The sequence below is a fragment of the Ornithinibacillus bavariensis genome, from assembly GCF_018333235.1.
GTDB lineage: Bacteria > Bacillota > Bacilli > Bacillales > Amphibacillaceae > Ornithinibacillus > Ornithinibacillus bavariensis.
In genome coordinates, this window is the sequence record NZ_BORP01000009.1 from 1 (window position 1) to 56,381 (window position 56,381).

General features: G+C 38.5%; 73 protein-coding genes and 2 other annotated features (1 of these 75 running past the window's edge). Of the genes, 7 read left to right on the plus strand and 66 right to left on the minus strand.

The window, feature by feature from the left end; genetic code table 11:
* Positions 1 to 357: 357 nt before the first annotated feature.
* Positions 358 to 579, minus strand: coding sequence for a hypothetical protein (locus KI338_RS16805; RefSeq protein ID WP_212922195.1), 222 nt, complete (start codon positions 577 to 579; stop codon positions 358 to 360).
* A 177-nt stretch (positions 580 to 756) separates the two neighbouring features.
* On the opposite strand from KI338_RS16805, the gene pdaB reads away from it, so the two are divergent.
* Entirely contained in the window at positions 757 to 1,515 is a 759-nt protein-coding gene (gene pdaB, locus KI338_RS16810) for a polysaccharide deacetylase family sporulation protein PdaB (protein WP_212922196.1), read from the plus strand.
* Between the two features lie 56 nt (positions 1,516 to 1,571).
* Here pdaB and KI338_RS16815 read toward each other — a convergent pair whose 3' ends face one another.
* Positions 1,572 to 2,195, minus strand: coding sequence for a KinB-signaling pathway activation protein (locus KI338_RS16815; RefSeq protein ID WP_212922197.1), 624 nt, complete (start codon positions 2,193 to 2,195; stop codon positions 1,572 to 1,574).
* A gap of 130 nt (positions 2,196 to 2,325) precedes the next feature.
* Between KI338_RS16815 and gerD the strand changes: the two genes are divergently transcribed.
* Complete coding sequence (gene gerD / locus KI338_RS16820; RefSeq protein ID WP_212922198.1) at positions 2,326 to 2,991, plus strand: spore germination lipoprotein GerD; 666 nt, start codon at positions 2,326 to 2,328, stop codon at positions 2,989 to 2,991.
* Positions 2,992 to 3,059: 68 nt separating this feature from the next.
* On the opposite strand, the gene salA is transcribed toward gerD, so the two are convergent.
* The 6 genes from salA to KI338_RS16850 all read right to left on the minus strand — a co-directional run bounded on the left by salA (position 3,060) and on the right by KI338_RS16850 (position 8,181).
* The gene (gene salA, locus KI338_RS16825) at positions 3,060 to 4,118 is read right to left on the minus strand and encodes an iron-sulfur carrier protein/transcriptional regulator SalA (protein WP_212922199.1); all 1,059 of its coding nucleotides are present in this window, start codon (positions 4,116 to 4,118) and stop codon (positions 3,060 to 3,062) included.
* Between the two features lie 109 nt (positions 4,119 to 4,227).
* Positions 4,228 to 4,953, minus strand: coding sequence for an N-acetylmuramoyl-L-alanine amidase CwlD (cwlD, locus tag KI338_RS16830; RefSeq protein WP_212922200.1), 726 nt, complete (start codon positions 4,951 to 4,953; stop codon positions 4,228 to 4,230).
* A 113-nt stretch (positions 4,954 to 5,066) separates the two neighbouring features.
* A complete protein-coding gene (locus tag KI338_RS16835; RefSeq protein WP_212922201.1) occupies positions 5,067 to 6,299 on the minus strand; it encodes an efflux RND transporter periplasmic adaptor subunit in 1,233 nt (410 codons plus the stop codon).
* On the minus strand, positions 6,299 to 6,973 hold the full coding sequence (locus KI338_RS16840; RefSeq protein ID WP_212922202.1) for a hypothetical protein: 675 nt from the start codon (positions 6,971 to 6,973) through the stop codon (positions 6,299 to 6,301). Before KI338_RS16840 ends, KI338_RS16835 begins: the two co-directional genes overlap by 1 nt.
* A 168-nt stretch (positions 6,974 to 7,141) precedes the next feature.
* A complete protein-coding gene (locus KI338_RS16845) occupies positions 7,142 to 7,366 on the minus strand; it encodes a hypothetical protein (RefSeq protein WP_212922203.1) in 225 nt (74 codons plus the stop codon).
* 263 nt (positions 7,367 to 7,629) lie between these two features.
* On the minus strand, positions 7,630 to 8,181 hold the full coding sequence (locus KI338_RS16850; RefSeq protein WP_212922204.1) for a hypothetical protein: 552 nt from the start codon (positions 8,179 to 8,181) through the stop codon (positions 7,630 to 7,632).
* Positions 8,182 to 8,360: 179 nt separating this feature from the next.
* On the opposite strand from KI338_RS16850, the gene KI338_RS16855 reads away from it, so the two are divergent.
* The 4 genes from KI338_RS16855 to KI338_RS16870 all read left to right on the plus strand — a co-directional run bounded on the left by KI338_RS16855 (position 8,361) and on the right by KI338_RS16870 (position 12,189).
* Positions 8,361 to 8,963: a TetR/AcrR family transcriptional regulator gene (locus tag KI338_RS16855; protein ID WP_212922205.1), complete on the plus strand. Its 603-nt coding sequence runs from the start codon at positions 8,361 to 8,363 to the stop codon at positions 8,961 to 8,963.
* Between the two features lie 138 nt (positions 8,964 to 9,101).
* Entirely contained in the window at positions 9,102 to 9,707 is a 606-nt protein-coding gene (locus KI338_RS16860; protein WP_244853725.1) for a hypothetical protein, read from the plus strand.
* 826 nt (positions 9,708 to 10,533) lie between these two features.
* Positions 10,534 to 11,451 carry an NAD(P)H-binding protein gene (locus KI338_RS16865; RefSeq protein ID WP_212922206.1) on the plus strand — a complete coding sequence of 306 codons (918 nt, stop codon included), beginning with the start codon at positions 10,534 to 10,536 and terminating at the stop codon, positions 11,449 to 11,451.
* 372 nt (positions 11,452 to 11,823) lie between these two features.
* The gene (locus KI338_RS16870; protein ID WP_212922207.1) at positions 11,824 to 12,189 is read left to right on the plus strand and encodes an SRPBCC domain-containing protein; all 366 of its coding nucleotides are present in this window, start codon (positions 11,824 to 11,826) and stop codon (positions 12,187 to 12,189) included.
* Between the two features lie 451 nt (positions 12,190 to 12,640).
* Here KI338_RS16870 and rpsI read toward each other — a convergent pair whose 3' ends face one another.
* From rpsI to rpsJ, 35 genes are all read right to left on the minus strand, one after another.
* Positions 12,641 to 13,033, minus strand: coding sequence for a 30S ribosomal protein S9 (gene rpsI, locus KI338_RS16875; RefSeq protein WP_212922208.1), 393 nt, complete (start codon positions 13,031 to 13,033; stop codon positions 12,641 to 12,643).
* An 18-nt stretch (positions 13,034 to 13,051) separates the two neighbouring features.
* Positions 13,052 to 13,489: a 50S ribosomal protein L13 gene (rplM, locus tag KI338_RS16880; protein ID WP_212922209.1), complete on the minus strand. Its 438-nt coding sequence runs from the start codon at positions 13,487 to 13,489 to the stop codon at positions 13,052 to 13,054.
* Positions 13,490 to 13,761: 272 nt separating this feature from the next.
* A complete protein-coding gene (truA, locus tag KI338_RS16885; protein ID WP_212922210.1) occupies positions 13,762 to 14,502 on the minus strand; it encodes a tRNA pseudouridine(38-40) synthase TruA in 741 nt (246 codons plus the stop codon).
* Between the two features lie 18 nt (positions 14,503 to 14,520).
* Positions 14,521 to 15,321 carry an energy-coupling factor transporter transmembrane component T family protein gene (locus KI338_RS16890; RefSeq protein ID WP_212922211.1) on the minus strand — a complete coding sequence of 267 codons (801 nt, stop codon included), beginning with the start codon at positions 15,319 to 15,321 and terminating at the stop codon, positions 14,521 to 14,523.
* The gene (locus KI338_RS16895; protein ID WP_212922212.1) at positions 15,314 to 16,186 is read right to left on the minus strand and encodes an energy-coupling factor ABC transporter ATP-binding protein; all 873 of its coding nucleotides are present in this window, start codon (positions 16,184 to 16,186) and stop codon (positions 15,314 to 15,316) included. Before KI338_RS16895 ends, KI338_RS16890 begins: the two co-directional genes overlap by 8 nt.
* Entirely contained in the window at positions 16,162 to 17,001 is an 840-nt protein-coding gene (locus tag KI338_RS16900; RefSeq protein ID WP_212922260.1) for an energy-coupling factor ABC transporter ATP-binding protein, read from the minus strand. Before KI338_RS16900 ends, KI338_RS16895 begins: the two co-directional genes overlap by 25 nt.
* Positions 17,002 to 17,252: 251 nt before the next feature.
* Positions 17,253 to 17,606, minus strand: coding sequence for a 50S ribosomal protein L17 (gene rplQ / locus KI338_RS16905; protein ID WP_212922213.1), 354 nt, complete (start codon positions 17,604 to 17,606; stop codon positions 17,253 to 17,255).
* Between the two features lie 44 nt (positions 17,607 to 17,650).
* Positions 17,651 to 18,595 (minus strand): DNA-directed RNA polymerase subunit alpha, encoded by a 945-nt coding sequence (locus tag KI338_RS16910; RefSeq protein ID WP_212922214.1) that lies wholly within the window; start codon positions 18,593 to 18,595, stop codon positions 17,651 to 17,653.
* Positions 18,596 to 18,900: 305 nt separating this feature from the next.
* Positions 18,901 to 19,290: a 30S ribosomal protein S11 gene (gene rpsK, locus KI338_RS16915; protein WP_212922215.1), complete on the minus strand. Its 390-nt coding sequence runs from the start codon at positions 19,288 to 19,290 to the stop codon at positions 18,901 to 18,903.
* Between the two features lie 21 nt (positions 19,291 to 19,311).
* Entirely contained in the window at positions 19,312 to 19,677 is a 366-nt protein-coding gene (rpsM, locus tag KI338_RS16920) for a 30S ribosomal protein S13 (protein ID WP_212922216.1), read from the minus strand.
* Between the two features lie 23 nt (positions 19,678 to 19,700).
* Positions 19,701 to 19,814, minus strand: coding sequence for a 50S ribosomal protein L36 (rpmJ, locus tag KI338_RS16925; RefSeq protein ID WP_010095733.1), 114 nt, complete (start codon positions 19,812 to 19,814; stop codon positions 19,701 to 19,703).
* Positions 19,815 to 19,845: 31 nt separating this feature from the next.
* Positions 19,846 to 20,064 carry a translation initiation factor IF-1 gene (gene infA, locus KI338_RS16930; protein WP_010529010.1) on the minus strand — a complete coding sequence of 73 codons (219 nt, stop codon included), beginning with the start codon at positions 20,062 to 20,064 and terminating at the stop codon, positions 19,846 to 19,848.
* A gap of 435 nt (positions 20,065 to 20,499) precedes the next feature.
* The gene (locus KI338_RS16935; RefSeq protein ID WP_212922217.1) at positions 20,500 to 21,144 is read right to left on the minus strand and encodes an adenylate kinase; all 645 of its coding nucleotides are present in this window, start codon (positions 21,142 to 21,144) and stop codon (positions 20,500 to 20,502) included.
* Between the two features lie 30 nt (positions 21,145 to 21,174).
* Positions 21,175 to 22,464, minus strand: a complete 1,290-nt coding sequence (gene secY / locus KI338_RS16940) for a preprotein translocase subunit SecY (protein ID WP_212922218.1) — start codon at positions 22,462 to 22,464, stop codon at positions 21,175 to 21,177.
* Positions 22,464 to 22,904, minus strand: coding sequence for a 50S ribosomal protein L15 (rplO, locus tag KI338_RS16945; RefSeq protein ID WP_212922219.1), 441 nt, complete (start codon positions 22,902 to 22,904; stop codon positions 22,464 to 22,466). The genes secY and rplO overlap by 1 nt, the downstream gene beginning before the upstream one ends.
* Before the next feature lie 29 nt (positions 22,905 to 22,933).
* The gene (gene rpmD, locus KI338_RS16950; RefSeq protein ID WP_212922220.1) at positions 22,934 to 23,116 is read right to left on the minus strand and encodes a 50S ribosomal protein L30; all 183 of its coding nucleotides are present in this window, start codon (positions 23,114 to 23,116) and stop codon (positions 22,934 to 22,936) included.
* A gap of 13 nt (positions 23,117 to 23,129) precedes the next feature.
* Positions 23,130 to 23,633, minus strand: a complete 504-nt coding sequence (gene rpsE, locus KI338_RS16955) for a 30S ribosomal protein S5 (protein ID WP_212922221.1) — start codon at positions 23,631 to 23,633, stop codon at positions 23,130 to 23,132.
* A gap of 20 nt (positions 23,634 to 23,653) precedes the next feature.
* The gene (gene rplR, locus KI338_RS16960) at positions 23,654 to 24,016 is read right to left on the minus strand and encodes a 50S ribosomal protein L18 (RefSeq protein WP_212922222.1); all 363 of its coding nucleotides are present in this window, start codon (positions 24,014 to 24,016) and stop codon (positions 23,654 to 23,656) included.
* Between the two features lie 30 nt (positions 24,017 to 24,046).
* Positions 24,047 to 24,583 carry a 50S ribosomal protein L6 gene (rplF, locus tag KI338_RS16965; RefSeq protein ID WP_212922223.1) on the minus strand — a complete coding sequence of 179 codons (537 nt, stop codon included), beginning with the start codon at positions 24,581 to 24,583 and terminating at the stop codon, positions 24,047 to 24,049.
* Positions 24,584 to 24,613: 30 nt separating this feature from the next.
* Positions 24,614 to 25,012 (minus strand): 30S ribosomal protein S8, encoded by a 399-nt coding sequence (rpsH, locus tag KI338_RS16970; protein WP_212922224.1) that lies wholly within the window; start codon positions 25,010 to 25,012, stop codon positions 24,614 to 24,616.
* 30 nt (positions 25,013 to 25,042) lie between these two features.
* Positions 25,043 to 25,228, minus strand: coding sequence for a type Z 30S ribosomal protein S14 (locus KI338_RS16975; protein WP_010652082.1), 186 nt, complete (start codon positions 25,226 to 25,228; stop codon positions 25,043 to 25,045).
* A 29-nt stretch (positions 25,229 to 25,257) separates the two neighbouring features.
* Positions 25,258 to 25,797: a 50S ribosomal protein L5 gene (gene rplE / locus KI338_RS16980; protein WP_212922261.1), complete on the minus strand. Its 540-nt coding sequence runs from the start codon at positions 25,795 to 25,797 to the stop codon at positions 25,258 to 25,260.
* Positions 25,798 to 25,824: 27 nt separating this feature from the next.
* A complete protein-coding gene (gene rplX, locus KI338_RS16985; RefSeq protein WP_212922225.1) occupies positions 25,825 to 26,136 on the minus strand; it encodes a 50S ribosomal protein L24 in 312 nt (103 codons plus the stop codon).
* 34 nt (positions 26,137 to 26,170) lie between these two features.
* On the minus strand, positions 26,171 to 26,539 hold the full coding sequence (gene rplN / locus KI338_RS16990; protein ID WP_010095756.1) for a 50S ribosomal protein L14: 369 nt from the start codon (positions 26,537 to 26,539) through the stop codon (positions 26,171 to 26,173).
* A gap of 43 nt (positions 26,540 to 26,582) precedes the next feature.
* Positions 26,583 to 26,846: a 30S ribosomal protein S17 gene (rpsQ, locus tag KI338_RS16995; protein ID WP_042145406.1), complete on the minus strand. Its 264-nt coding sequence runs from the start codon at positions 26,844 to 26,846 to the stop codon at positions 26,583 to 26,585.
* A 24-nt stretch (positions 26,847 to 26,870) separates the two neighbouring features.
* Positions 26,871 to 27,071, minus strand: a complete 201-nt coding sequence (gene rpmC / locus KI338_RS17000) for a 50S ribosomal protein L29 (protein WP_212922262.1) — start codon at positions 27,069 to 27,071, stop codon at positions 26,871 to 26,873.
* Complete coding sequence (gene rplP / locus KI338_RS17005) at positions 27,061 to 27,495, minus strand: 50S ribosomal protein L16 (RefSeq protein WP_010095762.1); 435 nt, start codon at positions 27,493 to 27,495, stop codon at positions 27,061 to 27,063. The genes rpmC and rplP overlap by 11 nt, the downstream gene beginning before the upstream one ends.
* Positions 27,496 to 27,512: 17 nt before the next feature.
* Entirely contained in the window at positions 27,513 to 28,154 is a 642-nt protein-coding gene (gene rpsC, locus KI338_RS17010) for a 30S ribosomal protein S3 (protein WP_212922226.1), read from the minus strand.
* 3 nt (positions 28,155 to 28,157) lie between these two features.
* Entirely contained in the window at positions 28,158 to 28,499 is a 342-nt protein-coding gene (gene rplV / locus KI338_RS17015) for a 50S ribosomal protein L22 (protein ID WP_212922227.1), read from the minus strand.
* A 21-nt stretch (positions 28,500 to 28,520) separates the two neighbouring features.
* Positions 28,521 to 28,799, minus strand: coding sequence for a 30S ribosomal protein S19 (gene rpsS, locus KI338_RS17020; RefSeq protein ID WP_212922228.1), 279 nt, complete (start codon positions 28,797 to 28,799; stop codon positions 28,521 to 28,523).
* 58 nt (positions 28,800 to 28,857) lie between these two features.
* Positions 28,858 to 29,688 carry a 50S ribosomal protein L2 gene (rplB, locus tag KI338_RS17025; protein ID WP_212922229.1) on the minus strand — a complete coding sequence of 277 codons (831 nt, stop codon included), beginning with the start codon at positions 29,686 to 29,688 and terminating at the stop codon, positions 28,858 to 28,860.
* A 29-nt stretch (positions 29,689 to 29,717) separates the two neighbouring features.
* Positions 29,718 to 30,005: a 50S ribosomal protein L23 gene (gene rplW / locus KI338_RS17030; RefSeq protein WP_212922230.1), complete on the minus strand. Its 288-nt coding sequence runs from the start codon at positions 30,003 to 30,005 to the stop codon at positions 29,718 to 29,720.
* Positions 30,005 to 30,628 carry a 50S ribosomal protein L4 gene (rplD, locus tag KI338_RS17035; RefSeq protein ID WP_212922231.1) on the minus strand — a complete coding sequence of 208 codons (624 nt, stop codon included), beginning with the start codon at positions 30,626 to 30,628 and terminating at the stop codon, positions 30,005 to 30,007. The genes rplW and rplD overlap by 1 nt, the downstream gene beginning before the upstream one ends.
* Before the next feature lie 26 nt (positions 30,629 to 30,654).
* Positions 30,655 to 31,284, minus strand: coding sequence for a 50S ribosomal protein L3 (rplC, locus tag KI338_RS17040; RefSeq protein WP_212922232.1), 630 nt, complete (start codon positions 31,282 to 31,284; stop codon positions 30,655 to 30,657).
* A gap of 31 nt (positions 31,285 to 31,315) precedes the next feature.
* Positions 31,316 to 31,624, minus strand: a complete 309-nt coding sequence (rpsJ, locus tag KI338_RS17045; protein WP_010095771.1) for a 30S ribosomal protein S10 — start codon at positions 31,622 to 31,624, stop codon at positions 31,316 to 31,318.
* An 84-nt stretch (positions 31,625 to 31,708) separates the two neighbouring features.
* On the opposite strand from rpsJ, the gene KI338_RS17050 reads away from it, so the two are divergent.
* On the plus strand, positions 31,709 to 31,984 hold the full coding sequence (locus tag KI338_RS17050; protein WP_212922233.1) for a hypothetical protein: 276 nt from the start codon (positions 31,709 to 31,711) through the stop codon (positions 31,982 to 31,984).
* Between the two features lie 61 nt (positions 31,985 to 32,045).
* On the opposite strand, the gene tuf is transcribed toward KI338_RS17050, so the two are convergent.
* The 23 genes from tuf to KI338_RS17165 form a co-directional block, all read right to left on the minus strand.
* The gene (gene tuf, locus KI338_RS17055) at positions 32,046 to 33,236 is read right to left on the minus strand and encodes an elongation factor Tu (RefSeq protein ID WP_212922234.1); all 1,191 of its coding nucleotides are present in this window, start codon (positions 33,234 to 33,236) and stop codon (positions 32,046 to 32,048) included.
* A gap of 122 nt (positions 33,237 to 33,358) precedes the next feature.
* Entirely contained in the window at positions 33,359 to 35,437 is a 2,079-nt protein-coding gene (fusA, locus tag KI338_RS17060; protein WP_212922235.1) for an elongation factor G, read from the minus strand.
* Between the two features lie 42 nt (positions 35,438 to 35,479).
* A complete protein-coding gene (gene rpsG, locus KI338_RS17065; RefSeq protein ID WP_212922236.1) occupies positions 35,480 to 35,950 on the minus strand; it encodes a 30S ribosomal protein S7 in 471 nt (156 codons plus the stop codon).
* A 40-nt stretch (positions 35,951 to 35,990) separates the two neighbouring features.
* Entirely contained in the window at positions 35,991 to 36,410 is a 420-nt protein-coding gene (rpsL, locus tag KI338_RS17070; RefSeq protein ID WP_047983292.1) for a 30S ribosomal protein S12, read from the minus strand.
* 130 nt (positions 36,411 to 36,540) lie between these two features.
* On the minus strand, positions 36,541 to 36,792 hold the full coding sequence (locus tag KI338_RS17075; RefSeq protein WP_212922237.1) for a ribosomal L7Ae/L30e/S12e/Gadd45 family protein: 252 nt from the start codon (positions 36,790 to 36,792) through the stop codon (positions 36,541 to 36,543).
* Between the two features lie 160 nt (positions 36,793 to 36,952).
* Positions 36,953 to 40,561: a DNA-directed RNA polymerase subunit beta' gene (gene rpoC / locus KI338_RS17080; protein ID WP_280530762.1), complete on the minus strand. Its 3,609-nt coding sequence runs from the start codon at positions 40,559 to 40,561 to the stop codon at positions 36,953 to 36,955.
* A gap of 97 nt (positions 40,562 to 40,658) precedes the next feature.
* Positions 40,659 to 44,195, minus strand: a complete 3,537-nt coding sequence (rpoB, locus tag KI338_RS17085) for a DNA-directed RNA polymerase subunit beta (RefSeq protein ID WP_212922238.1) — start codon at positions 44,193 to 44,195, stop codon at positions 40,659 to 40,661.
* A 428-nt stretch (positions 44,196 to 44,623) separates the two neighbouring features.
* The gene (locus KI338_RS17090; RefSeq protein WP_212922239.1) at positions 44,624 to 45,226 is read right to left on the minus strand and encodes a class I SAM-dependent methyltransferase; all 603 of its coding nucleotides are present in this window, start codon (positions 45,224 to 45,226) and stop codon (positions 44,624 to 44,626) included.
* 115 nt (positions 45,227 to 45,341) lie between these two features.
* Positions 45,342 to 45,707 (minus strand): 50S ribosomal protein L7/L12, encoded by a 366-nt coding sequence (gene rplL, locus KI338_RS17095; RefSeq protein ID WP_212922240.1) that lies wholly within the window; start codon positions 45,705 to 45,707, stop codon positions 45,342 to 45,344.
* A 63-nt stretch (positions 45,708 to 45,770) separates the two neighbouring features.
* Entirely contained in the window at positions 45,771 to 46,271 is a 501-nt protein-coding gene (gene rplJ, locus KI338_RS17100) for a 50S ribosomal protein L10 (protein ID WP_212922241.1), read from the minus strand.
* A 43-nt stretch (positions 46,272 to 46,314) separates the two neighbouring features.
* Positions 46,315 to 46,448 (minus strand) — a sequence feature (ribosomal protein L10 leader region).
* Positions 46,449 to 46,497: 49 nt separating this feature from the next.
* Positions 46,498 to 47,190 (minus strand): 50S ribosomal protein L1, encoded by a 693-nt coding sequence (rplA, locus tag KI338_RS17105; protein WP_212922242.1) that lies wholly within the window; start codon positions 47,188 to 47,190, stop codon positions 46,498 to 46,500.
* Between the two features lie 171 nt (positions 47,191 to 47,361).
* Positions 47,362 to 47,787, minus strand: coding sequence for a 50S ribosomal protein L11 (gene rplK / locus KI338_RS17110; RefSeq protein WP_042145365.1), 426 nt, complete (start codon positions 47,785 to 47,787; stop codon positions 47,362 to 47,364).
* Positions 47,788 to 47,940: 153 nt separating this feature from the next.
* The gene (nusG, locus tag KI338_RS17115; protein ID WP_212922243.1) at positions 47,941 to 48,474 is read right to left on the minus strand and encodes a transcription termination/antitermination protein NusG; all 534 of its coding nucleotides are present in this window, start codon (positions 48,472 to 48,474) and stop codon (positions 47,941 to 47,943) included.
* A gap of 254 nt (positions 48,475 to 48,728) precedes the next feature.
* Positions 48,729 to 48,902, minus strand: a complete 174-nt coding sequence (secE, locus tag KI338_RS17120; RefSeq protein ID WP_212922244.1) for a preprotein translocase subunit SecE — start codon at positions 48,900 to 48,902, stop codon at positions 48,729 to 48,731.
* Positions 48,903 to 48,947: 45 nt separating this feature from the next.
* Complete coding sequence (rpmG, locus tag KI338_RS17125) at positions 48,948 to 49,097, minus strand: 50S ribosomal protein L33 (RefSeq protein ID WP_212922245.1); 150 nt, start codon at positions 49,095 to 49,097, stop codon at positions 48,948 to 48,950.
* A gap of 69 nt (positions 49,098 to 49,166) precedes the next feature.
* Positions 49,167 to 49,817, minus strand: a complete 651-nt coding sequence (gene sigH, locus KI338_RS17130) for an RNA polymerase sporulation sigma factor SigH (RefSeq protein WP_212922246.1) — start codon at positions 49,815 to 49,817, stop codon at positions 49,167 to 49,169.
* A gap of 109 nt (positions 49,818 to 49,926) precedes the next feature.
* Positions 49,927 to 50,433 (minus strand): NYN domain-containing protein, encoded by a 507-nt coding sequence (locus KI338_RS17135; protein ID WP_212922247.1) that lies wholly within the window; start codon positions 50,431 to 50,433, stop codon positions 49,927 to 49,929.
* Positions 50,434 to 50,435: 2 nt separating this feature from the next.
* A complete protein-coding gene (gene rlmB / locus KI338_RS17140) occupies positions 50,436 to 51,179 on the minus strand; it encodes a 23S rRNA (guanosine(2251)-2'-O)-methyltransferase RlmB (protein WP_212922248.1) in 744 nt (247 codons plus the stop codon).
* On the minus strand, positions 51,179 to 51,577 hold the full coding sequence (locus KI338_RS17145; RefSeq protein WP_212922249.1) for a Mini-ribonuclease 3: 399 nt from the start codon (positions 51,575 to 51,577) through the stop codon (positions 51,179 to 51,181). The genes rlmB and KI338_RS17145 overlap by 1 nt, the downstream gene beginning before the upstream one ends.
* A 3-nt stretch (positions 51,578 to 51,580) precedes the next feature.
* Entirely contained in the window at positions 51,581 to 52,981 is a 1,401-nt protein-coding gene (gene cysS, locus KI338_RS17150) for a cysteine--tRNA ligase (protein WP_212922250.1), read from the minus strand.
* Positions 52,982 to 52,984: 3 nt separating this feature from the next.
* Complete coding sequence (gene cysE / locus KI338_RS17155) at positions 52,985 to 53,626, minus strand: serine O-acetyltransferase (protein ID WP_212922264.1); 642 nt, start codon at positions 53,624 to 53,626, stop codon at positions 52,985 to 52,987.
* An 80-nt stretch (positions 53,627 to 53,706) separates the two neighbouring features.
* Positions 53,707 to 53,927 (minus strand) — a binding site (T-box leader).
* A gap of 62 nt (positions 53,928 to 53,989) precedes the next feature.
* On the minus strand, positions 53,990 to 55,459 hold the full coding sequence (gltX, locus tag KI338_RS17160) for a glutamate--tRNA ligase (protein WP_212922251.1): 1,470 nt from the start codon (positions 55,457 to 55,459) through the stop codon (positions 53,990 to 53,992).
* 300 nt (positions 55,460 to 55,759) lie between these two features.
* Positions 55,760 to 56,381, minus strand: the 3' portion of a protein-coding gene (locus KI338_RS17165) for a PIN/TRAM domain-containing protein (protein WP_212922252.1). The gene runs 473 nt beyond the window's last position; 622 of the gene's 1,095 nt are visible here — the last part of the coding sequence; its start codon lies off the right edge, out of view; it ends in the stop codon at positions 55,760 to 55,762.

Genomic DNA, 56,381 nt, shown 5'->3' on the forward strand with positions numbered 1-56,381 from the left:
CATAATTGATCGAGTCAATTACATTCTTAGCTACTAAAAGCACGCTAGCTTTTAGATTATTAATAGAAAAAACAGGGTATGTTTTTTCCTTACATACTGGTTGTTTTGTTCAGTTTTCAAGGAGCAATTATTTCAATGTGTCGTTTTTAGCGACAAGATATAATTTAACATGTCTATCACTAAATGTCAACATCTTTTTTAAAACTTTTATTTATGTTTTTTTGATGTTTCATAACTGACAACAGAAATTAATATATCATAGCTCCAGAATAAAATCAACGGTCTTTTTAAAAAAAGTCTCTTCTGAAATTTTTGCATTCAAATCAGAGTAACTCTTTCCCGTTGCTAACTAGTAGTTCATTCATTTTTTGTTCGTTTTGGTATGTATCGCAGGCATTCTTTATCAGTGGAAACTCTTCGTAATAGCTGAAATAAGGTCTTATATCTATCACGCATAGCATTCTTTACTAAATGATCAATTCGATGATCATCTAAATCAAATATGATTTCGTCTAACTCTCTTTTAATTAAGTATTCTAATTCTCTTTTCTCCATATCATTAATCATTAAACCTAGCATAATATCACCTCTAATGAATCAACTATAAATAGCCAGTAGTCTATATCGTTCACATTTTTGGATAATTTATGCAGGTTCTTCTAACCCCATTAATCAAAAAAAGCTCCACTTGTTCATAATTTATCATTCCATTCATAAAATGTAAGGAATGACTTGTCTTAAGTAGGAGGGGGAAAAGTGAATCATTTTTATGTAATTCGTTTCAGCCGCTTAAAAAGGTGGACACTAATTATTGTACTTGCATTTTTCACTGCCGGGTTTCTTTGGTTTGAAAATAATGGCTCTTTATCCATTTTCTCATCGGACAAGCCTGTAGCACTAACGAAAGGGAATTCTAATGAACCGAATATTTCCCTTACATTTAATATTAGCTGGGGAGAAGAAAAGGTATATGACATTCTTAAGCAACTCGAAAACCATCAAGTTAAGGCTACTTTTTTTGTGAGCGGGGAATGGGCCGAAAAGCATCCAGATATACTAAAAAAAATAACGGAAGGTAAGCATGAGATTGGAATGCTGGGCTATCGATATAAGAGCTATCTAGATCAAGAAATTAACCAGGTTCGAAAGGATTTACAATATGCCAAGGCGGTTTTTGGAAAATTAGGCTACAATAACATGGAATTAGTAAGAGCCCCACACGGTCATTTTAATGATGAAGTTATTGAGCTTGCAGAGGGATTAGGCAATAAAGTGATTCACTGGAATGTAAATCCGAATGATTGGCAGAACCCAGGAACACAAATAATTGTGGATCAAGTCATGTCCCAAACTAAAAATGGCGATATTATTTTGTTACATGCGTCAGACTCTGCTAAGCAAACAGCTGAATCATTGAAAACTATCCTCCCAGGGCTAAAAAATAAAGGGTTTAACTTTGTTACTGTATCCGAACTAATGAATCAAGCACATGCCAAGTCAAAAATTGTGGATTAAAAAAGGATGTCTCAGATAATACTCTTTAATGAGTACAAATGAGACATCCTTTGCCATTATTTTTTTCCTTTTCTCGGAGTTCCATCCGCTTGATTTAAACGGTGCAATACAAGTAACTGATAGGTATTACAAACAAGTAACGTAATAACCATGATAATAGAAAAATCTACACCTATTAAGCCGATTCTTAGTGCAGGTACCCATTCAACGACTGTGAACACGACCATGAAAAAGAATGCAGGAATAAAAGCATGCTTTTTCGTTTCTTTTGCTTTTATTTTAGCAATCATATACCCGTATAATAAGAGGCCTGCCGCCATTAGAATAAACCAAATAAGAGAAACCTCTCCATCTGACGCCTTATAAGGGAAATAAATTAAATCAAAGGTGATAAAAGCGATTAATACAAACTGTACGGTCGGCCAAAAAGAGCGAAATATACTTAACCCTAATCGATTAACGTAAAGATAAGCAAAGAAGCCAGTCTGGCTTACAGCACTATATAATAAACCATGTCCAATAAAAAATAGCATAACACCGATGAGGCCTAAAAAGTTAAAGGGCTGAAGATTATCGGTATAAACACCCTCCACATTAACAAAAAAGCTGGTAATAAGCCCAACAAGCCCTCCAATTGCGAGGGTTTTCAAAAACAAGTTAACTACTTTACGACTATTCAATGATAAATCCTCCTGAATTATAGCTATATCTAAGACGTATTGTAACATGAACCTTATCTTTTTTCCTATCCTATGTGCATATTTTTACTCATCTTACTCAAATTAAAGGATAAGTGGAAGGAGGATTTGTATGCGTCGTGTACAATTCTTGTTAATTTTCAGTATCCTACTCTTAATGATAAGTGCATGTAGTGGCGGTGAAGCAGCCATTAAAGATACAGACTATGATGCAACAAAAAAAATGGTTGTTGATATACTTCAAACAGAAGATGGTAAGAAGGCTCTGAGAGAAATTTTAGCAGACGAAAAAATGCAAGAGAAGCTTGTAATCGATTCTTCCACAGTTAAAAGCGCTATTGATGAGACATTAAACTCTGAAAAGAGCAAAGATATGTGGAAAAAGCTCTTTGAGGATCCTAAATTTGTTGAGACATATTATAAATCCGTGGAAGAAGATCAAAAAAACTTAATGAAAAGTTTAATGAATGACTCCGAGTATCAAAAACAGATGATGGATTTATTAAAAAATCCTGAAATGGAAGATCAGGTACTTCAGGTGTTAAAAAGCCAACAGTTTCGTAAGCATCTTGAAGATACGATTCGGCAAACATTGGAATCTCCATTATTCCTAGCCAAGGTTCAGGAAGCCCTCCTTAAAGCCGTAGAAGAACAAGGTAATCAAAACCAAGGTAACCAGTCAGGTGGACAAAGTGGCCAAGGCGGTGGTTCAAGCGGTGGGCCAGGTGGTGGTGGTGGTTCTGGTGACGGCGGTTCCGGTGGTGGTGGCGGTCAATAGGCCACACGATACCATCCTAGCAACAAATAGGGTCAGCTTTCCTTGAAGTGGAAACTGACCCTACTTTCTTATTCTTCTACTTGTGCAATAACTTTTGCCGCCATTTTATGATATTCTTTCCCATTTGGGTGATCCTCCTGGTAAACAGATGGAGCAAAAACATCTTCTTCTTCATATGGCTGTTGGATTGGAAGCTGTCCAAGTACCTTTGTATGTAGCACTTCTGCCAGCTTTTTGCCTCCACCTTGTCCAAAGACATACTCTTTTTCACCGGTTTTTTCACTCTTATAATAGGCCATGTTTTCTACAACGCCTAGTATTTCATGTTTTGTTTTTAACGCCATTTGCCCAGCTCTAGCCGCTACAAACGCTGCCGTTGGGTGTGGTGTTGTAACAATGATTTCTTTACAAGAAGGTAATAATTCATGAACATCCATTGCAATATCACCGGTTCCAGGTGGCAAGTCTAATAATAGATAATCTAAGTCTCCCCACTCTACTTCTTTAAAGAAGCTGTTGAGCATCTTACCAAGCATTGGACCACGCCAAATGATTGGTGAATTATCTTCCACAAAGAAGCCCATAGAGATAACTTTAACCCCAAAACGTTCAACTGGAATAATCTTTTGACCGCGGACGATTGGTCTTTCCTCAATACCCATCATATCTGGAACACTGAAACCATAAATATCTGCATCAATAATTCCAACTTTTTTTCCTAATCTCATTAGTGCCATAGCTAGATTTACAGTAACCGTTGACTTTCCTACTCCACCTTTACCACTGGCAATAGCTAGGAAATGCGGTTGTTTATTTCCGCCCATCAAGGCACGCTCTTTAGCGCTTTCAATTGCAGGCTGGTATTTCTTAATTATCTCATCTGGAAGCTTTTCAAATCGTAGTCCAACTGTTACAGCACCGTTACGCTTTAAAATACCAACAATTTCTTGTTGTAGCTGCATTTGCTCTGCAGTATTGGTTTTACCTATTGCAATTTTGACACTAACATGTTTCTTGTCTTCCTTTATTGTTACCTCTTTAATACCTTCTGTTTCTTCAAGCGTTTTATATAAAAAAGGATCTCTTACAGGATTAAGTAATTGAATAACATCTTCTCTGCTTATCATCTTTTTCACCTTCCTATGGCATTGGATACGTAATAGTTGTCCAAGGCTAGTATATCATAAATCACTAAAAATCTAAGTGATATGATTCATGGAAGATGAACCATTCAACCTATTCTGTTTTTTCTTCCTCTGGTTCTTCTGTCACATAGCGGAGGATTCCTTCATAAATACTTGCTGCCATTTGCTTTTGATAATTTTCATCCTTCAACAGCTCTCTTTCCTCCACATTTGATAGAAATCCTATTTCTACTAGCGCCCCGGGTATCTCTGCATTCTTTAAAAGATATAAGTTATTAATTGCTAATGCACTTCTATTTGTATTTTCCATATTACGAGTAATCTCGGCTTGAATCATTTTTGCTAAATGCTTACCTTCATCTGATTTAGGAAAATAAAATGTTTGTGCCCCACGCCATTTTGTCGATGGTATTGCATTCAAGTGAATCGTTACAAAAAAATCCGCTTCCTTTGAATTGATAAATTCCATCCTATTACGAATATCCTCTGATTTCCGCCTAGAGATCCCCTTAGTACTCTCATCTGCCAAGTCTGTATCCGTCTCTCTTGTTAGGTACACCGTTGCACCTGCTTGTTGTAAATATTCCTTAATTTTTATTGAAACAGCTAACGCAATATCTTTTTCAACTGTCTTATCACTACCAACCGCCCCTCCATCCGGTCCCCCATGACCAGGATCTAGAACAATAATTTTCTCCGACAATGGTAACGAAAATCCTACCGTTTGAACAGAAGCTTCCTCAAGTGGAAGTTTAATAAGCATAATTAACAAAACAAAACCTACTACCCATAGTGCAAATTTTATAAACCCCTTCATCGCATACGCCCCTTTACTTGTCCTCTCCCTATTTTATGGGACAAGTGTACGGTTTATGCTTGAATAAAGCGTTAAAAAAGAGAGTAGTATTTACATATCTACTCTCAACAAAATCATCGCACTAACATCCCTATGAGCATATATTTCTTCCAATCTTTAAATTCTCCTACCTCTTTCCAAGGTGTTTGTTGAAGTTTTAATGGGGTGATAAATGGCATACTCTCGTAGGATGATGGCAATGTTTCAGTTGATAGAACATTACCCACAGCCAGTCCACTAATGACCTCCAGTTCCTTACCCATTTGGATACCAGTTTGAATGTTTACCTTTTCCACTATTCCTTTTTCATTTAATCGCCAGACTTCATTTTGTTGAACAATTCCTTTATCAATCGTCGGGGTATTAAGCGCCTCTTTTACTGTGATTGTTAGCTTTGTATGATAGCCTGGATTTATACTGTCCAATGTCTCTTCTTCATTGAAGGTGATCTCAAAAGGGTACATACTTTTGGTATCGATACTTACCTCCTGTGGCGCCTCACTGACACTCGTTACCGTTCCTTGTAGGGCTTGTCCACTTTCTAAGAGGGAAATCTTAACTTTCTGTCCCTCTTCGACCTTTACACGGTCTCTTTCATTTACTTCCCCACTTACCTGTAGTTCCGTACTTTCAATAACCATAATAGGATCATTCAACGAAGGGTTAATTTCTTTTACCTTTCCATGAATTGGACTTGCGATAGTTACCGTGTCCCCGCCATCCTGTAAATCTTTAAGCCGTTCCTCTACAGCTTTTTTCTGTTCATTCTTAGCGGCCAATTCCTGTTCCTTTTGGATGAGAAATTGTTCCTTCATTACTTCTAATTCAATAGGATCCGGTTGTGTAATAACAACGGTTGTATTATCTGTTTCCTTGTCATTCATAACAGGAACAGATGGTTTGGGGATCTGGTAGGCAACCATTTCAGCTATTGCATCCTCAATTGCTGAGACTTCACCTTCTATTTTAGACAACTCATACGTAAGTAAAGCTTCTGTTTCTTCATAATCACGTATACGGTATGCGAACAATGGGTCACCTTTTGCAACTTCACTACCCTCTTCAACTAAAAACGTATCAAAGCTGCCAATACTTTTGTCAAAATAGACATAGTCTTCTCTTGAATAAGTGACCACACCTTTTGCTTCTACGGTCTCATACAAATTAGTTTGGTAAACCTTGTTCCAATCCGATACATAAACACTTCGCATTACTTTTCCATCATCATCTACACTTACAAGAACTAAGTTGACAATAATAAATACTAGTACCATCAAGCGTATAATTAATTTTTGATTTCTTCGCATTAGCCAAACCACCTATTAATGATAAGAATGTCTGTAAATGCTAGTACAGCTGTTACGGTCCAAATTGCTATATGAAATAAGATTACTAAACTATAAATCCATCCCTTATGTATTCCGGAAAGTCTAGTTAATAGCTTTACCTGAAAAACCATTATCCAAATCTGAAAGAGAGTAATAGAACCAAAAAAATAAATAATAAAGTTTTGGTCTGTTACGTAGGAAGCAATAATGCCGAACGAAAATGGGGATACAAACCAATCTAATCCGATCAAAATATGGATCGGTATCCATACAATTCTTTCTAAGAGCAGGACGAAGAGCACAACAACCTGCATGACGAGTAATTTTTTAAAAGGAATTTTTGTGACGGTATAGAATATTAATGGTGGAATAAATAAGATAAATAAAACAAAGGAGACAGCGTATAGTACTCGTCCAAATACAAACCACAGCTTTCGCAATTCAAATTCAGCTGGATTAACAAGCGACACACTAGATGATATAGGAGATGTACCAATGCCAAACGCTCCCATCACAGCATAAACGATTATGCCAAAAAGGCTTAAGATGAAGATTGTTCTCCAAGGAATTTTTACAACTTCTGCTTTTCCAATTCGAAAAATATGGTCATCAACAGCAAACAATAGTTTAAATAATTGTATTGTATATGTCATGACTTCACCCATTTCCCTTAAATTTTATAGGGACCATTTTTTCCATTTTAACCCACGGTCGAACAAATATCTATTATTTTCAATCTATTCGGAATAATATTGGTAATTTCGACATGAAAATGCCAGAAACCGCATTCTATTCGACATAAAATGCGGTTTCTGACACATTTAGTTTGCGTCTGTAGTTAGCTGTTTAAGTGGTTCTGACTTTACTTGCCGTTTATCTGTCATCTTAGCAACCTGCCAGCCTACACCAGCATTAACGATTCCCATTAATCCAAACAATAAGTAGTCTCCAATCGGCTCTGGAAGTATTAAGTCAACAATCAACCAGCCGCCAGCCGTCGTGCCTCCAACAAGTGCGCCAATTATTGGCTTACGATAACGATTCATTAATTGCACCGCCTTTAATTAATTGATCGTAATTAACTATGAAGATTATAGGGGAAAAGATAATATTCTACGTGTGTACTCAATTTTTATCTTTTATAGAATTCTATGCAGTTTACGCTATATTAATAACTAAAGGATTTTCTTCCGTATAAAAGATAAATGATTACCTTACTAACAGCACTAAATCTACAAACCCCATTCTCTTCTAGGTAATGCTCTTAAAATATCACTTTAAGGCGTAGTATTCATACTTAATTTTAATATTATGTTCGGTATTTCCCGTAATGATCGACAGCGAAGCTAAACAATACTTTCATCAAAAACAGTAACCCCACGATTAACATATATGGCGTTATTCCTGGTAGCATTGGCATGACCCCAAAACCAACAGACACAAGTAAGCCAGCTACAAATAATTGTACACGCTTCCCAATAAGGGCGTTTACTATAAACGCCCCAATTATCGTATATGCCCATACTCCTAAGGAATAAACAATATTGGTATGGAGAAGAAGGGCAATAAGCACGATATGGACGTGGATGGCGAGGAATACGATTCGATTTTTTTTCCTCGCTGCATAGAAATTACTAGTTGATGCTGTAAAATTCGCAATAACACCAGCAAAAACATCGAAAATCAATAATAATGCTAGAACACTGCGCCACATTGGCAAATCGGAAACCATTTCAGGGAATCGGTAATATAACGCAGCGGTCAGTATACCACCGAAAAGCAATATTGTTAAAACGGATGGAACAGACTGTTTTTCACCAAACACATCCTGCAAGAAAGAAGGAATCCGAAACTGTCTCATTTCACGCCACTCCCATCATCAATTAGATAACACTTGATTAGTATAAAGTTATGTACTAAATATAGTATTTGACTCTAAAACCATTATATCGATATAAAATTTATTAATCAATATATTTTGTATTATTTATATTGAATCAGTCTAAAACTTTAGTTAAACTACATATGAGGTGAACTAATATGAATGGTTACGAACGACGGAAACAGAAAAAAATAGAGCAGATATTCAGTGCCTCAATTGAATTATTTTTCAAATATGGCTTTCAAAAGGTTAGCGTGAATGAGATTGCATATAAAGCAAATGTTTCTCCTGCAACCATATATAATTATTTCGGGACAAAGGAACAGCTTTATACGGATTCCTTGATTAACTGGCTGGACAAGCAGTTGGAACAATATGAGAATATCCTGAGTTCGGAGTTATCTTTTGTTGAAAAGACTAAAAAGATCATGCTGTTGGAGGCGAATAACTTAAAAATATTAGCAGATGAGTTTCCGAAATTCCCTTCTGCTGATTTAAGAGGGCTGATACAAATGATGGACGGTTATAACGAGCAGAAGGTCGTGCCCTTTTTTAAGAAGTATGTCGCACTTGGAAAACAAGAGGGGTTTATTCGAAAAGATCAAACTGAAGAAATCATGATGCGTTATTTTACATTGTTTCAGAATGAACTAGTCCGGAAATGGGAGGGCTCGAGTCAAAAACAGACCACCGAGAATATGGATCAATTGATGGAGTTGTTCTTTTATGGGGTAGCTGGACAATCACAGCTTCAGGAATAGAAGATAGAAGATCTACTCCTGTTCTTAGATCCTCGTAGTAACGAGAGAAAGTCTCTTTAACTTAGGAAAATAATTATCTATACAACGTCGTATTATAAAGAAAACACATCCACAATTTATTAACCGTGAAAAAAGTGGATGCTACAAGGGAGTGTTACCATGATAAAACAGGAAGAACTACTTGCCCGCCAACTGCAGCTGCAAACCGAAGCGGATGCAATTGTTGAAGAGATGCGCCTTGATCAATTGTTAGCAGAAGCTGGTACACCAGTAAAAGTAGGGAGTGCGGCTTTAGGCTTAATGGCTTGGAGAGATCTTGATATAACGGTTGTTTGTTCGACATTGAACATCGCTACAGTTTCCAGAATAGCTTCACAATTGATGTCCAATCCTCAAGTTCGTGATTTAAAATTCATCAATGATACGGGCAATTGGAACACCGATCCAGCTTATCCAGACGGTTACTTCCTAGGAATCACTTACCAGTCCAATATCGGAAAGAAATGGGAACTAGATATTTGGTTTGTAGACAAGCCTGAAGAGCAGCCCGATTTGCAGCATATTCGCACACTACCTAAACAACTAACTCCGGAAGCGATTGTCTCTATTTTAAGCATTAAAACCGTTTGGGCAACACGACCCGATTATGGAAAGCGAGTAACAAGCTTCGATATTTATAATGCTGTGTTAGATTATAATGTACAAACACCTGACGAATTTAAGAAATGGCTGGAAAGCCGATAGTTTCTATGATCGAAAACGCTTTGAGATACTTAGAAAAATAGGGATGAGTGAAAGGGGATTAAATTCCACTATATGTTGCTGACAGCATTTATTGCTCCCCTTATCGTTGCCGTTCGCCATCTGCTTGTTGCATTACCGATGGTCAGGCAATTATGGACAATTGCTTTTCTGGACAATATTTTAGTCATCGTAATTTAGTGCATTCGCATGTATCAGTTTTTTACTACTAGTCTATGGTTTGGTATTTTTAGTTACTGAACGTGTTTATCGAATAGTTATTAGCAGAAACTTAATGTTTCATTGGAAGGAGTAGACTAAGGGTGCCAGTATTATCAAAACTAAAGAAATAATAATTGAGAATTCTAGGAGTTGGGGTCATCCTGCTTTGTTTATTCCTTATCCTCTTTCAAGGATTGTTGTTTGATGACAAATGAAAATTTGCAACGATAAGTTCAAAAGAAAAGTGCAATAATACCAGATTAACTTATGTGACAAAAGTGATTTAGAAAAAGTACCCATTGTAGACTCGAAATAAAGTTTGATAATTTATAATAAAGATTGATACTATTACGTTAAGAACGTTTAATATTTGAAATACAATAAAGGATATCCTAAAAAACACTTTTGTAAATCTATTTCATAATAGAGCCATGTTACGGAATAGTGTTATTAGAGGGATAATGAATGCGTAAATTTATTTATATTTCATTAATAGTCATAACGGTTTTAGGGTTAAGTGCTTGCGGTAAAAAATCCATGTGGTAACATTAAGTCTTATGATCAGAGGTAAAGCAGATGATAATGGCTTAAAACAAGGAGAGTTATTATGATATTAATCACCGTCGTGCCGCCAAACAAAGGTGAAGGCACGAGTCCCACCGAACTAGTAGGGCGTTGTCTTGTAAATCAACTGCTTAAGGCTGGTAAGAAGGTACGCATTCTTGCCGAAGGGCAGCAAGTGCATAATTGGCCAGAAGGTGTTCAGATTGTCAATGGAAACATTGCCCTCCCCGTAGAGAGGCACGAGGTGTTTCTAGACATAGAACGAGTATTCTTAGCAGGTGCGAACGCAAAGACAATAAAGGAGAACCTAGTATTGGCAAAAAGGGCAAATGTACAGCGCTTTGTCGTACTCTCATCGCATGGTCCTGAATATGAAATCAACTACCCACCTGAAACATGGTTTTGGTTGGCTATTGAGAAGGCCGTAGAGCAATCGGGTATGGAATGGACACATATCCGGCCATCAGCTGTGATGGGGGGAATGTTTGAAGGTAGTTACCCTGCAACAGGGTCTGGTTGGCAGGAGTCTATTAAGAATGAAGGAATCGTCCGCGAGCCATACATCAATACTGGCTACTATCCATTTATTCATGAGGACGACCTTGCTGCAGTTGCCTCCGCAGCCTTACTTGAAGATAAATATCTCGGCAAAATACTGGAAGCAGTAAACGTGCCAATTAGTACAATGGAGCGCGTACATTTAATTAGCAAAGCTATTGGGCGCGAGATACTTACAGAAGAGTTGACACCAGATCAAGCTCGTAAACATTGGCGAACCCAAGGCTGGCCTGACGAAACGATTGAAGTAACACTTTATGCGCTAGAAGAATACGGCAAGCATCCTGATAAGTATATCCAATGGACAGTTGAGCAGCAGCCCTCAGTTGAACAAATTATCGGAAGACCTGTCCGTACATATGCTCAGTGGGTGGCAGAACACGCAAATAAATTCAAACCTTAATCTTGGATATCCTCTTTTTTAATAAGCTATCGGGTAACTAATGTTCAACAAAACATCCCCTAGAATAATCAAACTTTTTTTGAGCGTAACATCCACGGGTTTATTTCTCCATGAATGGTTGTTGCGCAGAAAACACTTAATCTTTTTTATCCAGAATCTAGACGTAGATCCAAGTTTCTTTATGTACACGTATCTTAACTTCTTTACTTTAAGAAGAGCTTAGAAAAGGAGGATGGTTGTTCATTATGGAATACCCGGTATCTATTGAAGTAAATGGAATCACTTTGAGAGGGATAGCCCACAACCCTGACAGGTATAACAAATCAGTTTATCCTGTTGTTAGTTAATCCAGAGAAATCGTTTCACGCTTTTATGGGAGGGGTCATCCGATCAAGTATGCAGGTGGGCGATGCTATAGAGTTTGTTGGCCCTGGAGTAGAAGGAGATCAAACCGTACATATCTACGGTAGGTTGTTAGCTTTCGAGGAATACAAATTGTTGAGTTACACCGACCACCCTGGCCCCTCACATCATGATAGACACGCGGAACTGGAAAGCACAGTGACCATAAGGTTGAACACAGTTGGGAACTGTACCCTATTACAACTAGTAAATGATCAATGGACAGATAATAATCCGCAATTTGAAAAGGCAGACCAATTCTGGTGGATGATACTTAGTAATATTAAAACAATTGCAGAAACCGGTAAGCCGCTAGATTTCGGTTATAAAGTGTAAATTCCAACTCTTATTGTTAAACTAATCATTGGACTCTTAATAGTTGAAGTGATGGTATTTGTAATGACTCTATTACCTAATTTTAAAATTAAAGACAAAAGCCGAGCTTTCTCACATTGCCTCGGCTTCCAACTTTATTAAAAATCTGACTCCTTCTGTGAAGGGTGTATTAACGTTCATGGATTAAGACACACATGCTTCTATGCAGTTTGCCCCGAATGAAAGATATTCAAATAAGAATTAGGACGTGCAAGAATAAACTACTATGGACACCTGTACTCATCTTACAGATTATCTAAAATTAACAAATAATGATTCCCAAAAGATACGATAGTGAATGTAATTAAAAAAAATTCCAGTCACTATCTATTTTTTGTATCCTTTTGTAATGAAAAAGCCTGTTTGGAATTGACTTCCAAACAGGCAGTAAACCCAATAGTAACAAGGGTTATTAACGTTTTGAGAACTGTGGTGCACGACGTGCGCCTTTAAGACCGTATTTCTTACGTTCTTTCATACGTGGATCACGAGTTAAGAATCCTGCACTCTTAAGTGCTGGACGATAACCAGGATCTGCTTCTAGTAAAGCACGTGCGATACCGTGACGGATTGCACCAGCTTGACCAGTAAATCCACCACCATGAACATTAACTAGAACATCATAAGTTCCTTGAGTTTCAGTAGCTTGTAGTGGTTGGTTAAGGATTAATAATTGAGTTTCATATGGGAAATAGTCTTTTGCTTCACGACCATTGATTGTAATGTTACCAGTACCGGGTACTAAGCGTACACGTGCTGTTGAGCTTTTACGACGACCAGTGCCGTAGTATTGTACTTGTGCCAATTTGTTTACCTCCTTTTATTATCCACGAAGTTCGTAAACTTCTGGTTTTTGTGCTGCATGGTTATGTTCAGCACCTCTATAAACGTGCAATTTCTTACCCATTTTACGGCCTAAAGATCCTTTTGGAAGCATGCCTTTGATAGCAATCTCAAGCATTTGCTCAGGGTATTTAGTACGCATTTCATCAGCAGTACGAGATTTTAATCCACCTGGATGTCCAGAGTGACGGTAGTACATTTTGTCACTTAGTTTATTTCCAGTAAGTTCAATTTTGTCAGCGTTAATGATGATTACATAATCACCAGTGTCAGCATGTGGAGTGTAAGTTGGCTTATGCTTTCCGCGAAGGATTGCAGCAACTTCACTTGCTAGACGACCAAGACGTTGGCCTTCTGCATCCACAACAAGCCATTTGCGTTCGATATTGTTTTCATTCGCCATGAAAGTTGTGCGCATGATTGGTTTCCCTCCAAATATTCATTCAATAATTTTTTAATTGTAAGTTTCGTTATTTCTTTATTTTCAACACAATTAGTTCCGGGGCTAATCGCGGTTTTTAGAAATAAAATGCCATAGACCATAATATATCAAATAGTGGTATTTTGTCAAGGGTTTGGCAAACTTTTTTATGCTTTTAAAGTGAGAATCTATAAAGACTATTATATACTATTTTAACTAGGAAAGAAAACTGTTGATATTTCCCAGGAAATGTCGAATAGTACTTAGCATTAATATACTACTTTCCATAGAAACAACCCTTGAGCTGGTGCAGTTTTGCCTGCAAGCCTTCTATCCTTCTTTTCTAGCATTTCTCTTATATTTATTGGATCTATCTTACCTTGTCCAACCTCTAATAACGTCCCTACTAAAATACGAACCATATTATATAAAAATCCGCTTCCTCTAAAATGGAATTCAATCTGGTCCCCATTCTTCTGACAAGATACTTCAAACAAAGTTCGAACCTTATCTCCCTTAACTGTCGCTCGAGCTGAGGAGAAGGTAGTAAAATCATGTGTCCCCTCTAAATATCGACATGCCTCCTGTATGGCCTCTATATTAATTTTATAGGGAAAATGATAGGAGTAATTTCGAGCAAAAATATCGGGTTCTTTTCTATTTAAGATAAAATAACGATATTCCTTCTCTAAAACATCATATCTAGCGTGAAAGCTCTCTGGTACTTCCTCAGAAGCTTTCACATGTAAATCTTCCGGTAAAAGAGAATTTAGTGCTCGCCCCCAACTATTTCCCGGGATATAAAGCTTCGTTTCAAAATGAATGGTCTGTCCTTTAGCATGTACTCCAGTGTCTGTCCTTCCTGAGGCATGCACACGAATTTTTTCACCCTTGTGAATCCTTTCTAGGGCTTTTTCTAGCTCTCCTTGTACCGTTCTTTTTTCAGGCTGGACTTGATAGCCAAAGAAGTTCGAACCATCATATTGAAGTATACATTTTATTTTTGGCACCTTTCCAGCCCTCCCAAATTAGTAATTTCTTGTCCAGAATAGTGCAGCCACTACAGCTAAAAAGAAGAGAAAAACTAGAATATCTAAGCCTTTGATTTTTAATTGTCTCAGCCTTGTTCGCCCCTCTCCGCCTTGATAGCCTCTTGCCTCCATTGCCATTGCTAGCTCTTCCGCTCGTTTAAATGCACTGACAAACAGCGGAACGAGTAATGGAACTATGGCATGTAAGCGTTCCTTGATTGGGCCTGTACGAAAGTCTACTCCTCGAGATGCTTGTGCTTTCGATATTTTATCTGTTTCCTGTAACAAGGTTGGTATAAACCGTAGTGAAATGGACATCATTAATGCAAGCTCATGTACTGGAAACTTTATTTTTTTCAAGGGATGGAGTAAGTCCTCTACTGCATCGGTAATTTCTATTGGTGTCGTCGTTAAGGTTAATAGAGAGGTAATTAAAATTAATAGAAAAAACCGTAATGAGATTGCAAACCCCTGTATTAACGCTCCTGAATAAACCTTATATCCAAAAACATCGAATAACACGGTACCTTCCTTCGTTACAATTAAATGCAAAATAAAGGTGAATGCAATTAAAAACCAAACAGGTGTGAGTCCCTTTAAAATAAAACGTAATGATATTCTCGTAGATAAAGTTGTTAAAATAGCAAATATCGTTAATATACTATAGCTGATAATATTGTTCGCAAAGAAAACAACGATGACAAAGAAAAATATTATTGTAATTTTCATTCGTGGATCTAATCGATGAATAAGGGAATTTCCAGGGACATATTGACCAATCACAATTGCGTTATTCAATCGATTCAGCCCCCTTCAAGGCGTGCTGAATCTCAGCAGCCAGCTCAGCAACACTTTGTCTTCTAAAAGGAATATCCACGCCGAAACGTGCGTTAAACGCATTTAGGAATTGAATGACTTCCGGTACATCTAGCTGTACCTTATTTAATGCTTCCTGCTGCGCAAAAACCTCTTCTGGAATACCCTCCATGTATTTTGTTCCTTTGTTCATAATCATTACATGGTCTGCATATTTAACCGCATCCTCCATACTATGGGTAACTAGTATGGTTGTTAGATTTTCTCTTTGATGTAGTTCATAAAACATATTCATAATATCTGATTGGCCTCTTGGATCTAAACCTGCAGTCGGCTCATCTAACACAAGAATATTCGGCTTTACAGCCAGAACACCCGCAATTGCTACCCTTCTCATCTGTCCGCCACTAAGATCAAATGGAGAACGCTCTAACAAAGACTCATCTATTCCAACAGCAGGTGCTATCTCCAATATTCTTCTTTCAATTTCTTCCTCTGAAACTCCAAAATTTTTAGGACCAAAGGCAATATCTTTTCGAACGGTTTCATCAAATAACTGATGTTCTGGGTATTGGAATACTACGCCGACCTTACTGCGTAGTTCCTTCAGGTTCTCTGGCTTTTTATCTGATGTAATCTGATGATCGCCAATTTGTACCTCACCCTCAGTAGGGGTTAGTAGCCCATTTAAGTGTTGTATTAGTGTAGACTTACCGGAACCAGTATGGCCAATAATCGCAACAAAAGAACCTGCAGGGATATGGAAGGATAAGTGATCCAACGCTTTATGAGCAAAAGGTGAATTAGCTTGATAGATATAGCTTACATCTTTGAATGTAATGTCCATAGTTCCTCCAATAATTCATCATGATTCAACGGTTCATTTTTAATCATGATGTCTAGTTGTTTTAATTCATCTGCTAATACAGCAACAAACGGTACGTCCAGTCCTATCTTTCGTAAGTCATCCTTTTGCTTAAAAATATCCCTTGGTGTTGCTTCAGCCCAAACCTTACCACTATTCATAACGATAACTCTTTCAGCTTGTACAACTTCCTCTAAGTCATGGGTTATCGTAATAAGTGAAATCTCATTTTTTTCTTGTATTTCAGAAACAGTTCGCATGATTTCTTTTCTACCCTTTGGATCAAGCATTGCAGTCGCTTCATCTAAAATTAATACTTCTGGATTTATCGCTAATAAACTTGCTATCGCTACGCGCTGCTTTTGCCCACCAGATAAACGATGTGGCTCCGTTAAAAGATAGTCTTCCATCCGAACAGCTTGAAGAACCTCATCGATACGGTTCACCATTTCTTCTCGGGCGAACCCCCGATTCTCCATACCAAAGGCTACGTCGTCCTGTACGGTTGTACCGACAAATTGGTTATCCGGGTTTTGAAACACCATGCCGACCTGTTTGCGAACATCCCATACGGTCTGTTCATTCACTGGAATTCCATTAATAATTATTTCTCCCTTTTGCGGGAATAATAATCCATTCATTAATTTAGCAATAGTGGATTTTCCAGAGCCATTATGGCCAATTATGGCTACCCACTCATCTTTATATATGGTGAACGATACATCGTCCAACACCCAAGGCTGCTCATCTCCGTATCGAAACGATACATTTCTAAACTCTATAAAACACTCTCTCATCATAATCCTCCTCTACCTGCCTTGGTTTTTTACTTTACGTTATGTATTGTACTATTAATTTTGAATTATGTTAAATACCCAGCACCGCTAGATGGGTTCGGGCGCATTATCTACAAACGTGTAGCTGGATATAGATAATGCATTTGTATGTCTTTCCATTACGAACCCTATTCACTTTCCATATACAAAAAAAGGGCTTGGATTTCACCTCGTGGAAGAGATTTAGTCCTGCCCTTAACGTGTATGGATGATTAAACTAGCTCAATGATTGCCATTTTCGCTCCATCACCTTGACGTTCGCCTAGCTTAAGAACGCGAGTATATCCACCTTGTCTATCCTCGTAGCGTTTAGCAACATCGTTGAAAAGCTTTTGAAGTACTGAATCCTCTTCATTAGCTTCTTTGTTGTATAAGAATGCTGCAGCCTGACGACGAGCGTGAAGATCACCACGTTTACCTAATGTAATCATTTTATCAACGACAGATCGAAGCTCTTTCGCTTTTGCTTCTGTTGTTTCAATCCGCTCGTGAATAATTAAATCAGATGCAAGGTTGCGAAGTAGTGCTAGTCGTGCGTCTGTAGTACGTCCTAGTTTTCTTGCCATGGACTATCCCTCCCTTTCTTGAAACTCTAAAGATGTCCTTACTATTAATCGTCTTTACGTAAGCTTAATCCTAAATCAGCAAGTTTTACTTTAACTTCCTCTAATGATTTACGGCCAAGGTTACGCACTTTCATCATATCTTCTTCAGATTTATTTGAAAGCTCTTGAACTGTATTTATGCCAGCACGTTTTAGACAATTGTAAGAACGAACCGATAAATCTAACTCTTCAATTGTCATTTCCATTACTTTTTCTTTTTGGTCTTCCTCTTTTTCAACCATAATCTCGACATTTTGTGCTTCATCTGTTAAACCAACAAAGATGTTCAGATGCTCCGATAAAATCTTAGCACCAAGCGAAATCGCTTCTTCTGGTCTGATACTACCATCAGTCGAAACATCTAATGTTAATTTATCATAGTTAGCACTCTGTCCTACACGAGTATTCTCTACTTGGTAAGTAACACGTGATACCGGTGTGAAAATGGAATCAACTGGAATAACACCAATTGGTTGATCTTCATGTTTATTTGCATCAGCTGGAACATAACCACGACCACGCTCGGCCGTAATCTTCATACGCAGGCTACCTTTTGAATTTAATGTTGCAATCGGAAGTTCAGGATTTAATACTTCTACATCACTATCAAAGGTTAGATCAGCAGCAGTAACTACTCCTTCTCCTTGCGCATCAATTTCCAGTTGTTTAGGTTCATCAGAATAGATCTTTAGTGCTAGCTTTTTCAAATTCAAAATGATAGTAGTTACGTCCTCAACCACACCATCGATAGTTGAAAATTCATGTAATGCTCCATCAATTTGAACTGATGTTACAGCAGCACCTGGAAGTGAGGATAGTAGGATACGACGCAAGGAGTTTCCAAGAGTTGTACCATAACCACGTTCGAGCGGCTCTACCACAAATTTTCCAAATGTAGCATCATCACTAATCTCAACCGTTTCAATCTTTGGCTTTTCTATTTCAATCATTCCATAATACCCTCCTTAAAAACGTCGAAACCCCGGTTAGACACAAGGAGTTCTAACCGAAATTCCTCAAATAGGCAGTTGGCGATTCTGCTCTACCTGTATAGTTTCATCGTACCTTTTGTCTATGCGATGCTGTATGACAAGGTTAGAAAAAAGAAAACGATGCAAGCGCCTAATGGCGGATTGCTTCAAGCTTTCTTCTATAAACCTTGGTGATTCAATACTTAAACTATTACAGTATTTCACCTAATACTTTTAGTCATCATAACCCATTATAGACAGGGTGACAAATATTATACGTTCAATTATACACGACGACGTTTTGGTGGACGGCAACCATTATGAGGAACTGGAGTAACGTCACGAATTGCAGTAACTTCTAGTCCTGCTGCTTGTAAAGAACGAATAGCAGCTTCACGACCAGCTCCTGGACCTTTTACAGAAACTTCCAAAGTTTTCATTCCGTTATCAACTGCAGTTTTAGCAGCTGTTTCAGCAGCCATTTGTGCAGCGAATGGAGTTGATTTACGAGATCCTTTGAAACCAAGTGCACCTGCAGAACTCCAACCAATAACATTACCTTGAACATCTGTAATTGTTACGATAGTGTTATTAAAAGTAGAACGGATATGTGCTACGCCAGTCTCAATATTCTTTTTGACACGACGTTTACGTGTATTAGTTTTACGAGCCATCTATTTGTTTACCTCCTTACATTATTTTTTCTTGTTAGCGATTGTGCGACGTGGGCCTTTGCGTGTACGAGAGTTATTCTTCGTATTTTGTCCGCGAACAGGTAAGCCACGACGATGTCTTAATCCGCGATAAGAACCAATTTCGATTAGACGTTTGATGTTTAACGATACTTCACGACGAAGATCACCTTCAGTTGTGTATCCATCAACTGCTTGACGAATGCGTCCTAACTCATCTTCAGTAAGGTCACGAACACGAGTATCCTCAGAAACACCAGCTTGCTTTAAAATTTCTTGAGCAGTTTTCTTACCAATACCATAAATGTAAGTTAAAGAAATTACTACACGTTTATCACGTGGAATGTCTACTCCTCCAATACGTGCCATATACTTAGCGCACCTCCTTCAAATTAACCTTGTTTTTGCTTATGCTTAGGATTTTCACAAATCACCATTACTTTGCCTTTTCGTTTAATGACTTTGCATTTTTCACAAATTGGCTTAACAGATGCTCTTACTTTCATCATCTTTACCTCCTTTTATATCGGAGCTCGCTTATTTATAACGGTACGTAATTCGTCCTTTAGTTAAATCATACGGAGATAATTCTACCGTTACTTTATCACCTGGTAAGATACGGATGAAGTGCATACGAATTTTACCAGACACATGAGCCAAGACCGTGTGGCCATTTTCAAGCTCTACATTAAACATTGCGTTAGGCAATGTTTCCGTTACGGTTCCTTCCACTTCAATTACATCATCTTTCGCCATCGTGCTTTACTCCCTTCTCTTAAATCAGTCACAATATTGTTTTATACAAAACACGTAAATCTTGATTTTTATTTGTGACACGACCAGTTTTTAGAAGGCTGTTTTGGACTTAGGAGACGTATAATCCATGTTACAATATGATGTGCTATTCTTTCTCATTGGTCGATCATATTTACGGTTTCCCCATCTAATGCCAAGACATTGCAATTATCAAGAACTTAGCTGATAGTCACATCGTCTAGTGTCCTTGCAAAATACGACAAACAAGACCTATCTGTGGAATCGAATCAGTTTCGTTTACCAACGTTACCTAATTTGAGGGTTTTATTGTCAAACACATACTGTGTTATTCACAAGTAAAGCATTAAACTTTACGACTCATATTATTTTTGTACAAATAGAATTGTCTATTCGTGCAGTGCCTACAGTAATTGCTTATTTTTCAATAATTGTTTGAATATCTTGAAAGACCTTATTGATTTCTTGATCACCATCAATTGTTACAAGATATCCTTTATCTTCATAAAAATCTAGTAACGGCTTCTGTTGTTCGATGTTAACCGCTAAACGATTTTTAACCGTTTCAGGTTTATCATCGTCACGTTGAATTAACGCCTGACCATCTTTGTCACATATACCCTCATTTTTAGGAGGGTTATATATTACATGATAAGCTCTACCACATGCTGGACAAATTCTACGACCGGATAAACGCTCCACTAATTTTTCCTCTGGTACATTCACATGTATCACATAATCAATAGCTTGATCAATATCCTTTAGAAGTGCTTGTAAAGCTTCTGCTTGTGCAATAGTTCTTGGAAAACCATCCAGCAAAAACCCATTTGCACAATCAGCTTTACTAAGACGTTCTTTTACGATACCAATTGTTACTTCGTCCGGAACTAGAGCGCCTTGATCCATAAAGCTTTTCGCCTTCTTGCCAAGCTCTGTTCCTTCTTTTATTGCAGATCGAAACATATCTCCTGTTGAAATATGAGGGATGTTATATTTTTCGGTGATCTTCTCAGCCTGTGTGCCTTTACCAGCACCAGGTAAGCCCATTAAAAGTAAATTCAATCATTTCCCCTCGCTTCATTAGCAGATTTCTTATTTAATAAAACCTTTATAGTGACGTTTTACTAGCTGTCCTTCTAATTGTTTCATTGTTTGAATAGCAACTCCAACTACAATCAGTAGACTAGTTCCACCGATTTGTACTGCTTGCGGAAGTTTTGCTATCGAACCTAATAAAATCGGCAATACAGAAACAGCAGCTAAGAAAATTGCTCCTACAAAAGTTAATCGATTAATTACACGAGTTAAATATGTTTCAGTATTTTTACCAGGACGAATTCCTGGGATATATCCACCTTGTTTTTGCAGATTTTCTGCCATTTGCTCCGGATTAACTTGAACAAATGTATAGAAATACGAAAACGCAATAATTAACGCAACGTAAATGACCATACCTGCTGGTGACGTATAATCAAAAATTGATTGGATTGTTGTTGCCCATTTACCTTCAAAGAAGCTCGCAACTGTTCTCGGCGCCATAATAAATGCAACAGAAAAGATTACAGGAATAACCCCTGCAGCATTTACTTTAATTGGTAGGTGAGTAGAGTGTCCACCTACTGGCGAACGGTTTACTAATTTCTTTGCATATTGTACTGGGATCTTACGTAACGCCTGATTTACGTAAATAACGCCAACCGTAATCGCTATTGCTACTAAAGCAATAATCGCAACAATAACGACATTCATGAATAATTCATCGCCAGGATTTGTAAAGTACTGTACATATAGTTGTTCTACTGCATTCGGTAAAGCAGCTACAATACCTGCAAAAATGATAATCGAGATTCCATTCCCAACTCCATTTGCAGTGATCTGTTCACCTAACCACATTAAGAATGCTGTTCCAGCAGTTAATACAAGTGCAATGATTACAAACTTAACAGGATCTGGGTCAGCGATTAACAAGCCACCAGCCATTGCGTTAAATCCGATAGACATTGCAATTGCTTGCACAAATGCAAGAACTACAGTGCCATAACGAGTAACTTGGGCTAGTTTCTTTCTACCCATCTCCCCTTGTTTTTTCCACTCTGAAAACTTTGGCACAACATCCATTTGCAAAAGCTGCATGATAATCGATGCTGTAATGTAAGGCATAATCCCCATTGCAAAAATAGAGAAGTTTTGTAATGCCCCCCCACCAAAGGTATCCAAGAATCCAAATACATTTTGGTGGTTCATAAAATCAATAGCACTTTTATCTGTGAATGGCACAGGAATAAATGTGCCTAGACGGAATACAATTAACATAAGTAATGTGAAAATTATTTTCCGTCTAATGTCAGCCACGCGCATAAAATTGGAGAATGTACGGAACATTAGATCACCTCTACTTTACCGCCCGCTTCTTCGATTGCTGCTTTTGCTGAAGCAGAGAACTTATGAGCTTTAACGGTATATTTGTTTTCGACGGAACCATTACCAAGTACCTTGATACCTGATTTTAAGCTAGATACGACACCTGACTCAAGTAGAAGCTCAGGAGTAATTTCTGTGCCGTCTTCAAATCTGTTTAAAACGTCTAAGTTCACTATAGCATATTCTTTACGATTTATGTTTGTAAATCCGCGTTTTGGTAAACGTTGGAATAAAGGCATTTGTCCACCTTCAAATCCTGGACGAACTCCACCGCCAGAACGTGACTTTTGTCCCTTTTGTCCTCGACCAGAAGTTTTTCCGTTACCAGATGATGTTCCACGACCAACACGGTTTCTTTCTTTGCGAGTTCCTTCTGCTGGTTTTAATTCATGAAGTTTCATACGAGCACCTCCTCTTTACGCTTAGTTATTTAACCTTCTTTAACCGATACAAGATGAGATACTTTGTTAACCATTCCACGAACAGCTGGAGTATCTTCAAGAACTACGGTTTGACGAATCTTTTTTAAACCTAGTGCTTCAACGGTTTTAATTTGCTTTTCTTTTGCACCGATAACACTGCGTGTGAGGGTGATTTCTAATTTTTTAGACATAATGTTTCCCTCCTTATCCTAACAGTTCTTCTACTGACTTTCCGCGAAGTTTAGCAACTTCCTCTGCGCGTTTTAGATTGCTTAAGCCATCCATTGTAGCGCGAATCATGTTAATTGGTGTGTTCGAACCAAGTGACTTCGTTAAAATGTCACCTACACCTGCAAGCTCTAGTACCGCACGAACAGGACCACCAGAGATAACTCCAGTACCTTCAGAAGCTGGCTTCATTAGTACTCGACCAGAACCGAACTCTCCATGAATTTCGTGTGGAATTGTTGTACCAACGATTGGTACAGTAATTAAGTTTTTCTTTGCATCGTCAACTGCCTTTTTAATTGCATCTGGTACCTCTTGCGCTTTACCAGTACCAAATCCAACATGACCATTCTTATCTCCAACAACAACTAGTGCTGCAAAACGGAAACGACGTCCACCTTTAACTACCTTTGCAACGCGGTTTACCGCAACAACGCGCTCTTCAAGATCTAATTTATTAGGATCGATTACTGTTTTCATCTATGTCCCTCCTTTTACGATTAAAATTCAAGACCTGCCTCACGAGCAGCATCTGCTAATGCTTTTACACGACCATGATAAAGGTAGCCTCCACGATCAAATACAACTGATTTATGACCTTTATCTTGGGCACGTTTTGCAACTAATTCTCCAACTTTAGTAGCAGCTTCAACGCTACTTGTTGAATCAAGATTTAATTCTTTCTCAACTGTAGATGCACTTGCTAATGTTACACCATTTGTATCATCTATAAGCTGTGCATAAATGTGTTTATTGGAACGGTACACGTTTAAACGAGGACGTTCAGCAGTTCCGAAAAGATTTTTACGAACGCGGTTATGTCTTCTTTTACGTGCAACATTTTTGTCAGGTTTTGTGATCATCCGGGTCACTCCTTTCTCGCCTAACTAACCTTACTTAGCAGTTTTACCTTCTTTACGACGTACGTATTCATCAACATAGCGAATACCTTTACCTTTGTATGGTTCAGGTTTTCTAATCGCTCTAATGTTGGCAGCAACTGCTCCAACCTTTTCTTTATCAATACCTTTAACGATTACAGAAGTGTTGCTTGGTACTTCGATTTCAATACCTTCAATTGGATCTATTTCAACTGGATGAGAGTATCCAGCGTTTACGACAACTTTGTTACCTTGCTTTTGTGCACGATAACCAACACCGATGATTTGAAGTTGTTTTTCAAAACCTTTTGATACACCTTCAACCATGTTAGCAATGATGCTACGAGTTGTTCCGTGTAATGAACGATGTTCTTTTTGATCACTTGGACGTTCAATAGTCACAACGTTATCTGCAACAACGACTTTCATGTCATGATGAAAATCTCTAGTAAGTTCACCCTTTGGGCCTTTTACAGTTATTGTATTACTGTTAAGTTTTACTTCTACACCACTCGGAATCTCAATTGGCTTAAGTCCTATACGAGACATTCCATGCACCTCCTCATCAATAAAAATTAATTACCAAACATATGCTAGAACTTCGCCACCAACAGCTTGAGCGCGAGCTTCTTTATCAGAAAGAACGCCTTTAGATGTTGATACGATTGCAATTCCTAAGCCATTTAGTACACGAGGTACCTCATCAGCTTTTGCATATACACGTAGTCCTGGCTTACTTATACGCTTAATTCCTGTAATTACTCGTTCTTCATTAACACCGTACTTAAGGAAAATACGTAAGATCCCTTGCTTGTTATCTTCAATAACTTCATAATCACGTACAAAGCCTTCACGTTTTAGAATGTCAGCAATTTCAGTTTTAATTTTAGAAGCAGGAAGCTCTAACTTTTCATGTTTAACCATGTTCGCATTGCGAATACGAGTTAGCATATCTGCGATTGGATCTGTCATAACCATTACTTAATTACCTCCTTCCCTAATCGGGGTTTACCAGCTTGCTTTTTTGACACCAGGAATTTGACCTTTATAGGCAAGTTCGCGGAAACAAATACGGCAAAGTTTAAATTTACGAATTACTGAATGCGGACGACCGCAACGTTCACAACGAGTATATTCTTGAACTTTATACTTTTGTGGGCGTTTTTGTTTCGCAATCATTGATTTTTTAGCCACAAATTTTCCCTCCTTGTATTAGCTCATGTCTATTTTTGGAAAGGCATGCCCAGCTGAGCTAAAAGTTCACGTGCTTCTTCGTCTGTATTAGAAGTTGTTACGATAACAATATCCATACCACGCACTTTACTTACTTTATCGTAGTTAATTTCTGGGAAAATTAATTGTTCTTTAACACCTAAAGTGTAGTTACCACGACCATCAAAAGCTTTTTTCGAGATACCACGGAAGTCACGTACACGTGGTAGTGAAACTGAAATTAGCTTTTGTAGGAATTCATACATGCGCTCACCGCGAAGTGTTACTTTCGCACCAATCGGCATTCCTTCACGTAGACGGAAACCTGCGATTGACTTTTTAGCACGTGTAATCATTGGCTTTTGACCAGAAATTAATGCTAATTCTTCAACAGCGCTATCTAGTGCCTTAGAGTTTTGAACTGCATCACCAACACCCATGTTGACAACAATTTTCTCAACTGCTGGCACTTCCATAATAGACTTGTAGTTAAATTTATTCATTAATGATGGAACAATTTCATCTTGGTATTTTTGTTTTAATTGATTCACCATGTTGCCCTCCTTTCACAGCAAATACTATTTATCTAAAGCTTCTCCGGAACTTTTAGCGATACGAACTTTCTTTCCGTTACGTACTTCATACCCAACACGAGTTGGTTTACCGGATTTCGGATCTACTGGCATCACGTTAGAAACATGAATTGGTGCTTCTAGGTTAAGAATTCCACCTTGTGGATTCTCTTGTGATGGTTTCGCGTGTTTCTTAATCATGTTAACACCCTCAACAAGTACACGATCCTTTTTTGGATAAGCTTCAAGGATAGTACCGGTTTTGCCGCGATCTTTACCGGAAATAACGATAACTTTATCACCTTTTTTTACATGCATGCTTGACGCACCTCCTTACAAGGTAATTCTCTTCTTATAGAACTTCTGGAGCTAGAGATACGATTTTCATGAATTGTGCATCACGTAATTCACGCGCAACTGGTCCGAAGATACGAGTTCCTCTTGGACTTTTGTCGTCACGAATAATTACTGCAGCATTTTCATCAAAACGAATATACGAGCCATCTTTACGACGTACACCAGATTTAGTACGAACGATTACTGCCTTTACAACGTCACCTTTTTTGACAACGCCTCCTGGTGTTGCTTGTTTTACAGAACAAACGATAACATCACCAATATTAGCAGTTTTTCTGCCGGAGCCACCAAGTACTTTGATAGTAAGCAACTCACGTGCACCTGAGTTATCTGCAACTTTTAAACGAGTTTCTTGTTGAATCATACGCTTTGAGACCTCCCTTCGGATATCTTCCGAACGAACATTATTAGATAATTACCGCTTCTTCAACCACTTCAACTAGACGGAAACGCTTAGTTGCTGAAAGTGGGCGAGTTTCCATGATACGAACAATATCGCCTGTTTTTGCTTGATTGTTTTCATCATGTGCTTTGAACTTTTTAGAGTATTTAACACGTTTACCATATAGCTTATGGTTTTTATAAGTTTCAACTAAAACAGTAATTGTTTTATCCATTTTATCTGAAACGACACGACCTGTATACACTTTACGATTATTACGTTCAGTCATTTTGAGGCTAACCTCCTCTCATTATCAGTTGTTAACGCTTAGTTCACGTTCACGTACTACAGTTTTCATACGAGCAATAGCTTTTCTCACTTCACGAATACGTGCAGTGTTTTCAAGTTGACCAGTTGCTAGTTGAAAGCGTAGGTTAAATAATTCTTCTTTTAATGATTTAACTTTTTGTTCAATTTCGGCAGTGGTTAGTTCTCTGATTTCATTAGCCTTCATTGATTTCACCACCAATTTCTTCACGTTTTACAAATTTAGTTTTGATCGGTAGTTTGTGAGATGCAAGACGTAAAGCCTCACGAGCAACTTCTTCAGAAACTCCAGCAATCTCAAACATTACCTTTCCAGGTTTAACTACTGCTACCCAACCTTCAGGAGCACCTTTACCAGAACCCATTCGGACTTCTAGAGGCTTCGCTGTATAAGGCTTATCTGGGAAAATTTTAATCCATACTTTACCGCCACGTTTCATGTAACGAGTCATAGCGATACGAGCAGCTTCGATTTGGCGACTTGTGATCCAAGAAGCCTCAAGAGCTTGTATTCCATATTCACCAAAAGTAACCTGAGTACCACCTTTTGCTTGGCCTCTCATTTTACCACGATGTTGTCTACGATATTTAACACGTTTAGGCATTAACATAAGAAAAGCCCCCTTCCTTATTTGTTTGTTTTAGTTGGAAGGACTTCACCACGATAGATCCACACTTTAACACCAAGTTTACCGAATGTTGTATCAGCTTCTGCTGTTGCATAATCGATATCAGCACGTAATGTGTGTAGTGGAACTGTTCCTTCACTATAATGTTCAGCACGAGCAATATCTGCGCCACCTAGACGACCAGATACCTGTGTTTTTATTCCTTTTGCACCACCACGCATAGCACGTTGGATAGCTTGCTTTTGTGCACGACGGAATGAAATACGATTTTCTAATTGACGAGCAATATTTTCAGCTACTAGCTTAGCATTTACATCAACTTTTTTGATTTCAACAATGTTAATGTGAACGCGTTTGCCAGTTAGACTATTTAATGAGTTACGTAGAGCTTCTACTTCTGAACCGCCTTTACCAATTACCATTCCTGGCTTACCAGTGTGAATTGTAACGTTAACACGGTTAGCTGCACGTTCAATTTCAATATGAGAAACTGCGGCAGTTTTTAAGCGGTTTTCAAGATATTCTCTAATTTTAATATCTTCATGTAGTAAGTCTGCATAGTCTTTGCCAGCATACCACTTAGACTCCCAGTCTTTAATAATACCGACACGAAGACCATTAGGATTGACTTTTTGACCCACTAATTACCCCTCCTTCTTTTCTGATAGAACCACTGTAATGTGGCTTGTGCGCTTATTAATTTTACTTGCACGTCCTTGAGCGCGTGGACGGAAACGTTTCAATGTTACACCTTCGTTTACGAATGCTTCAGAAACTACTAGGTTATCTGGATCCATTTCGTAGTTGTGTTCTGCGTTAGCGATTGCTGACTTTAACACCTTTTCTACTACAGGAGAAGCACCGCGTTGTGTGTGGCGTAGAATTGCAATTGCTTCGCCAACTTGTTTTCCTCGAATTAAATCAACGACTAATCGCACTTTACGAGGAGCAATACGAACTGATTTTGCTACGGCTTTAGCTTGCATACCCTTTAGCGCCTCCTCTCATTAGCGTTTTGTTTTCTTATCGTCACTAGCGTGTCCTTTGTACGTACGTGTTGGAGCAAATTCACCTAATTTATGTCCAACCATGTCTTCTGTAACATATACAGGCACATGCTTACGTCCATCATAAACCGCAATAGTGTGTCCGATGAAGTTCGGGAATATTGTAGAACGACGTGACCAAGTTTTAATCACTTGCTTCTTGTCAGATTCATTCAATTGATCAATTTTTTTCAATAGATGGTCATCTGCAAAAGGTCCTTTTTTTAAGCTACGACCCATGGATAAACCTCCTTTCGAAGTTCAGAAATGGGAATTATTTCCCGTTTAGACAATGTAATTATTTTTTACGTTTACGAACAATATACTTATCAGAAGCTTTATTACGCTTACGTGTTTTATATCCAAGTGTTGGTTTGCCCCAAGGAGTCATTGGTGATTTACGTCCGATAGGAGCACGGCCTTCACCACCACCGTGTGGGTGATCGTTAGGGTTCATTACAGATCCACGTACAGTTGGGCGAATACCCATCCAACGAGAACGACCAGCTTTACCAACGCGAATTAGTTCATGTTCTACGTTACCCACTTGACCGACAGTAGCACGGCAAGTTGATAGCACTAAACGAACTTCACCAGAAGCTAAACGTACAAGTGTATATTTATCTTCACGGCCTAGGATTTGTGCTTCAGCACCAGCAGAACGAGCTAATTGTCCTCCACGACCTGGTTTTAATTCAATGTTATGGATTACAGTACCAACTGGAATGTTTGCTAGTGGAAGTGCATTACCCACTTTAATGTCTGCATTTTCTCCAGACTCAATTACTTGACCAACTTGTAATCCTTTTGGTGCTAGAATATAACGCTTTTCACCATCAGCGTAGTTAATTAATGCAATATTAGCGGTACGGTTAGGATCGTATTCGATTGTAGCAACGCTTCCTGGTATACCATCTTTATCGCGTTTAAAGTCAATAATACGATATTGACGCTTATGACCGCCACCTTGATGACGAACCGTTAATTTCCCTTGGTTGTTACGTCCACCACGCTTCGCTAGCGGAGCAAGTAGGGATTTTTCCGGTGTATCTGTAGTGATTTCAGCAAAATCTGATACAGACATATTACGTCTACCATTAGAGGTAGGTTTAAACTTTTTGATCGCCATCTTGTTTTCCCTCCTTCACTTAATATCTCTTAGCCTTCAAAGAAGTCTAGATCTTTGCTGTCAGCGGATAGCTGCACAATTGCTTTTTTACGATCTGGGCGGAAACCACCGTATCGGCCCATTCGCTTGAATTTACCTTTTAGATTGATTGTGTTAACTTTTTCAACTTTTACACCAAAGATTTCTTCAACCGCATCTTTGATTTGTGTTTTGTTCGCTTTTTTACTTACTTCGAACGTATATTTCTTCTCTGCCATAAGATCAGCAGAATGCTCAGTAATTACAGGGCGCTTAATAATATCACGTGCATCAGTCATTATGCAAGCACCTCCCCTGCTTTTTCAGCTGCATCCTTCGTTAAGATAAGTTTGTCATGCATTAATAAATCAAGTACATTAACTTCAGTAACAGATAGAACTTTAACACCTTGAAGGTTGTTAGCTGAACGTACTACATTTTCATCAGTTTCTGCAGTTACGATTAATGCTTTTTCGTTTACATTTAAAGCTCTAAGCATTTTTACAACTTCTTTTGTTTTAGGAGCATCAAATACGATGTTATCTAAAACTACTACGTTTTCTTCTTGTACTTTAGAAGATAATGCAGATTTAAGTGCTAAACGACGAACTTTCTTAGGTAATTTATAGCTATAGCTACGTGGTGTAGGACCGAATACAGTACCACCACCAACCCATTGTGGTGAGCGAATAGAACCTTGACGCGCACGTCCTGTTCCCTTCTGACGCCATGGCTTACGACCTCCGCCACGAACTTCAGAACGGTTTTTAACTTTATGCGTACCTTGACGCATAGAAGCACGTTGCATAACTACCGCTTCGTGTAAAACATGTGTGTTTGGTTCAATACCAAAGACAGAATCGTTTAATTCGATTTCACCTGCTTGTGAACCATCTTGTTTAAATAGTGCTACTTTAGGCATGACATATCCTCCCTTCGTATATATGATTAGTTAGCCTTGATTGCACTCGTGATTTTTACGAATGATTTTTTTGCACCTGGTACATTACCTTTGATTAGTAGTAGGTTGCGTTCTGCATCTACACTAACAACTTCTAGGTTTTGGATCGTTACTTGTTCTTGACCCATATGTCCTGGTAGGTTTTTGCCTGGGAATACGCGCATTGCATCGATTGCTCCCATTGAACCTGGAGATCTATGGTAATGAGAACCGTGTGACATTGGTCCACGTGATTGTCCATGACGCTTAATAGAGCCTTGGAATCCTTTACCCTTTGAAGTTCCAGTTACATCAACCTTTTCGCCCGCTTGGAAAATTTCCACGCTAATCGCTTGACCTACTTCATACTCATCAAGATTAGCATTACGGATTTCACGAACGTAGCGCTTAGGGGTTGTGTTTGCTTTTTCAGCATGACCTTTTTCCGCTTTATTCGTACGAGATTGTTTTAAATCTTGAAAACCTAGTTGAATCGCTTCATATCCATCATTTTCAAGCGTTCTTTTTTGTAAAACTACGTTCGGCTCAGCTTGAATAACAGTAACAGGAATTAATTCACCGTTTTCGTTAAATAGCTGAGTCATGCCGATTTTACGACCTAAGATTCCTTTCGTCATCCGTTACACCTCCTATTATAAAGACAATATTTTATAGTTTAATTTCAATATCTACACCAGATGGTAGATCTAAACGCATTAAAGAATCCACTGTTTGTGGTGTTGGGTTAACAATATCGATTAGACGTTTATGTGTACGCATTTCGAATTGTTCACGTGAGTCCTTGTATTTGTGAACCGCACGTAAAATTGTGTAAACAGCTTTTTCAGTAGGTAATGGAATTGGACCAGAAACTTTTGCTCCAGAACGCTTCGCAGTATCTACAATTTTTTCAGCAGACTGATCAAGAATACGGTGATCATATGCTTTTAAACGGATTCTTATTTTTTCTTTTGCCATTATTTTCCCTCCTTTTCGCCCATATTATAATAGACATACTCCGTGAAAATTTCTTAGCACCCCGCCATGGCAAAGGGGCCGGGTGTGCCAACAACCTTCCACATCATCGCCTCGAGTGACCAACATTCTCATTATATAGAATTTATATGGTCAATGCAACCTTTTTTGATGAAAATCTTATATGTTGCACAATTAATTATTATACTTGCTAATTTAAGTGATTGCAAGGTTTCTAAGAAGATTTATAACTTGGGAAAGTTTGGTGTAGCTTCCGATATTATAACCGTTGGTGTATTACGAGAGAATGTGTCATCTGTTCATGTATATAATCGTAGTTTCCATACTCCAACACAAATTTAACTAGTTAAAAAAAACAAAAAACAGGTAACGTCGTCACGTTACCTGTTTTCGTAAGCTATTATTATTTTGTAATAGAAGTTACAACGCCTGATCCAACAGTACGTCCGCCTTCACGGATAGAGAAACGAGTACCATCTTCAATAGCGATTGGAGAAATTAGTTCAACATTCATTTCAATGTTGTCTCCAGGCATTACCATTTCTACTCCTTCTGGTAGTGTAATAACACCAGTTACGTCAGTTGTACGGAAGTAGAACTGTGGGCGATAGTTTGAGAAGAATGGAGTGTGACGTCCACCTTCTTCTTTAGATAATACGTAAACTTCAGCTTTAAAATTTGTGTGTGGAGTAATTGAACCTGGCTTAGCAAGTACTTGACCACGGTTAATATCTTCACGAGCCACACCACGAAGTAGTGCACCGATGTTATCTCCAGCTTCAGCATAATCAAGAAGCTTACGGAACATTTCAACACCAGTTACAGTTGATTTACTTGATTCTTCTTGAAGACCAATGATTTCAACTTCGTCTCCAACTTTAACTTGACCGCGCTCAACACGACCTGTAGCAACAGTACCACGACCAGTGATTGAGAATACGTCCTCAACAGGCATCATGAATGGTTTGTCAGTGTCACGTTCTGGAGTTGGTACATATTCGTCAACAGCGTTCATTAGCTCAACGATTCTTTCTTCATACTCTGCATCACCTTCTAGTGCTTTAAGAGCAGAACCTTTGATTACTGGAACATCGTCACCAGGGAAGTCGTATTCAGATAGTAGGTCACGTACTTCCATTTCAACTAATTCTAGTAATTCTTCATCGTCAACCATGTCAACTTTGTTTAAGAATACAACGATAGTTGGAACACCTACGTTACGAGAAAGTAGGATGTGCTCACGAGTTTGTGGCATTGGACCATCAGCAGCAGATACTACTAGGATAGCTCCGTCCATTTGTGCAGCACCAGTGATCATGTTTTTAACATAGTCAGCGTGTCCTGGGCAGTCTACGTGTGCATAGTGACGAGTTTCAGTTTCGTACTCAACGTGAGAAGTAGCGATTGTGATACCACGTTCTCTTTCTTCTGGAGCACCGTCGATTTGGTCATAAGCCATTGCAGTACCTTTACCGCTTTTCTTAGCCATTACAGTTGTGATAGCAGCAGTTAATGTAGTTTTACCATGGTCAACGTGTCCGATTGTACCAATGTTAACGTGTGATTTAGAACGGTCAAATTTTTCTTTAGCCATTTATATTTCCTCCTTTAAATAAATGAAAGATTTTTTTAAGTATATGTTGGAGCTAAGAAATAAAACTTGTTTATTTCTTAGCTTACACTAAAAGTTATACTTGAGAATAAAGAAAAAATCAATTATTCTCCAGCGTTTTTCTTAATAATTTCTTCTGCAATGCTCTTTGGTACTTCTTCATAGTGATCAAAGTGCATTGTATATGTTCCACGACCTTGTGTGTTTGAACGTAATGCAGTTGCATATCCAAACATTTCAGAAAGAGGAACCATTGCTCTAATTACTTGAGCATTACCACGAGCTTCCATTCCTTCTACACGTCCACGACGGGAAGTAACGTCACCCATGATATCACCCATGTATTCTTCTGGAACAACAATTTCAACTTTTTCAATTGGTTCTAAAAGTACAGGGTTACATTTATTTTTAGCAGCTTTAAGAGCCATAGATGCAGCTACTTTAAACGCCATTTCGTTTGAGTCTACATCATGGTAGCTACCATCAAATAATGATGCTTTTACATCGATTAATGGATAACCAGCTAATACACCATTTTCCATTGCTTCTCTAACACCTTGTTCAACAGCAGGGATGTATTCACGTGGTACCACACCACCAACGATATTATTGTTAAATTCAAAGCCAGCGCCTTCTTCGTTTGGCTCAAATTTAATCCAAACGTGACCGTATTGTCCACGTCCACCAGACTGACGTACGAATTTACCTTCGACTTCAGCAGCTGCACGGAATGTTTCACGGTATGCTACTTGTGGAGCACCAACATTTGCCTCTACTTTGAACTCACGCTTTAAACGGTCCACAATGATATCTAAGTGAAGCTCACCCATACCAGAGATGATTGTTTGACCAGTTTCAGGATTTGTTTCAGTTCTGAATGTAGGGTCCTCTTCAGCTAGTTTACCTAACGCAATACCCATTTTATCTTGGTCTGCTTTTGTTTTAGGCTCGATAGCTACAGAGATAACTGGCTCTGGGAATTCCATTGATTCAAGAATTACTAAATTCTTTTCATCACACAATGTGTCACCAGTAGATGTATCCTTTAATCCTACCGCAGCAGCAATTTCACCAGCGTAAACCTTTGAAATTTCTTGACGGTGGTTAGCGTGCATTTGAAGAATACGACCAATACGCTCACGCTTATCTTTAACCGAGTTACGAACATAAGAACCAGAATCTAAAGTTCCTGAGTAAACACGGAAGAAGGTTAACTTTCCAACAAATGGGTCGGTCATAACTTTAAATGCTAGAGCTGCAAATGGTTCATCATCACTTGAAGGACGAGTGATTTTTTCTTCCGTACCAGGAACAGTACCCTCGATTGGAGGAATATCAGTTGGTGCTGGAAGATAATCAATTACACCATCAAGCATTAATTGAACACCTTTGTTTTTAAATGCAGATCCACAGAATACTGGGTAGAATTCTACGCTAAGTGTAGCATTACGAATTGCCTTTTTAAGCTCTTCATTAGAGATTTCTTCTCCCTCTAAGTATCTCATCATTAGATCTTCATCTAACTCAGAAACAGCCTCAATTAGGCTAGTGCGTAATTCTTCTGCCTTATCTTTTAGATCTTCTGGGATTTCACGTGCTTCGTCAACTGTACCAAGATCATCAAGATAATAGTGTGCTTCCATATTAATAAGGTCAATAATACCATTAAATTGGTCTTCAGCACCGATAGGTAATTGCACTGGGTGTGCATTTGCTCCTAAGCGGTCTTTTAATGTACCTACTGAATATAAAAAGTCAGCACCTGTTTTATCCATTTTGTTAACGAAAACAATACGTGGAACACCATAGGTTGTTGCTTGACGCCATACTGTTTCAGTTTGTGGTTCTACACCAGATTGAGCATCAAGTACTGTAACAGCTCCGTCAAGTACGCGTAATGAACGCTCAACTTCTACGGTGAAGTCAACGTGTCCTGGAGTATCAATGATATTGATACGATGGTTTTTCCATTGAGCAGTTGTCGCAGCGGATGTAATCGTGATTCCGCGCTCTTGCTCTTGTTCCATCCAGTCCATTTGGGAAGCACCTTCATGTGTTTCACCAATTTTATGAATGCGTCCTGTATAGAAAAGAATACGCTCAGTTGTAGTGGTTTTACCTGCATCGATATGTGCCATAATACCAATATTGCGCGTCTTTTCCAAGGAGAACTCTCTTGCCATGTATTCTTCTCCTTCCTGCTAAAGGCTTTATATTTGTTTAAATTACCAACGATAGTGAGCAAACGCTTTGTTTGCTTCTGCCATTTTGTGCATATCTTCGCGCTTCTTAACAGCAGCTCCTGTGTTGTTTGAAGCATCTAGGATTTCGTTAGCTAAACGTTCTTCCATTGTTTTCTCTCCGCGTAAGCGTGCATAGTTAACAAGGTAACGTAAGCCTAAAGTTTGACGACGTTCTGGACGAACTTCAACCGGTACTTGGTAGTTAGAACCACCAACACGGCGTGCACGTACTTCAAGTACAGGCATAACATTTTTCATTGCTTGTTCAAATACTTCCATCGGATTTTGTCCGCTACGCTCTTGAACTAGTTCAAATGCATTATAAAGAATTTTTTGAGCAATGCCTCGTTTACCATCAATCATGATTTGGTTGATTAAACGAGTTACTAGTTTTGAATTATAAAGTGGATCTGGCAAGACATCGCGCTTAGGTACTGGTCCTTTACGTGGCATATGTCCCCCTCCTTTCTTTCATCTGTGTTGTGAACAATCATTATTTCTTCTCTTTAGGGCGTTTTGTACCATATTTAGAGCGTCCTTGCATACGGCCATCTACTCCAGCTGTATCAAGTGCGCCACGTACGATGTGATAACGTACCCCTGGTAAGTCTTTTACACGTCCTCCACGGATTAAAACTACACTGTGTTCCTGTAGATTGTGTCCAATTCCAGGAATGTATGCAGTTACTTCCATGTTGTTTGATAAACGAACACGAGCATATTTACGTAATGCAGAGTTCGGTTTTTTCGGGGTTAGTGTACCAACACGAGTACAAACACCACGTTTTTGTGGAGAGTTTTCATTTGTTAATGATTTCTTGAAGCTGTTGTACCCTTTATTAAGTGCTGGTGAGTCAGATTTCTTAGGTTTGCTTTCGCGACCTTTGCGAACAAGTTGGTTAATTGTAGGCATTTTCGATTTCCTCCCTTCTGGTTTACTAAAAAACAGCTAGTAATCACCCGGTTTGTAATACCACACATCCAGGTGGTTCATCTTGAAGCAAAAAACAAAGCTTTCGCGAGAATCTATCCCGCCAAAACCATCACTTTTTTATTGCTACACTCGATGCGCCAACATCAATTCCGCATGCGGCACCTAGCTTTTTCATGGAATCAACACGCTGACACGGAATGCCCAGCGATTTAGCTAATTCTTCAATCTCTTGTGTTTTTCGCCGATCAGCATCTTCAGCTATAAACACTTCACTTACATGGCCATTTTTCATAGCCTTCAGTGTTTGCTTCATGCCAATTACTAGCTGTGATTTTACTTTCGTCACTTTTTCATAAGACATAATTATATCCTCCAAAGTAACAAGTATAAATCGGAAGCACCTTGAATATATTATCATTCTCGTTTTTCAATGTCAACTAGAATTTATAACATTTTGGTGCTTCCGATTATAATTTTTTATCTAGAAAGCCTTAAACAATCGAAAGCTTAAATCATTTTTCTTACTGTACAGGCTGTTCTACTTCTTCTTCTAATACCTCTTCCGTTTCAACCTTTGGTAGTTGAACTTTTCGGTAACGTTGCATTCCTGTACCTGCTGGAACAAGCTTACCGATAATAACGTTCTCTTTTAGACCTAGTAATTCGTCTCGTTTACCCTTGATTGCAGCATCTGTTAGAACCCTTGTAGTTTCTTGGAAGGATGCAGCAGATAGGAACGAATCAGTTTCTAATGAAGCTTTAGTGATACCTAGTAGTACTGGCTTACCAACTGCTGGTTGGTTACCTTCCATGAGTACTTTATGGTTAGCTTCCTTAAACTGATGCAGCTCAAGTAGAGAACCAGGTAAGACATCCGTATCACCAGCATCAATTACACGTACTTTACGAAGCATTTGTCGTACCATAACCTCAACGTGTTTATCACCAATTTCAACACCTTGCATACGGTATACTCGTTGCACTTCACGTAGCAAGTAATCCTGAACACCTGCAACACCTTGGACACGTATTAATGCTTTTGGATCCACTGATCCTTCTGTAAGCTCCTGTCCGGCAATTACTTCATCACCAACAGAAACCTTAAGTCGAGCATTGTATGGAACGGCATATGAGCGTTGTTCTACTTCACCTTGGATTACAACTTCATGTTTATCCTTCGCTTCATGAATTTCTAAGACTGTTCCATAAATTTCACTAATAACAGCCTGACCTTTCGGGTTACGTGCTTCAAACAACTCCTGAATACGTGGTAAACCTTGTGTAATGTCATCTCCAGCAACCCCACCAGTGTGGAACGTACGCATTGTTAGCTGTGTTCCAGGCTCACCAATCGATTGTGCAGCGATAATTCCAACCGCTTCGCCAACCTCTACCTCAGAGCCTGTTGCTAAATTGCGACCATAACACTTCTTACAAACACCGTGTTTTGTATTACATGTAAACACTGTGCGGATTGTTACTTTTTCAATACCAGCTTCCACAATTTGCTTCGCTTGGTCTTCACTGATGACAGTATCATACTCCACTATTACCTCTTTTGTCTCAGGGTGCACAACTGTTTCAAAAGCTGTACGTCCAACTAATCGGTCGAATAGTGGTTCTATTACCTCATTACCGTCCATTAAAGCGGTAACTGGAAGTCCTCGATCTGTTCCACAATCAGTTTCGCGAACAATTACATCCTGTGCAACATCAACAAGACGACGAGTTAAGTATCCTGAGTCAGCTGTTTTTAATGCGGTATCCGCAAGACCTTTACGCGCACCGTGGGTAGAAATAAAGTACTCTAATACTGTTAAGCCTTCACGGAAGCTTGATTTAATTGGTAATTCAATGATTCGACCAGCCGGGTTAGCCATTAGTCCACGCATACCAGCAAGCTGTGTAAAGTTAGATGCATTACCACGAGCTCCAGAGTCACTCATCATAAAGATTGGGTTACGGTTATCAAGTGATTCCATTAACCTATCCTGAATCGTATCTTTTGCTTGTGACCATATAGCGATAACACGATCATAGCGCTCTTCTTCCGTGATTAGACCACGGCGGAATTGCTTCATTACATTATCAACTTTCTTTTGCGCTTCATTTAGAATTTCTTCTTTTTCTGGTAATACCACGATATCGGAAATACCTACCGTCATACCAGCTGTAGTAGACATGCTAAAACCAAGATCCTTCATACGGTCAAGCATTCTAGATGTTTCCGTAATCTTAAATCGTTTGAACACCTCTGCAATGATATCACCGAGGAATCCCTTCTTAAATGGCTTGATTATTTCTCTCTTTTTAATCTCTTCTTTAATGTTTGTTCCTTTTTCCACAAAATAGTGTTCAGGAGTACGTTGTTCAAGATTAAATTTCGTTGGCTCATTAATATAAGGGAATGAATCTGGCAAAATCTCATTAAAGATTAACTTACCTACTGTTGTTAACAATAATTGATTATTTTGCTCTTCAGTAAATGTTTTATTGTTCAAAGTAGATGCCTTAACAGCAATACGTGTATGCAAATGAACAAAGCCGTTTTGATATGCAACTCTAGCTTCATTTACATCTGTGACTACTGTACCTTCACCGATAGCACCTTCACGTTCTAGTGTTAAGTAATAGTTTCCTAACACCATATCCTGTGATGGTGTAACAACTGGTTTTCCATCCTTTGGATTAAGAATGTTTTGTGCAGCAAGCATTAACAAACGTGCTTCTGCTTGTGCCTCAGCAGATAGTGGTACGTGAACAGCCATTTGGTCACCATCAAAGTCAGCGTTATAAGCTGTACATACTAATGGATGCAGACGGATTGCACGACCTTCTACTAGTGTTGGTTCAAAAGCCTGTATTCCCAATCTGTGAAGAGTAGGTGCACGGTTAAGTAAAACCGGGTGTTCTTTAATAACGTCTTCTAATACGTCCCAAACATCAGGATGAACACGTTCAATTTTACGTTTAGCTGATTTGATGTTATGTGCAATACCACGCTCTACTAGCTCTTTCATAATAAATGGCTTAAAAAGTTCAAGTGCCATTTCTTTTGGTAATCCACATTGATACATTTTTAAGTTTGGACCAACTACAATTACAGAACGTCCAGAGTAATCAACACGTTTTCCAAGTAAATTTTGACGGAAACGACCTTGCTTACCCTTAAGCATATGAGAAAGTGATTTTAATGGACGATTTCCCGGTCCAGTAACTGGACGACCACGACGACCATTATCAATCAAAGCATCAACAGCTTCTTGTAGCATACGTTTTTCGTTTTGCACAATAATACTTGGTGCACCTAAATCTAATAAACGCTTTAGACGATTATTACGGTTAATTACACGACGATATAAATCGTTTAGATCAGAGGTTGCAAAACGTCCACCATCTAACTGAACCATTGGTCTAATCTCTGGTGGAATAACAGGAAGTACATCTAAGATCATCCAAGATGTTTCATTTCCTGAGTTACGGAATGCCTCTAATACTTCTAATCGCTTAATTGCTCTTGTTCTGCGTTGCCCTTGAGCTGTTTTCAGCTCTTCTTTCAATGCATCAACCTCTTTATCAAGGTCAATATCTTGAAGAAGCTTGCGAATAGCCTCCGCACCCATTTGTGCTTTAAACGAAGAACCGTATTTTTCATAATACGTACGGTATTCTTTTTCAGAAAGTAGTTGTTTCTTTTCTAAAGGCGTATTTCCTGGATCTGTAACAATATATGCAGCAAAATAAATAACTTCCTCCAAAGCACGTGGAGACATATCTAATACAAGACCCATTCGACTTGGAATTCCTTTGAAATACCAAATATGTGACACAGGTGCAGCTAATTCAATATGTCCCATACGTTCACGGCGAACTTTAGACTTCGTTACTTCTACACCACAGCGATCACAAACAACACCCTTATAACGAACTCTTTTATATTTTCCGCAATGACATTCCCAGTCTTTCGTTGGACCAAAAATGCGTTCACAGAATAACCCATCTTTCTCTGGTTTCAATGTACGATAGTTAATCGTTTCTGGTTTTTTTACTTCACCATAGGACCATGAACGGATTTTTTCTGGTGAAGCTAGACCAATCTTCATAAATTCAAAATTATTTACATCTAACAAGGGTATACCTCCCTTTTTAATGTCCGTTTTTACGATGAATTACCTTGCTAAGAGCTTATTGGGGGAAGACTAATTAGCTAGTCTATTCCCCCGATAATTAATTTTCTTCAACCTCTAAATTTAACTTGCTTGCCGCCTGTGTATCTTCTTCCTCCAGGTCACGCATTTCAATTTCTGATTCATCACCTGCAAGAATCTTAACGTCAAGACCAAGACTTTGTAATTCTTTAATTAATACTTTAAAGGATTCTGGTACACCAGGCTCTGGTACATTGTCACCTTTAACAATAGCTTCATACGTCTTCACACGTCCAACTACATCATCAGACTTAACTGTTAGAATTTCTTGAAGCGTATAAGCAGCACCATAAGCTTCTAGTGCCCATACCTCCATCTCACCGAAGCGCTGACCACCGAACTGAGCTTTACCACCCAACGGTTGTTGCGTAACAAGTGAGTACGGACCAGTTGAACGTGCATGTAATTTATCGTCAACCATGTGTGCTAGTTTAATCATATACATAACCCCAACAGACACACGGTTATCAAAAGGCACACCAGTTCTTCCGTCATAAAGAATGGATTTTGCATCACGAGGCATTCCAGCTTCTTCTAATGTATCCCAAACGTCTTGTTCGGTAGCACCATCGAATACCGGTGTTGCAACATGAATGCCTAACTGTCTTGCAGCCATACCTAAATGCAGCTCAAACACCTGTCCGATGTTCATACGCGAAGGTACCCCTAGAGGGTTAAGCATAATGTCAACAGGTGTACCGTCAGGAAGGAATGGCATATCTTCTTCCGGCAAAATACGAGAAATAACACCCTTATTTCCGTGACGACCAGCCATCTTATCCCCTTCATGAATTTTACGCTTTTGGACAATATAAACACGTACTAATTCATTGACACCTGGTGGTAATTCGTCCCCATCCTCACGATTAAACACTTTAACATCAAGGACAATTCCACCTGCACCATGTGGCACACGTAGAGAAGTATCACGCACCTCACGTGCCTTTTCACCAAAGATTGCATGAAGTAAACGCTCTTCAGCAGATAGTTCTGTAACTCCCTTAGGTGTCACTTTACCGACTAGGATATCACCATCAGAAACTTCAGCACCAATCCGAATAATTCCTTGTTCGTTTAGATTTTTAAGTGCTTCTTCACCAACATTCGGAATATCTCTAGTGATTTCTTCTGGTCCAAGCTTTGTATCACGAGCTTCAGATTCATATTCCTCAATATGAATAGAAGTATATACATCATCTTTTACAAGGCGCTCACTCATAATGATAGCATCCTCGTAGTTGTATCCTTCCCAAGTCATAAACGCAACTAAAACATTACGTCCAAGTGCTAGTTCACCTTTTTCCATAGAAGGACCGTCAGCAAGAACTTCACCCTTGGTCACACGATCCCCTTCCTGAACGATAGGGCGTTGATTGTAGCAAGTACCTTGGTTAGAACGAATGAATTTTTGAAGCTTATAGCGATCTGTATCACCTTTTACTTCTTTTCCATCGACAACAGCAACTCGACGAACAATAACTTCTTTAGCTTCCACACGTTCCACAATTCCATCGTGCTTACAAATGATAGCAGCACCAGAGTCTTTACCAGAAACATACTCCATTCCAGTACCAACAATTGGAGCTTCTGGACTAAGTAGTGGAACAGCCTGACGTTGCATGTTCGCTCCCATTAGCGCACGGTTTGAGTCATCGTTTTCTAAGAATGGAATACACGCTGTCGCAGCAGATACAACCTGCTTCGGCGATACATCCATATAGTCAATCTTCTCGCGTGGAACAACTGTGTTCTCACCACGAAAACGAGAAATAACCTCTTCGTCAGCAAATGTACCGTCATCATTTAAGCGAGCATTTGCTTGTGCAACAATATAATTATCCTCTTCATCTGCAGTTAGATAATCAATTTGATTGGTTACTTTACCAGTGTCAGGATCAACACGACGGTAAGGCGTTTCAATAAAACCAAATTTATTAACCTTTGCATAGGATGATAAGGAGTTAATTAATCCAATATTCGGTCCCTCAGGTGTTTCAATTGGACACATACGACCATAATGCGAATAGTGAACGTCACGCACCTCGAAACCAGCACGTTCACGAGTTAAACCACCCGGTCCTAATGCTGACAAACGACGCTTATGTGTTAGTTCAGCAAGCGGGTTAGTCTGGTCCATAAACTGAGATAGCTGTGAGCTACCAAAGAATTCCTTAATTGACGCGATAACCGGACGAATATTGATCAGTTGCTGTGGAGTTACACTAGACGTATCCTGAATAGACATACGTTCACGGACTACCCGCTCCATTCGAGATAAACCGATACGGAACTGATTTTGTAATAGTTCCCCAACCGAACGAAGTCTACGGTTACCTAAGTGATCGATATCATCCGTATCCCCAACATGGTGTAGTAGATTAAAGAAATAGCTAATCGAAGCTAAAATGTCAGCAGGTGCAATGTGCTTAACACTAGAATCGATATGTGCATTCCCAATAACATTAAGAGCTCTTTCACCACTCGGATCAGTTGGGTCGACAATCTTAATCGATTGAATTCGAATTGGATCCTCTAAAACTCCATCATGCGGCTCTAGTATTCTCTCTCCCAAGATTACATCATTTTCTTCAATGTACGGGATTAATTTATCTAATAATCTACGCTCCACTTTATCGCCAGCCTGTGCTAAAACTTCACCAGTTTCAGGGTCGACAATCGGTTCAGCTAGTACCTGGTTAAACAAGCGATTTTTAATATGAAGCTTCTTGTTTATTTTATAACGACCAACATGTGCAAGATCATAACGCTTAGGATCGAAGAAGCGTGAAATAAGCAAGCTTTTTGCATTCTCAACAGTTGGTGGTTCTCCTGGACGTAGACGCTCATAGATTTCAAGAAGTGCTTTTTCAGTCGTTTCTGTATTATCCTTTTCTAATGTATTCATTAGATATTCGTTTTCACCGATTAAATCAATTATTTCTTGATCCGTACCAAATCCAAGAGCACGTAACAGCACTGTGATTGGCAATTTACGTGTACGATCAATACGAACATAAGCAACATCTTTAGCATCCGTTTCAAATTCTAACCAAGCTCCTCGGTTTGGAATAACGGTTGCAGCGACGCCTCTTTTTCCGTTTTTATCAATTTTTTCGTTGAAGTAAACGCTCGGCGAACGAACAAGCTGTGATACGATAACACGTTCTGCTCCATTAATGATGAACGTACCTGTATCCGTCATGAGAGGGAAGTCTCCCATAAAGACTTCTTGCTCCTTCACTTCACCAGTTTCATTGTTGATCAAACGAACCTTCACACGAAGCGGAGCATTGTAAGTTACATCTCTTTCTTTTGATTCATCTACTGGATATTTCGGTTCACCTAAGCTATAATCTACAAACTCAAGTGATAGATTACCTGTAAAATCCTCAATTGGAGAAATGTCCTGAAACATCTCTCGCAAACCTTCTTCCATAAACCATTGATATGAAGCGGTTTGGATTTCGATTAGATTCGGCAATTCTAATACTTCACTGATGCGCGCATAACTTCTACGCTTTCGGTGCCGTCCATACTGAACTAGTTGACCTGTCAACTGCTTCACCTCTCAAATCATGCTTATTTTGATTATGAGCAATGCTCATAGTTAAAAATAATATATTGTTAGAGAACAACTACCTCCATAACAGGAAGCTATGTTCTCACAACTGCATTAAATAAACTTACCTCACAAGTAATACTTACAACAGGTGAAATTGCATCCTTTAGCTCCATTTCACCGAAACAAAATATTACTTGCCATACCTAAAATTATGGGGTATCATTTTAAAAAGAAAAGAAATAACCTAATTTTAATCTAGATTAAATGAGAAAAATAGATAGAACGCACTAAAAAACTCGATTCTATCATTGTTTCCGATAACCAGTGAATTATACACTTTTCTTCCTTTGATAACAAATTCCTCTTGACAAAGGTTTCCCATATTAGCATTTTATTATATTACCACATTTTAAAATAGAAAGTCAATCCTTTACCGCTCGCAAAATATAATACCCTTTACTGCGCTCTATAGTTTCACAGTTTCCAAATAAAGCTTCTATTTTTTCAATTGCTGAAGGTGCACCTTGCTTTTTTTGAATAACAACCCAAAGCTCTCCACCCTTATGCAATCTATCCTTCGAACCTTCAAACATTCCATGAACTACTTTTTTACCTGCTCGAATCGGCGGATTAGTTAAGATAGCAGCAAAAGAACGTTCTTTCAAACTAGAAAACTGATTGCTTATTACTATTTCTACATTATGTATGCCGTTTTGTTCTGTATTAGTTTTCGCTAGAGATAATGCACGTTCATTTACATCAGCCATGACAACCGTTCTTTCAGGCATCTCATTAGCAATAGCCATCCCAATTGGACCATACCCACAGCCTAAATCCAATATATCCCCTGGTACTTGTGGCGGAGTGAACGTTTCAACTAATAATCTTGTACCGAAGTCGACCTCGTTTTTTGAAAAAACACCTACATCACTAGAAAATACATAGTTTTTTCCACGCAGTTTATAATTCCATGTCATGGGTGAACTTTTTGATTGGGGTTTTTGTGAAAAGTAATGCTCAGTCATTTGGGCACCTACTTTACCTATAATATGTCATAATGAAGTTTCTATAATTAAATGTAGAGCCCGTCGATTAATACGACGAGCTCATTTAATTTTTTAATGAAGTTAGTATGATTGATTATTTTACTTCTACAGTAGCGCCAGCTTCTTCAAGCTTACCTTTAACTTCTTCAGCTTCTTCTTTAGAAACGCCTTCTTTAACTGCTTTAGGAGCGTTATCAACTAAGTCTTTAGCGTCTTTTAAGCCAAGACCAGTGATTTCGCGAACTGCTTTAACAACTTTAATTTTAGAAGCACCAGCATCAGCAAGTACAACATCAAATTCAGTTTTTTCTTCAGCAGCGCCACCAGCAGCTGCTCCACCAGCAACAGCAACAGGAGCCGCAGCAGTTACTCCAAATTCTTCTTCAATAGCTTTAACAAGATCATTAAGATCTAGGACAGACATTTCTTTAATAGCATCGATAATTTGCTCTTTAGTCATTTTATATTTCCTCCTAATAATTAATTTTATAGTTGTTCGAACAGCATTCGATTGTAAATCAAATTATGCGCCTTGTTCTTCTTTTTGTTCCGCAATAGCTTTTGTAACGTAAGCAAAGTTGCGAATTGGTGCTTGAAGCACGCTGAGTAGCATAGATACCATACCTTCGAAGTTTGGTAGATCTGCAAGCTCCTTGATTTGTTCAAGTGATACAATCTTACCTTCTAGTACGCCACCTTTGATTTCTAAAGCATCATGGTCTTTAGCAAAATTGCTTAGGATTTTAGCTGGCGCAATTACATCTTCATTACTGAATGCAATAGCAGTAGGTCCTACTAGAACTTCATTTAACTCTGACAGATTTGCATCATCAGCAGCTCTACGTGTCATTGTATTTTTATAAACCTTAAATTCAACACCCGCATCACGAAGCTCTTTACGTAATTGAGTCACCTCAGCAACATCAAGACCACGGTAGTCAACTAAAACAGTTGATTTACTATCACGTAATTTATCAGCAATTTCTTGTACTAGTTGTTGTTTTGATTCCATTACCTTTGACATTGTTCCACCTCCCGTTAGTTTTGTCCATTATACCGCTCTAGGTTCATTCATAAAAAGAGCCCCCATGTAGACATGAAGGCTCCTAAAAAACAAATTCATCTATTTGTTTCAATCACCTCGGCAGGACATTAAGCGATTGCTCGCACCTGCTGTCTACGGTACAACGTATTCAATTTATCAAGCGATATTTAGTATACCGAATTGACCAATAAAAGTCAATTACCAATTAACGGTAGTTTGTAACATCAACTTTAATTCCAGGTCCCATTGTAGAGGTAATTGCTACATTTTTCATGTAGATTCCTTTTGCAGCTTGTGGTTTAACTTTGATGATAGTTTCTACTAACGCGTCAAAGTTTTCAACAAGTTTTTGGTTATCAAAAGAAATTTTACCGATAGGAACATGGACGTTCGATTGCTTATCTACACGATACTCAACCTTACCAGCTTTAATTTCCTTCACTGCTTTTTCCACTTCGAATGTAACTGTACCAGTTTTAGGGTTTGGCATTAGACCTTTAGGTCCAAGCACACGACCTAGTTTACCAACTTCAGCCATCATGTCAGGAGTAGCTACGATTACATCAAACTCAAACCAGCCTTGGTTAATTTTGTTGATTAAATCTTGATCTCCAACATAATCTGCTCCAGCAGCTTCAGCTTCTTTAGCTTTATCACCTTTAGCAAATACTAGAACGCGTTGTGTTTTACCAGTACCGTGTGGTAATACGAAAGCACCACGAATTTGTTGGTCAGCTTTCTTAGGATCAACACCTAAACGGAATGCAACTTCAACAGTTTCATCAAATTTAGCTTTAGCTGTTTCCTTTAGTAGAGTAACAGCTTCATTTATTTCATAAGCTTTAGAACGATCAACAAGCTTAGCAGCTTCTTGATATCTCTTACCTCTTTTAGCCATTATTTATTTCCTCCTCTATTGTGGTAATAACGGTTGTACCTCCCACTTATAAAAGCCCGAACAGCTTTTATAAAGCACTAATACAAATAAGAAAATGGTATTTCTTATTCATGAAAAAGGTTGCGCGAAACGGATGACCATTACCGCAACCCTTTAGTGTACATTAGAGTATTAGTCTTCAATAACAATACCCATGCTACGTGCAGTACCTTCAACCATGCGCATCGCTGCTTCTACATCAGCGGCGTTTAAATCAGGCATTTTGGTTTCTGCAATTTCTCTTACTTTATCACGTTTTAAAGTCGCAACCTTATTTTTATTAGGTTCTCCAGATCCCGAATCTAGACCAGCTGCTTTCTTAAGCAATACAGCTGCAGGTGGAGTTTTCGTAATAAATGTAAATGAACGGTCTTCAAACACAGTGATTTCAACCGGAATAATTAAACCAGCTTGATCTTGCGTACGAGCATTAAATTCCTTACAGAATCCCATGATATTAACACCGGCTTGACCAAGTGCAGGTCCTACTGGTGGTGCTGGGTTAGCTTTACCAGCTGGAATTTGCAATTTAACTAATTTGATTACTTTTTTAGCCACGAGACACACCTCCTTAAAGTCCGTGATGTGGTAATTGGGGATATTCCCCTCCCACTCATTTTTAGCCCTAACATTTGGTTCGAGGGCATGAATAACACAAGAATTTTAGCACGAAAATGAAAAATATGCAAGACTTTCAAGAAATATTTATCCTTATATTTTCTCGATTTGTGAGAAATCCAATTCTACAGGAGTCTCTCTACCAAACATATTCACATGAACCTTAACCTTCTGCTTATCCACATCAATATGTTCAATCGAACCGGTAAAGTTAGCAAAAGGTCCATCCATAACTCTTACATTTTCTTTTAATTCGAAGTCTACTTGAACTACAGGTTCCGCCATTCCCATACGCTTAAGAATAGCTTCCGCTTCGCCAGGTAGTAATGGGGTTGGCTTTGTACCACCACCACTAGAACCGATAAAGCCAGTAACTCCTGGGGTATTGCGCACAACATACCAAGAATCGTCTGTCATAATCATTTCGGTTAGAACATAACCAGGAAATACCTTTTTCTTTTGTACCTTCTTTTTACCGTTTTTTATTTCTGTTTCTTCTTCCTCAGGAACAATGACACGGAAAATTTTATCCTCCATACCCATTGTTTCTACTCGTTTTTCCAGGTTTGCTTTTACTTTATTTTCATACCCTGAATATGTATGAACAACATACCAATTTTTCTCCATAATAATAGGACCTTACGTCCTTCCCTCCCTTTGGGTAGATTCACCATTTCCAATAAGGCTTTATTCGCAAAAAGCCTATTATCATAAATTAGGAGATAATGAGACTTTCTCAGAAGCTGCTATGAGGGTCCCCATCACAACCACCAATACAAAAAGAGCCTAAATTAAAAAAAGCCTATTAAAAAAACCCGTATTATCCGGGTTTTTAGCAACAGTCGCTATCCATCTTTCATTATAGCATAATTATAAGAATTTTATTCAAAAAATAAGTTCAAAAATTGAGAGATTCCTAAATCGATAAGCCCAAAGAAAACAGCCATAAATACAACGGTTGAAACTACAACAATGGTATAGCTAGATAATTCCTTTCCCTTTGGCCAACTAACTTTCTTCATTTCTCTAGAGACATTTTTTAGAAATTTAAACATGTTTGTACCCCCCAAACTCAGGCGTGGATTCCACTTATCTAAAAATTATTTTGTTTCGCGATGCAATGTATGTTGTCCACATGCTTTGCAAAATTTTCGCACTTCCATGCGTGAAGCTTGTGTGGATACATTTTTACTAGTTGTGTAATTTCTGCTGGAGCATATTGCACACGCTAATGTGATTTTCTTCGTCATCATATCACCCCAAATTAGGGTTTTTTCTCATTTTAATGTAGCACGGTTGTCCAATTGTGTCAACGATACTTATAAGCTTAGTTCATTCGTTTCCATCAGTTGTTCCAGCTTTCGTTTTACTCGCTGCAACGCATTATCAATCGATTTTACGTGCCTATTTAACTCTACAGAAATTTCTTGATATGTCTTACCTTCTAAGTATAAATGGAGTACCCCTTTTTCAAATTCACTCAGTAACTCTGAAAGCTTTAGTTCCATATCGCCAAAATTTTCTCGGTTAACCAATAGCTCCTGTGGATCAATCGCCCTAGAGCCAGCGATAACGTCAAGTAATGTTCGATCGGATTCTTCATCATAAATAGGCTTGTCCAACGAAACATAAGAATTTAATGGAATATGTTTCTGCCTCGTAGCAGTCTTAATAGCCGTTATAATTTGTCTCGTAATACATAATTCCGCAAATGCTTTAAAAGATGTCAATTTATCCTCATTATAATCCCGAATTGCCTTATAAAGGCCAATCATGCCTTCTTGGATAATGTCTTCTTTATCAGCACCAATTAGAAAATAAGTTCTAGCTTTAGCCCGGACAAAGTTCTTATACTTATGAATTAAATAATCCAATGCCTCATTATCTCCTTGATGGATTAGCTCTAAAACTTCATCATCATCAAGCTTGAGTAATTTGTCATTGTCTTTGATTAATTGCTTGATGTTCACCCGGAAAGCCCCCTTGACAAATTAGTCAATATTACAAACATTATACAGTAAGCACCTTAATAACACAATAGCCTAAATTTTCTAGACAAATGCGTGGGCGCCATGATATTTATTCCCCTCTTCGCCATTTTTCAAACTTTTCTAGAACATCATCAGATAAAGGTATTTTAGATTTCGGCATGGTTTTGAGGTGCTGTGACACATTGTGACTAATTTCCCTTTCAAGCTCCGCCAATTCCAGTGACAATTCCCGTGCAGACTTCCTTAGAGCACCTTGCCCAAAAATAATTCGTTGCTCTGCATAATCAGAGGTTGCAACATAAACCTGTGTCTGGACATTCTTTAACCTCTTAACTAGGCGTTCAATGCATTCGTCAGCTGTTTCCTTTTCCTTCGTATAGATTATTTCTACTTTGTATTGCTTCAATTTATTTTCAATACCACGCACATAATACGCATCAAATACAATAATTACCCTGTGACCCGAGTATGCTTGATATTCTGCCATCATCTCGATTAATTTATCCCGTGCTTGTCCCAAATCCTTCTTCTTTAGTTCCTTCAACTCATCCCAATCGCCAATAATGTTGTAGCCATCCACTATTAATACCACCATGGTTACTCACCAATCGGATATCTTTTACGATACACCTCATACAATAGCAAGCTACAGGCAACAGAAGCATTAAGAGAAGAGACTTTTCCTTTCATCGGAAGACTTACAGTCCAATCACACTTTTCACGCACCAGTCTACTCATACCCTTTCCTTCATTACCGATAACAAGAGCTATCGGCAATGCGCCATCGAGCTTTCGATAGTCCTCTGTTGCCTCCGCTTCCGTCCCAACCACCCAGACATTTCGTTCCTTTAACTCCTCAATTGTCTGAGCAATATTTGTCACTCGTACAACAGGAATATGTTCTAATGCCCCAGCTGCTGTCTTGGCCACCGTTGCCGTTAGACCTACAGACCTTCTTTTCGGAATGATAACACCATGCGCTCCAGTAGCATCAGCCGTCCTTAGGATAGAGCCTAAATTATGTGGATCCTCCAGTTCATCAAGAATAATAAAAAATGGGCTTTCCTCTCGTTCTTTGGCTCGTTCAAACAATTCATCTAATGATGCGTAATCATAAGGAGCCACATATGCGATAACCCCTTGATGGTTACCATCTGAGAGCTGATCTATTTTATTCTTTGGGACTTTTTGTACGATTGTACCTGCTGACTTGGCTAATTGGTTTATTTTTCCTTGTGCATTTGCATTTAACTGATCTGAGATTAATACTTTATTGACTGAACGACCAGATTTAAGCGCCTCAACAACTGGATTTTTACCAATAATTATTTCCTTTTCCATTAGTTATTCCTCCTTTCTATGTAGTCGATTGCTTGCTTCATTAACTCATTTAAGCGCGTTTCTTCTTTTGATAAATAGTAATATCCAAGCAACGCTTCAAAAGCAGTACTATAACGATATGTTTGCACACTTGTATTTTTCGGAATAGAACCAGATTTTGCATTTCTTCCTCTTGCTACAATCGCTTCTTCTTCCTCTGTAAGTAATTTCTCTTCCAGCCAATTCAATAGGACAGCAGCTTGGGCTTTTGCAGAAACAAAGGTTATCGCTTCCTTATGCAAATCATTCGGCTTGACTGTCCCCTTCCCTAATAAATACTCTCGAACAAAAACCTCATAAACCGCATCGCCCATATAGGCAAGGGCTAGGCTTTTCATTAGTCTGATATCGTTGTTCATTTCCTAGCCTCTCTTCCAGCGCACTCCTTGTGGTGTATCTTCTAGAATAATACCTTTCTCCTTAAGAAGATCACGAATTTCATCTGCACGATTAAAGTCTCGATTCTTTCTAGCATCATTACGTTCTTGGATTAACTCCTCAATGACCTCATCTAGTAGTGTTTCTTCTTCCTTAATTGTAATGCCCAAAATATCAAGGAAGGTTAAAATGGTTTCCTGAAACAGATTGATTACCTCAACTGATGTGTGATCTTGATTTAAGTACACATTTGCTTCTTTTGTTAGGTCAAAAAGAACAGAAATAGCATTTGCCGTATTTATATCATCATCCATTTCCGCTTCAAAGCGTTTTTTGAAATCATCAATTTTCTCTAACCATTCATCGGCCTGATGATCAAGATTTGTACTAGATGCCTTTCGATGCTCTAAATTTTGATAGGATGTTTTTACTCGTTCCAGACTGTTTTTCGCAGATTCTAATAGATCATTTGAAAAATTGATCGGGTGACGATAATGTACACTTAACATGAAGAACCGAATAACATTTGGGTCATGCTCTGCTAGAAGATCCCTTGTTAATACAAAGTTACCAAGTGACTTCGACATTTTCTCATTATTAATATTAATATACCCATTATGCATCCAATAGTTTGCAAAGGACTTCCCATTATTTGCCTCAGATTGTGCTATTTCATTCTCATGATGTGGGAACGTCAAATCTTGGCCTCCTGCATGGATATCTATCGTCTCGCCTAGGTATTTTTTAGCCATTGCCGAGCATTCGATATGCCAACCAGGACGACCTTTGCCCCAAGGAGAATCCCATGAAATTTCGCCCTCTTTTGCGGCCTTCCATAAAGCAAAATCTAATGGATCATCCTTTTTTTCCCCTATTTGGATTCTAGCACCAGAACGTAATTCATCGATGGATTGATGGGATAGCTTTCCATACCCTTCAAATGCTCTAGGTTTGAAGTAAACATCCCCATCTGCTTCATATGCATAGCCTTTCTCTACTAAGCTTTCGATAAAATGAATAATGTCCTGCATCGTATCTGTTACTCTTGGGTTATGGGATGCCTTTTTCACGCCTAATCTACTAACATCTTCTAAATACGCATCGATATACCGATTAGATACATCAAAAACATTTTCGCCAAGCTCATTGGCAGTTTTAATAATTTTATCGTCAACATCGGTAAAGTTGAGCACATAGTTAACGTCAAACCCTTTGTATTCTAGATATCTCCTAACCGTATCAAACACAATAGCAGGACGGGCATTCCCTATATGAATATAGTTGTATACGGTTGGTCCGCAAACATACATCCGTACTTTCCCTTCCTCAATTGGCTGAAACGCTTGCTTTTCCCTTGTCAGTGTATTATAAATTTTTATCGACATGATTTATTTCCCTTCTTTCAATTTAGCTATTTCTGCTTTTAATAGTTCAATTTCCTCTTGCATTTTTGAACATGTATCAGCAACTGGATCTGGTAACTTATGATGATCTAAATCGCGTCTTACTTTCTCTCCGTTTTGAATGACAACCTTGCCCGGAATCCCTACAACAGTTGAATGGTCGGGAACATCCTTTAATACAACAGAGCCAGCACCAATCTTAGCACTCTCACCAACGGTAATTGATCCTAGCACCTTTGCTCCCGAGGCAATCAGTGCATTATCCTTTATCGTTGGATGACGCTTCCCTTTTTCCTTTCCAGTTCCCCCTAGTGTAACTCCCTGGAATATCGTAACATTATCACCGATTTCACAAGTCTCTCCAATGACAACGCCCATCCCATGGTCAATAAATAAACGTCTACCTATTTTCGCACCTGGATGTATTTCAATTCCTGTAAAAAAGCGGCTTATCTGGGAAATGGCTCTTGCAATAAAATATAGCTTTCGCTTATAAAACGCATGTGCAATTCGGTGAGACCATACAGCATGCAGTCCGGAATAAGTTAAAAATACCTCCAGATATGTTCTGGCAGCAGGATCCTGTTCAAAGACCACATCCATATCTTCCTTCATGCGTTTAAACATTCCCATCCATATCCCTCTTTCCCCATATAAAATTATTCGTTACACTTTTATATATAAAAAAAACGTCTCTGTGTTTAAAACACAGAGACGCTCTAAGCGCGGTTCCACTCTGTTTGAAGGTACCAATAAGTATCCTTCCAACTTGACTCTATTAACGGTAGAGAACCGCCGCTATGTACTATTACTTCCATAACGGACTCCAAGGGGCACTTCATAGTTAGTGGTTAAAATCACTCCCAGCCTATGGTGATTCTCTCTGTGTAACCATCTAGCTACTACTTTCCCTCTTCCACGTTCCTTTATTTTATTGTAGTAATACTATATTATAATTTGCCCTAAATGTGAATTAGATCGCTTCGATTTTTATGCTCCTAATTCCTTCAATAAGGTGTCCAATCGCTCTAAAATTACTTCCTTGCCTAGTAGCTCAATTGCTAATGGAAGCTCTGGACCATGAGTTTGGCCAGTAGTTGCAACACGAATTGGCATAAATAGCTTTTTACCACGATGCCCTGTCTCTTTTTGTGTGGCCTTTATTTGATCTTTAATTGTATCCTTATTAAATTCATCTAAATGAATCAATTTATCGGTAAATACCTGTAATACCTCAGGTACTTGTTCTTCTGCTAATATCGCTTTAGCTTCTTCATCATACTGAACAGTTTTTGAAAAGAACATTTCAGATAGTTCTACAATTTCTTCACCATAACGTAATTGCTCTCGATACAGTCCAATTACCTTCTCTGCCCAGATTCTTGTTTCCTCATCCATATTCTCTGGTATGCGACCTGCATCAATTAAATGTGGCATTGCTAATTCAATTACCTTATCTAAATCTGTAGCTTTAATATATTCATTGTTCATCCACTTTAATTTTTGAACATCGAATATAGCCGGCGAAGTGGATAGTCGCTCTGGATCAAATATTTCAACGAGCTTTTCTTGACTAAATATTTCTTCCTCTCCTACTGGAGACCATCCGAGTAAAGCAATAAAATTAAATAGTGCTTCAGGTAAATACCCAAGGTTTTTGTATTGCTCAATAAACTGAATGATATGAGAGTCACGCTTACTTAACTTTTTACGGTTTTCATTAAGAATCAACGTCATGTGACCAAACTTTGGCGCCTCCCAACCAAATGCTTGGTAAATCATCAACTGTTTCGGAGTATTAGAAATATGCTCTTCACCACGAAGAACATGGGTAATATTCATTAAATGGTCATCAATGGCTACAGCAAAGTTATAAGTTGGTACACCATTTTTCTTAACCATTACCCAGTCACCGATATCACTTGATTCAAATTTAATCGTTTCACGAACGATATCATCAAATACGTAAGTTACATTGTCTGGAACACGGAAACGAATACTTGGCTTACGTCCCTCTGCTTCAAAGGCAGCAATTTGTTCTGGTGTCAAATTACGATGTTTTCCAGAATACTTAGGTGCTTGTCCTTTTGCTATCTGTTCTTCTCGTTCCTGCTCAAGTTCTTCTTCTGACATATAGCATTTATAAGCAAGGCCCATCTCTAATAGCTCATTAACATATTTATTATAAATATCTAAGCGTTCCATTTGGCGATAAGGACCATAATTGCCTCCAACATCGGCACCTTCATCCCAGTCTACACCAAGCCATTTTAAAAACTTAAGCTGACTCTCTTCTCCACCTTCAACATTACGTTTTTCATCTGTATCTTCAATACGAATAATAAATTTGCCATTAAAATGTTTAGCATATAAGTAATTAAATAATGCAGTACGAGCATTTCCTATATGTAAATGTCCAGTTGGACTTGGTGCATAACGCACACGTACTTCATTTGTCATAGTTAGTCTCTTCCTTCTTTTATTGGATTTGTTATAAAATATCTTAGTAAAAAGACAGCTTGGTGGTGGCTGAATGTATTATTGTTAGTAAGAAAAATTTGGTGTACCGAGTAGTCCATTACACAAGGGCTCACCGCCACCAAACGGAAAGCGAAGTGTATTTGTGCAGCGGTAAACACACGTAACAAAACATAAGTATTTAACGGTAATTACTTTCCCTATAACATTATAACAAAAAGTGATAACACTGACTGTTATCACTTTATTTATTGTCAATCTCCAATATAAGTTATACCCTTTTTACAATGCTTTTTCAAGTAATTTTGGTTTAGCAAAAATCATACGTCCTGCTGATGTTTGTAAAACACTAGTTATAAGTACTTCAATTGTTTTTCCGATATAATTTCTACCTTCTTCTACAACAATCATGGTGCCGTCATCTAAATATGCAATCCCTTGATTCTGTTCCTTTCCGTCCTTAATAACTTGTACCAACAGTTCTTCACCAGGTAGGACAACAGGCTTAACTGCATTTGCAAGATCATTGATATTAAGAACGTGAACACCTTGAAGATCGCAAACCTTATTTAAGTTAAAATCATTTGTTACAACAATACCATCGATAACCTTCGCAAGCTTTATAAGTTTGCTGTCTACCTCTTGAATATCTTCAAAATCACCTTCATAGATTTCTACCTTAATAGGTAGTTCCTTTTGAATTCGATTTAGCACGTCTAATCCTCTTCTACCACGATTCCGCTTAAGAACATCTGATGAATCTGCAATATGCTGAAGCTCACCGAGAACAAACTGAGGGATGATAATTGTTCCTTCTAAAAAGTTAGTTTGGCAAATATCTGCAATTCGACCATCAATAATAACACTAGTATCTAGTATTTTAGGACGAGGTAGATTTAGTTCA

Coding starts and splice junctions, on each gene's coding strand:
- secY (WP_212922218.1), bottom strand. CDS start 22,464: ATGTTCCGTACATTCTCCAATTTTATGCGCGTGGCTGACATTAGACGG.
- KI338_RS16895 (WP_212922212.1), bottom strand. CDS start 16,186: ATGGACATTACATTCAAAGATGTAAGCTATATCTATCAAGCTAATTCA.
- rpsS (WP_212922228.1), bottom strand. CDS start 28,799: ATGGGTCGTAGCTTAAAAAAAGGACCTTTTGCAGATGACCATCTATTG.
- salA (WP_212922199.1), bottom strand. CDS start 4,118: ATGATAAGCAGAGAAGATGTTATTCAATTACTTAATCCTGTAAGAGAT.
- KI338_RS16855 (WP_212922205.1), top strand. CDS start 8,361: ATGAATGGTTACGAACGACGGAAACAGAAAAAAATAGAGCAGATATTC.
- rpsK (WP_212922215.1), bottom strand. CDS start 19,290: ATGGCTCGTAAAACTAATACACGTAAACGTCGTGTCAAAAAGAATATT.
- rpmJ (WP_010095733.1), bottom strand. CDS start 19,814: ATGAAAGTAAGAGCATCTGTTAAGCCAATTTGTGAAAAATGCAAAGTC.
- rplL (WP_212922240.1), bottom strand. CDS start 45,707: ATGACTAAAGAGCAAATTATCGATGCTATTAAAGAAATGTCTGTCCTA.
- cwlD (WP_212922200.1), bottom strand. CDS start 4,953: ATGAAGGGGTTTATAAAATTTGCACTATGGGTAGTAGGTTTTGTTTTG.
- KI338_RS17075 (WP_212922237.1), bottom strand. CDS start 36,792: ATGTCTTATGAAAAAGTGACGAAAGTAAAATCACAGCTAGTAATTGGC.
- rplX (WP_212922225.1), bottom strand. CDS start 26,136: ATGCATGTAAAAAAAGGTGATAAAGTTATCGTTATTTCCGGTAAAGAT.
- KI338_RS16840 (WP_212922202.1), bottom strand. CDS start 6,973: ATGACATATACAATACAATTATTTAAACTATTGTTTGCTGTTGATGAC.
- rlmB (WP_212922248.1), bottom strand. CDS start 51,179: ATGGAAAAGGAAATAATTATTGGTAAAAATCCAGTTGTTGAGGCGCTT.
- tuf (WP_212922234.1), bottom strand. CDS start 33,236: ATGGCTAAAGAAAAATTTGACCGTTCTAAATCACACGTTAACATTGGT.
- rpmG (WP_212922245.1), bottom strand. CDS start 49,097: ATGACGAAGAAAATCACATTAGCGTGTGCAATATGCTCCAGCAGAAAT.
- KI338_RS16805 (WP_212922195.1), bottom strand. CDS start 579: ATGCTAGGTTTAATGATTAATGATATGGAGAAAAGAGAATTAGAATAC.
- KI338_RS17145 (WP_212922249.1), bottom strand. CDS start 51,577: ATGAACAACGATATCAGACTAATGAAAAGCCTAGCCCTTGCCTATATG.
- KI338_RS16835 (WP_212922201.1), bottom strand. CDS start 6,299: ATGCGAAGAAATCAAAAATTAATTATACGCTTGATGGTACTAGTATTT.
- rplF (WP_212922223.1), bottom strand. CDS start 24,583: ATGTCTCGTATAGGACTTAAGCCAATTGAGATTCCGAGTGGTGTAGAA.
- nusG (WP_212922243.1), bottom strand. CDS start 48,474: ATGGAGAAAAATTGGTATGTTGTTCATACATATTCAGGGTATGAAAAT.
- KI338_RS16870 (WP_212922207.1), top strand. CDS start 11,824: ATGGGAGGGGTCATCCGATCAAGTATGCAGGTGGGCGATGCTATAGAG.
- rpsH (WP_212922224.1), bottom strand. CDS start 25,012: ATGGTTATGACAGATCCAATCGCAGATATGCTAACTCGTATTCGCAAT.
- cysS (WP_212922250.1), bottom strand. CDS start 52,981: ATGTCGATAAAAATTTATAATACACTGACAAGGGAAAAGCAAGCGTTT.
- rpmD (WP_212922220.1), bottom strand. CDS start 23,116: ATGTCTAAAAAATTAGAAATCACCCTCACACGCAGTGTTATCGGTGCA.
- rpsJ (WP_010095771.1), bottom strand. CDS start 31,624: ATGGCAAAAGAAAAAATAAGAATCCGTTTAAAAGCATATGATCACCGT.
- rpmC (WP_212922262.1), bottom strand. CDS start 27,071: ATGAAGGCTAATGAAATCAGAGAACTAACCACTGCCGAAATTGAACAA.
- rplP (WP_010095762.1), bottom strand. CDS start 27,495: ATGTTAATGCCTAAACGTGTTAAATATCGTAGACAACATCGTGGTAAA.
- rpsQ (WP_042145406.1), bottom strand. CDS start 26,846: ATGACTGAACGTAATAATCGTAAAGTGTATACAGGTCGTGTCGTTTCA.
- KI338_RS16900 (WP_212922260.1), bottom strand. CDS start 17,001: ATGAGAGAGTGTTTTATAGAGTTTAGAAATGTATCGTTTCGATACGGA.
- rplC (WP_212922232.1), bottom strand. CDS start 31,284: ATGACGAAAGGAATCTTAGGTCGTAAAATCGGCATGACTCAGCTATTT.
- rplD (WP_212922231.1), bottom strand. CDS start 30,628: ATGCCTAAAGTAGCACTATTTAAACAAGATGGTTCACAAGCAGGTGAA.
- KI338_RS16845 (WP_212922203.1), bottom strand. CDS start 7,366: ATGAATCGTTATCGTAAGCCAATAATTGGCGCACTTGTTGGAGGCACG.
- KI338_RS16865 (WP_212922206.1), top strand. CDS start 10,534: ATGATATTAATCACCGTCGTGCCGCCAAACAAAGGTGAAGGCACGAGT.
- KI338_RS16860 (WP_244853725.1), top strand. CDS start 9,102: ATGCTACAAGGGAGTGTTACCATGATAAAACAGGAAGAACTACTTGCC.
- fusA (WP_212922235.1), bottom strand. CDS start 35,437: ATGGCAAGAGAGTTCTCCTTGGAAAAGACGCGCAATATTGGTATTATG.
- KI338_RS16850 (WP_212922204.1), bottom strand. CDS start 8,181: ATGAGACAGTTTCGGATTCCTTCTTTCTTGCAGGATGTGTTTGGTGAA.
- KI338_RS16910 (WP_212922214.1), bottom strand. CDS start 18,595: ATGATTGAAATAGAAAAGCCAAAGATTGAAACGGTTGAGATTAGTGAT.
- gerD (WP_212922198.1), top strand. CDS start 2,326: ATGCGTCGTGTACAATTCTTGTTAATTTTCAGTATCCTACTCTTAATG.
- rplM (WP_212922209.1), bottom strand. CDS start 13,489: ATGCGCACAACTTTCATGGCGAATGAAAACAATATCGAACGCAAATGG.
- rpsL (WP_047983292.1), bottom strand. CDS start 36,410: ATGCCTACAATTAACCAACTTGTTCGCAAAGGTCGCGAAAGCAAACCT.
- KI338_RS17090 (WP_212922239.1), bottom strand. CDS start 45,226: ATGACTGAGCATTACTTTTCACAAAAACCCCAATCAAAAAGTTCACCC.
- rplW (WP_212922230.1), bottom strand. CDS start 30,005: ATGACTGATGCACGTGATATTATTAAGCGCCCTGTAATTACTGAGCAT.
- rpsG (WP_212922236.1), bottom strand. CDS start 35,950: ATGCCACGTAAAGGACCAGTACCTAAGCGCGATGTCTTGCCAGATCCA.
- gltX (WP_212922251.1), bottom strand. CDS start 55,459: ATGACAAATGAAGTACGTGTGCGTTATGCACCAAGTCCAACTGGACAT.
- rpsE (WP_212922221.1), bottom strand. CDS start 23,633: ATGAAAACAGTAATCGATCCTAATAAATTAGATCTTGAAGAGCGCGTT.
- rplQ (WP_212922213.1), bottom strand. CDS start 17,606: ATGGCAAGAAAACTAGGACGTACTACAGACGCACGACTAGCACTACTT.
- infA (WP_010529010.1), bottom strand. CDS start 20,064: ATGGCGAAAGATGATGTAATTGAAGTGGAAGGAACCGTAACGGAAACA.
- rplV (WP_212922227.1), bottom strand. CDS start 28,499: ATGCAAGCTAAAGCCGTAGCAAAATCAGTTCGTATTGCTCCTCGTAAA.
- secE (WP_212922244.1), bottom strand. CDS start 48,902: ATGTTTAAATTTCTAAAAAATGTCTCTAGAGAAATGAAGAAAGTTAGT.
- rpsM (WP_212922216.1), bottom strand. CDS start 19,677: ATGGCACGTATTGGAGGAGTAGACATTCCACGTGATAAACGTGTAGTA.
- cysE (WP_212922264.1), bottom strand. CDS start 53,626: ATGTTTAAACGCATGAAGGAAGATATGGATGTGGTCTTTGAACAGGAT.
- KI338_RS17135 (WP_212922247.1), bottom strand. CDS start 50,433: ATGGTGGTATTAATAGTGGATGGCTACAACATTATTGGCGATTGGGAT.
- rplN (WP_010095756.1), bottom strand. CDS start 26,539: ATGATTCAACAAGAAACTCGTTTAAAAGTTGCAGATAACTCAGGTGCA.
- rplR (WP_212922222.1), bottom strand. CDS start 24,016: ATGATCACAAAACCTGACAAAAATGTTGCACGTAAAAGAAGACATAAC.
- rplO (WP_212922219.1), bottom strand. CDS start 22,904: ATGAAACTTCATGAATTAAAACCAGCAGAAGGAACTCGCAAAGAAAGA.
- rplB (WP_212922229.1), bottom strand. CDS start 29,688: ATGGCGATCAAAAAGTTTAAACCTACCTCTAATGGTAGACGTAATATG.
- rplA (WP_212922242.1), bottom strand. CDS start 47,190: ATGGCTAAAAGAGGTAAGAGATATCAAGAAGCTGCTAAGCTTGTTGAT.
- rplJ (WP_212922241.1), bottom strand. CDS start 46,271: ATGTCAAAGGTAATGGAATCAAAACAACAACTAGTACAAGAAATTGCT.